The 57671-nt window shown below is 65.0% G+C and carries 46 protein-coding genes and 1 riboswitch (1 of these 47 running past the window's edge); of the genes, 9 read left to right on the top strand and 37 right to left on the bottom strand.

From position 1 onward, the window contains the following. Both Q0H23_RS05140 and ybaK read right to left on the bottom strand, forming a co-directional pair. A protein-coding gene (locus Q0H23_RS05140) for a lipid II flippase MurJ (protein WP_293836345.1) crosses the window boundary here: on the bottom strand, window positions 1-1642 show its 5' portion. The gene continues 143 nt to the left of window position 1, outside the view; 1642 of the gene's 1785 nt are visible here — the first part of the coding sequence; the start codon lies at window positions 1640-1642; its stop codon lies beyond the left edge, outside the window. Beyond that, on the bottom strand, window positions 1639-2148 hold the full coding sequence (gene ybaK / locus Q0H23_RS05135; RefSeq protein ID WP_293836343.1) for a Cys-tRNA(Pro) deacylase: 510 nt from the start codon (window positions 2146-2148) through the stop codon (window positions 1639-1641). The genes Q0H23_RS05140 and ybaK overlap by 4 nt, the downstream gene beginning before the upstream one ends. Window positions 2149-2375: 227 nt before the next feature. On the opposite strand from ybaK, the gene Q0H23_RS05130 reads away from it, so the two are divergent. Continuing rightward, window positions 2376-3071: an amino acid racemase gene (locus Q0H23_RS05130; protein WP_293836341.1), complete on the top strand. Its 696-nt coding sequence runs from the start codon at window positions 2376-2378 to the stop codon at window positions 3069-3071. Window positions 3072-3311: 240 nt separating this feature from the next. On the opposite strand, the gene uvrA is transcribed toward Q0H23_RS05130, so the two are convergent. The 6 genes from uvrA to Q0H23_RS05100 all read right to left on the bottom strand — a co-directional run bounded on the left by uvrA (window position 3312) and on the right by Q0H23_RS05100 (window position 12074). After that, complete coding sequence (gene uvrA / locus Q0H23_RS05125) at window positions 3312-6248, bottom strand: excinuclease ABC subunit UvrA (protein ID WP_293836339.1); 2937 nt, start codon at window positions 6246-6248, stop codon at window positions 3312-3314. Between the two features lie 257 nt (window positions 6249-6505). Continuing rightward, the gene (locus tag Q0H23_RS05120; RefSeq protein ID WP_293836337.1) at window positions 6506-8287 is read right to left on the bottom strand and encodes a radical SAM protein; all 1782 of its coding nucleotides are present in this window, start codon (window positions 8285-8287) and stop codon (window positions 6506-6508) included. Between the two features lie 117 nt (window positions 8288-8404). After that, window positions 8405-9127 carry an energy-coupling factor transporter transmembrane component T gene (locus tag Q0H23_RS05115; protein ID WP_293814673.1) on the bottom strand — a complete coding sequence of 241 codons (723 nt, stop codon included), beginning with the start codon at window positions 9125-9127 and terminating at the stop codon, window positions 8405-8407. Then, entirely contained in the window at window positions 9124-10707 is a 1584-nt protein-coding gene (locus tag Q0H23_RS05110) for an ABC transporter ATP-binding protein (protein ID WP_293836335.1), read from the bottom strand. Before Q0H23_RS05110 ends, Q0H23_RS05115 begins: the two co-directional genes overlap by 4 nt. Next, window positions 10700-11302 carry an ECF transporter S component gene (locus Q0H23_RS05105; RefSeq protein ID WP_293814675.1) on the bottom strand — a complete coding sequence of 201 codons (603 nt, stop codon included), beginning with the start codon at window positions 11300-11302 and terminating at the stop codon, window positions 10700-10702. The genes Q0H23_RS05110 and Q0H23_RS05105 overlap by 8 nt, the downstream gene beginning before the upstream one ends. A 133-nt stretch (window positions 11303-11435) precedes the next feature. Next, window positions 11436-12074: a YkoF family thiamine/hydroxymethylpyrimidine-binding protein gene (locus Q0H23_RS05100; RefSeq protein WP_293814676.1), complete on the bottom strand. Its 639-nt coding sequence runs from the start codon at window positions 12072-12074 to the stop codon at window positions 11436-11438. A gap of 181 nt (window positions 12075-12255) precedes the next feature. Beyond that, window positions 12256-12352: riboswitch (TPP riboswitch) on the bottom strand. A gap of 308 nt (window positions 12353-12660) precedes the next feature. Here Q0H23_RS05100 and Q0H23_RS05095 point away from each other — a divergent pair. Next, the gene (locus Q0H23_RS05095; RefSeq protein ID WP_293814677.1) at window positions 12661-13740 is read left to right on the top strand and encodes an ATP-dependent 6-phosphofructokinase; all 1080 of its coding nucleotides are present in this window, start codon (window positions 12661-12663) and stop codon (window positions 13738-13740) included. A gap of 184 nt (window positions 13741-13924) precedes the next feature. On the opposite strand, the gene Q0H23_RS05090 is transcribed toward Q0H23_RS05095, so the two are convergent. The 11 genes from Q0H23_RS05090 to Q0H23_RS05040 all read right to left on the bottom strand — a co-directional run bounded on the left by Q0H23_RS05090 (window position 13925) and on the right by Q0H23_RS05040 (window position 24704). Beyond that, a complete protein-coding gene (locus tag Q0H23_RS05090; protein ID WP_293814678.1) occupies window positions 13925-15280 on the bottom strand; it encodes a M18 family aminopeptidase in 1356 nt (451 codons plus the stop codon). Between the two features lie 209 nt (window positions 15281-15489). Next, a complete protein-coding gene (gene accD / locus Q0H23_RS05085; protein ID WP_293836333.1) occupies window positions 15490-17217 on the bottom strand; it encodes an acetyl-CoA carboxylase, carboxyltransferase subunit beta in 1728 nt (575 codons plus the stop codon). Further along, entirely contained in the window at window positions 17204-18547 is a 1344-nt protein-coding gene (locus Q0H23_RS05080; RefSeq protein WP_293836331.1) for an acetyl-CoA carboxylase biotin carboxylase subunit, read from the bottom strand. Before Q0H23_RS05080 ends, accD begins: the two co-directional genes overlap by 14 nt. Window positions 18548-18558: 11 nt before the next feature. After that, the gene (gene fabZ / locus Q0H23_RS05075; protein ID WP_293836329.1) at window positions 18559-18981 is read right to left on the bottom strand and encodes a 3-hydroxyacyl-ACP dehydratase FabZ; all 423 of its coding nucleotides are present in this window, start codon (window positions 18979-18981) and stop codon (window positions 18559-18561) included. A 9-nt stretch (window positions 18982-18990) separates the two neighbouring features. Then, window positions 18991-19485 (bottom strand): acetyl-CoA carboxylase biotin carboxyl carrier protein, encoded by a 495-nt coding sequence (gene accB, locus Q0H23_RS05070; RefSeq protein WP_293836327.1) that lies wholly within the window; start codon window positions 19483-19485, stop codon window positions 18991-18993. A 2-nt stretch (window positions 19486-19487) separates the two neighbouring features. Then, entirely contained in the window at window positions 19488-20735 is a 1248-nt protein-coding gene (gene fabF / locus Q0H23_RS05065) for a beta-ketoacyl-ACP synthase II (RefSeq protein ID WP_293836324.1), read from the bottom strand. A gap of 39 nt (window positions 20736-20774) precedes the next feature. Then, a complete protein-coding gene (gene fabG, locus Q0H23_RS05060) occupies window positions 20775-21548 on the bottom strand; it encodes a 3-oxoacyl-[acyl-carrier-protein] reductase (RefSeq protein WP_293836322.1) in 774 nt (257 codons plus the stop codon). Beyond that, window positions 21535-22500 (bottom strand): ACP S-malonyltransferase, encoded by a 966-nt coding sequence (locus Q0H23_RS05055; protein ID WP_293836320.1) that lies wholly within the window; start codon window positions 22498-22500, stop codon window positions 21535-21537. The genes fabG and Q0H23_RS05055 overlap by 14 nt, the downstream gene beginning before the upstream one ends. Beyond that, window positions 22488-23432, bottom strand: a complete 945-nt coding sequence (gene fabK, locus Q0H23_RS05050) for an enoyl-[acyl-carrier-protein] reductase FabK (protein ID WP_293836318.1) — start codon at window positions 23430-23432, stop codon at window positions 22488-22490. Before fabK ends, Q0H23_RS05055 begins: the two co-directional genes overlap by 13 nt. 2 nt (window positions 23433-23434) lie before the next feature. After that, the gene (locus tag Q0H23_RS05045) at window positions 23435-23671 is read right to left on the bottom strand and encodes a phosphopantetheine-binding protein (RefSeq protein WP_293836316.1); all 237 of its coding nucleotides are present in this window, start codon (window positions 23669-23671) and stop codon (window positions 23435-23437) included. A 67-nt stretch (window positions 23672-23738) separates the two neighbouring features. Then, a complete protein-coding gene (locus Q0H23_RS05040; protein WP_293836314.1) occupies window positions 23739-24704 on the bottom strand; it encodes a beta-ketoacyl-ACP synthase III in 966 nt (321 codons plus the stop codon). A 290-nt stretch (window positions 24705-24994) separates the two neighbouring features. Here Q0H23_RS05040 and Q0H23_RS05035 point away from each other — a divergent pair, with 290 nt between their 5' ends. Next, on the top strand, window positions 24995-25963 hold the full coding sequence (locus tag Q0H23_RS05035; RefSeq protein WP_293836311.1) for a D-2-hydroxyacid dehydrogenase: 969 nt from the start codon (window positions 24995-24997) through the stop codon (window positions 25961-25963). 93 nt (window positions 25964-26056) lie between these two features. On the opposite strand, the gene Q0H23_RS05030 is transcribed toward Q0H23_RS05035, so the two are convergent. Further along, entirely contained in the window at window positions 26057-27094 is a 1038-nt protein-coding gene (locus Q0H23_RS05030) for a putative ABC transporter permease (RefSeq protein WP_293836309.1), read from the bottom strand. Further along, complete coding sequence (locus tag Q0H23_RS05025) at window positions 27091-27615, bottom strand: HD domain-containing protein (protein ID WP_293836307.1); 525 nt, start codon at window positions 27613-27615, stop codon at window positions 27091-27093. Before Q0H23_RS05025 ends, Q0H23_RS05030 begins: the two co-directional genes overlap by 4 nt. Before the next feature lie 162 nt (window positions 27616-27777). Between Q0H23_RS05025 and Q0H23_RS05020 the strand changes: the two genes are divergently transcribed. After that, window positions 27778-29574 carry a 1-deoxy-D-xylulose-5-phosphate synthase gene (locus Q0H23_RS05020; protein ID WP_293836305.1) on the top strand — a complete coding sequence of 599 codons (1797 nt, stop codon included), beginning with the start codon at window positions 27778-27780 and terminating at the stop codon, window positions 29572-29574. Between the two features lie 109 nt (window positions 29575-29683). Here Q0H23_RS05020 and Q0H23_RS05015 read toward each other — a convergent pair whose 3' ends face one another. The 7 genes from Q0H23_RS05015 to Q0H23_RS04985 form a co-directional block, all read right to left on the bottom strand. Then, on the bottom strand, window positions 29684-30241 hold the full coding sequence (locus tag Q0H23_RS05015) for a hypothetical protein (RefSeq protein ID WP_293836303.1): 558 nt from the start codon (window positions 30239-30241) through the stop codon (window positions 29684-29686). Window positions 30242-30393: 152 nt separating this feature from the next. Beyond that, window positions 30394-31404, bottom strand: coding sequence for a nucleoid-associated protein (locus Q0H23_RS05010; RefSeq protein ID WP_293836301.1), 1011 nt, complete (start codon window positions 31402-31404; stop codon window positions 30394-30396). A gap of 187 nt (window positions 31405-31591) precedes the next feature. Beyond that, window positions 31592-32074, bottom strand: coding sequence for a ribonuclease HI (gene rnhA, locus Q0H23_RS05005; RefSeq protein ID WP_293836298.1), 483 nt, complete (start codon window positions 32072-32074; stop codon window positions 31592-31594). 131 nt (window positions 32075-32205) lie between these two features. Further along, window positions 32206-35073 (bottom strand): DNA polymerase I, encoded by a 2868-nt coding sequence (polA, locus tag Q0H23_RS05000; RefSeq protein WP_293836295.1) that lies wholly within the window; start codon window positions 35071-35073, stop codon window positions 32206-32208. Between the two features lie 159 nt (window positions 35074-35232). Continuing rightward, the gene (gene nth, locus Q0H23_RS04995; RefSeq protein WP_293836292.1) at window positions 35233-35895 is read right to left on the bottom strand and encodes an endonuclease III; all 663 of its coding nucleotides are present in this window, start codon (window positions 35893-35895) and stop codon (window positions 35233-35235) included. Between the two features lie 63 nt (window positions 35896-35958). After that, the gene (locus Q0H23_RS04990; RefSeq protein ID WP_293836289.1) at window positions 35959-37590 is read right to left on the bottom strand and encodes a polysaccharide deacetylase family protein; all 1632 of its coding nucleotides are present in this window, start codon (window positions 37588-37590) and stop codon (window positions 35959-35961) included. A gap of 173 nt (window positions 37591-37763) precedes the next feature. Next, complete coding sequence (locus Q0H23_RS04985; protein WP_293814699.1) at window positions 37764-39851, bottom strand: glutamine synthetase III; 2088 nt, start codon at window positions 39849-39851, stop codon at window positions 37764-37766. Window positions 39852-40673: 822 nt separating this feature from the next. Between Q0H23_RS04985 and serB the strand changes: the two genes are divergently transcribed. Continuing rightward, entirely contained in the window at window positions 40674-41345 is a 672-nt protein-coding gene (gene serB, locus Q0H23_RS04980) for a phosphoserine phosphatase SerB (protein WP_293836286.1), read from the top strand. 10 nt (window positions 41346-41355) lie between these two features. Here serB and Q0H23_RS04975 read toward each other — a convergent pair whose 3' ends face one another. From Q0H23_RS04975 to Q0H23_RS04965, 3 genes are all read right to left on the bottom strand, one after another. After that, window positions 41356-41895: a DUF308 domain-containing protein gene (locus tag Q0H23_RS04975; protein ID WP_293836283.1), complete on the bottom strand. Its 540-nt coding sequence runs from the start codon at window positions 41893-41895 to the stop codon at window positions 41356-41358. A gap of 291 nt (window positions 41896-42186) precedes the next feature. Further along, window positions 42187-42765, bottom strand: a complete 579-nt coding sequence (locus tag Q0H23_RS04970; protein ID WP_293836282.1) for a manganese efflux pump MntP family protein — start codon at window positions 42763-42765, stop codon at window positions 42187-42189. Between the two features lie 198 nt (window positions 42766-42963). Beyond that, the gene (locus Q0H23_RS04965) at window positions 42964-44226 is read right to left on the bottom strand and encodes an MFS transporter (RefSeq protein ID WP_293836281.1); all 1263 of its coding nucleotides are present in this window, start codon (window positions 44224-44226) and stop codon (window positions 42964-42966) included. A 271-nt stretch (window positions 44227-44497) separates the two neighbouring features. On the opposite strand from Q0H23_RS04965, the gene Q0H23_RS04960 reads away from it, so the two are divergent. Both Q0H23_RS04960 and Q0H23_RS04955 read left to right on the top strand, forming a co-directional pair. After that, window positions 44498-45454, top strand: coding sequence for a zinc dependent phospholipase C family protein (locus Q0H23_RS04960; RefSeq protein WP_293836280.1), 957 nt, complete (start codon window positions 44498-44500; stop codon window positions 45452-45454). 135 nt (window positions 45455-45589) lie between these two features. Then, complete coding sequence (locus Q0H23_RS04955) at window positions 45590-46093, top strand: N-acetyltransferase (RefSeq protein ID WP_293836279.1); 504 nt, start codon at window positions 45590-45592, stop codon at window positions 46091-46093. A gap of 20 nt (window positions 46094-46113) precedes the next feature. On the opposite strand, the gene Q0H23_RS04950 is transcribed toward Q0H23_RS04955, so the two are convergent. Beyond that, window positions 46114-47091 carry a YdcF family protein gene (locus Q0H23_RS04950; protein WP_293836278.1) on the bottom strand — a complete coding sequence of 326 codons (978 nt, stop codon included), beginning with the start codon at window positions 47089-47091 and terminating at the stop codon, window positions 46114-46116. Between the two features lie 15 nt (window positions 47092-47106). Then, window positions 47107-47526 carry a hypothetical protein gene (locus Q0H23_RS04945; protein ID WP_293814707.1) on the bottom strand — a complete coding sequence of 140 codons (420 nt, stop codon included), beginning with the start codon at window positions 47524-47526 and terminating at the stop codon, window positions 47107-47109. A 150-nt stretch (window positions 47527-47676) separates the two neighbouring features. On the opposite strand from Q0H23_RS04945, the gene Q0H23_RS04940 reads away from it, so the two are divergent. After that, entirely contained in the window at window positions 47677-48702 is a 1026-nt protein-coding gene (locus tag Q0H23_RS04940) for an endonuclease/exonuclease/phosphatase family protein (protein WP_293836277.1), read from the top strand. Between the two features lie 143 nt (window positions 48703-48845). Here Q0H23_RS04940 and Q0H23_RS04935 read toward each other — a convergent pair whose 3' ends face one another. From Q0H23_RS04935 to pepT, 4 genes are all read right to left on the bottom strand, one after another. Further along, entirely contained in the window at window positions 48846-52091 is a 3246-nt protein-coding gene (locus Q0H23_RS04935; RefSeq protein ID WP_293836276.1) for an ABC transporter ATP-binding protein/permease, read from the bottom strand. 144 nt (window positions 52092-52235) lie between these two features. Next, a complete protein-coding gene (locus Q0H23_RS04930) occupies window positions 52236-52760 on the bottom strand; it encodes an aminoacyl-tRNA hydrolase (protein WP_293836275.1) in 525 nt (174 codons plus the stop codon). Between the two features lie 26 nt (window positions 52761-52786). Continuing rightward, complete coding sequence (locus Q0H23_RS04925) at window positions 52787-53593, bottom strand: HAD family hydrolase (RefSeq protein ID WP_293836274.1); 807 nt, start codon at window positions 53591-53593, stop codon at window positions 52787-52789. Between the two features lie 150 nt (window positions 53594-53743). After that, window positions 53744-55006 carry a peptidase T gene (gene pepT / locus Q0H23_RS04920; protein ID WP_293836273.1) on the bottom strand — a complete coding sequence of 421 codons (1263 nt, stop codon included), beginning with the start codon at window positions 55004-55006 and terminating at the stop codon, window positions 53744-53746. A 722-nt stretch (window positions 55007-55728) separates the two neighbouring features. Here pepT and Q0H23_RS04915 point away from each other — a divergent pair. Further along, window positions 55729-57671: DUF3825 domain-containing protein (locus tag Q0H23_RS04915; RefSeq protein WP_293836272.1), on the top strand; the 1943-nt coding region annotated here is incomplete at its 3' end.

Raw genomic sequence — 57671 nt, 5'->3', positions numbered from 1 at the left:
CAAGGCCACCCATCAGCCATACGATGAGCGCGCCCACGGCGCCGCCCGCAAGCCCCAGCACCAACGCGCGAATGCTACTAACCACAAGGCCGCGGATGCCAATCCGACCCATGGCGTGGTGCAGGAACGCAAGCGACACCACACACAGCATAAGCATGAAAATAGCGCTGCCGAGGGAAACCGCGTGGATGCCAAGGACGCCCACCATCCCGACGGTGAACGCGACCTGCACGACGGAGGCCGCGACATTGGCGAGTGCGAACAGCGTCATGCGCCTCATCGCGGAGAACACCTTCTGGAAGAAGGTCTGGAGTCCGTACCACGGGAGCGCGAGCGCAAGCGTCGCGAGGTAGGCGGCGGTGAGGTTGGCACTCTCGGCGTCGAACTGGCCCACGCGCAGCAACGACATGAGCGGCTTCGAGAACACCATCAGATAGACCATAAACGGGATGAGGGCGAACATCACGTGCCCCATGCCCGTCGAGACCTGGCGCCTGAATGCATGCTCGTCACCCTTGGCGAAGCTCTCGCTCATCTCGGTGAACATCGCCACGGTGATGGGCACGGCGAGCACGGCGTAGGGCAGGGTGTACCACAGGCGCGCGTAGTACTGGATGGAGCCACCCTGCTCGGGCACGGCGGCGAGTGCCATCGACGTCATGACCGAAGTCGTCACGAAGGAGCACGCGGTGACGATGAGGGTAGGGGCGCCGATGCCCACGGTCTCGCGCAGGGCCGGATCATGCAGGTCAATGCGGAAGGTGAGCTTGATGCCATGGCGGCGCAGGCTCGGGAGCTGCATGAGGACCTGAACGGCGACGCCGAGAGGGTTACCCAGCGCAAGGATGAGGAAGGCCACCGAGTAGTTCACGTTGACGAGCGCCGCGAAGCCGATGAACGACGCGATGGTGATGAGGTTATTGAAGATGGGAGCGGCGTTGCTCCAGAAGTAGTCGCGCTCGGCGTTGAGGATGCCCGACGCCAGGCTCGAGAGGCAGTAGAGGACGATCTCGATCGCGAAGAAGCGGAAGAGCGTGATGCCATCGGCCATCTGCGCCTGGTCGGTCTTGGCGGACTGCACCCAGATCAGGGGCGCGGCAAAGACGAGACACAGGACGAAGCATACGCCGAGCAGGACGAGCAGGATCGAGAGCAGGTTGGAGATGTAGGCGTTGGCGCCATCCTTACCCTTGTGCTCGCGAACATCGAGGTAGACAGGGAGGAACGCCGTGATGAGCATGCCGCCGATAACGAGCTCGTAGAGCTGGTTGGGCAGGTTATTGGCCACGGTGTAGCAGCTCGAGAGCAGCGTGGTGCCAAGCGCGAAGGCCTGGCCCCATGTGCGGAAGAAGCCGGTGAGGCGGCTCACGATGACGAGGGCACTCATCATCGCGGCGCTGCGGCCGACGTTGGCGTCGGTTGCCGCATCGGTGGCCTCGGCGGCCTCGGCCGCGGAGACCTCGGCGGCCTCGGCCGCGGAGACCTCGGTGGCCTCGGCGGTGGCGGCATCGCCGGGCACGGTGGCCTCGCCGGGCACGTCGGCCTCGGCACGTACGGCGGTGACACCGGCGACGGTTTCGACCTCCCCGCGCTTCTCGGCCAGGGCTTCGCCCTGCTCGGACGCCTTAATTTCGTCGGTCATTTGAGGTCCTCTCGGCAGATGTCGGCGAGGGTGGCGCCCAGGAAGGAGACGAGCTCCTCCGGGTTCAGCTTGAGGGTGAGGCCCAGACGTCCGCCGGAGATGTAGATGTCATCGAAGAGCTGTGCGGTCTCGTCGATAAGGGTAGGGAACTGCTTCTTCATGCCCACGGGCGAGCAGCCGCCGCGCACGTAGCCCGTCGTGGGTTCGAGGTCGCGGACGTGCATGAGCGACAGGGACTTCTCCCCCGCCGCGGCCGCGGCCTTCTTGAGGTCGAGCTCGTCGCCGGAGGGGACGCAGCAGACGACGTGGCCGCCGGCGGGAGTCACGCACACGAGGGTCTTGAATCCCTGCTCGGGGGCATAGCCGAGCATGTTCGCGATGCGCACGCCGAGATCGCTCACGCCGGTCGGGTCGGGCTCCTCGAAAGTGATGGCCTCGTACGCCACGCCGCCACGCTCGAGCTCGCGCATGGCGTTCGTCTTCTGGACCCTCTCCTTGCGTGCCATTCGGCTCCTCCCGACGGGCGCCGCGCGAGCAACCCCGTTGCTTTCCGTGCGAGACGCGGGACAAAGCCGCGCCCTCCGCGGCGACCCGCACACGGGCCACCATAAAACTGCTCGTAGACGGGCCTTCGCAGGACCGTCACAACGTATCCGTTACGAAGGGTATAGTTAACCACTACGGAAGACCGAATATGCGCAGGTCGCATGGAGAAGACGGGCTGGTGTTCATCATGGAGAAGCTAGGCGTCATCGGCGGCATGGGTCCCGAGGCATCGTCGTACTTCTACAGCGAGATCATTCGCCATACCAAGGCGGAGCGCGACCAGGACCACCTCGACCTCGTCCTCATCAGCCAGGCCTCGATGCCCGACCGCACGGAGGCCATCGAGACCGGTGACGACGCCAAACTGCTCGAGAGCATGCGCGTCGACCTCCAGGCGCTCGAGGCGTTCGGGTGCGCGCACGTCGCCATCACGTGCAACACCTCGCACTACTTCTACGACAAGATCCAGGCGTTCACGAAGGTGCCCATCATCCACATGCCACGCGAGGCCGTACGCGAGGCAATCGAGGGCCGGGGCGCCAAGCGCGTCGGCATCATGGGCACGGACGGCACCGTCCGAACGGGCATCTACTCGCACGAGTGCGAGGCAGCCGGCGTCGAGTGGGTCGTGCCCTCCCCCGAACGCCAGGCCGACGTCATGTCGATCATCTATGACGACGTGAAGGCAGGCAGACCTGCGGACATGCACAAGTTCGACCGCGTGATGCGCGAGTTCATCCGTCTCGACTGCGACGCCGTGATCCTCGCCTGCACCGAGCTCTCCGTCGTCAAGCGCGACCACGAGGTGCCCGACCTCTGCATCGACGCGATGGACACCCTGATCCGCGAGTCGATCGTCCGCAGCGGCGCCACCTACGTGTAGGGTCCGCGCGACGCCCGACGCACGACATCCCCGCAAACGACAGGCGGTACGGCACCATTCGTGATGCCGCACCGCCTTTGCGTACGCATGCGCGCCCACGCGCCGGGTGCGTTGGCCTTCGCGGGCCGGGCGCGTGCCGCCAGTCGCATGGCAACCGGCAGCACCCGCGCGCCGGGCGCGCTGACCTTCGCGGGCCGGGTGCCGCCGCCAGTCGCGTGCCAGCCGGCAGCACCCGCGGGCCTACTCCTCCGCCGGGGCGGCGCCGAACGCGCTCACGCGCGGAACCCACTCGCTCTCTCCCGAGGCGTCGAGGGCATCCTGCAGCTCGCGCGTGCGCTCGAGCACCGGCGCGAGGAACTTGCCGGTATAGCTCTCCGGACAGGCCGCGACCTCCTCGGGCGTGCCGGTGCACACCACGGTGCCGCCGCCGTCACCGCCCTCGGGGCCCATGTCGATGAGACGGTCAGCCACCTTGATGACGTCGAGGTTGTGCTCGATGACCAGCACCGTGTTGCCCGCGTCGACCAGACGCTGGAGGACGTCAAGCAGCTGGCGCACGTCCTCGAAGTGCAGGCCCGTCGTGGGCTCGTCGAGGATGTAGAAGGTCTTGCCCGTCTGCTGGCGGTGGAGCTCCTTGGCGAGCTTCACGCGCTGCGCCTCGCCGCCGGAGAGCGTCGTTGCCGGCTGGCCCAGGCGGATGTAGCCCAGACCCACGTCATAGAGCGTCTGGAGCTTCTTCTTGATGCGCGGGATGTTCCCAAAGAACGCAAGGGCCTCGGTCACGCTCATGTCGAGCACGTCCGAGATGCTCTTGCCGTGGTACTTCACCTCGAGCGTCTCGCGGTTGTAGCGAGCGCCATGGCAGACCTCACACGGAACGTAGACGTCTGGCAGGAAGTTCATCTCGATTTTGATCTGGCCATCGCCCTTGCAGGCCTCGCAACGACCGCCCGGCACGTTGAACGAAAAACGACCGGGGCTATAGCCGCGGGCGCGGCTCTCCGGCGTGGACGAGAAGAGCGCGCGGAGGTCATCCCACAAGCCGATGTACGTGGCCGGGTTGGAGCGCGGAGTGCGGCCGATCGGGCTCTGGTCCACGTCGATGACCTTGTCGATCTGGTCGACGCCCGTGAGCTTCTTGTACTCGCCCACCGGACGCAGCGAGTTCTGGATGGCGTTGGTGAGCGCGGGGGCGAGGGTGTCCGTCACGAGCGAGCTCTTGCCCGAACCTGAGACTCCCGTGACCACCGTGAGCGTTCCAAACTCAATGCTCACGGTCACGTTCTTGAGGTTGTTGTGGCTCGCACCGACGATCTTGAGCTCGCCGCGGCCGGGACGGCGGCGCTCCTCCGGCAAGCGAATGAGTCTCCTACCCGTGAGGTAGGCCCCCGTGATCGAGTCACTGCACTCGCAGATCTCCCTGGGAGAACCCGCGGCGACGACCTCGCCGCCCAGCTCGCCCGCGCCGGGACCCATGTCGATCACGTAGTCCGCCGCGCGGATCGTGTCCTCGTCATGCTCGACCACGATCACGGTGTTGCCCTGGTCGCGGAGGCGCTCGAGCGTCTTGATCAGGCGGTCGTTATCGCGCTGGTGCAGCCCAATGGAGGGCTCGTCGAGGATATAGAGCACACCCATGAGACCCGCGCCGATCTGCGTGGCCAAGCGGATGCGCTGCGCCTCACCGCCGGAGAGCGTCGCCGAGGCGCGGGAGAGGGTGAGGTAATCCAGGCCCACGTCCACCAGGAAGCGCAGGCGCTCGACGATCTCCTTCACGATGCGCCCGCCGATGAACTCCTGGCGCTCCGTGAGCTTGAGGTCACGGAAGAACTCGAGCGACTCGCGGCAGCTCATGCAGCAGACGTCGTAGATTGACTTGTCACCAACCGTGACAGCGAGAATCTCCGGCTTGAGGCGCGCGCCGTGGCACGTCGGGCAGGGTACCTCATGGATGTACTTCTCCAGGCGGGCGCGCATCTTCTCGTTGGTCGTCTCCGTGTACTTCTCGAACAGGACGGAGCGCACGCCCGAGAAGGTGGTCGACCAGTTGGTATCTCGACCGTCAAGCGTGTGGTAGTCGACGCGGACCTTCGTGGAGCCGAGGCCGTCGAGAAGGGCATCGCGCACCTTCTTGGGAAGCTTGTTGAACGGGGTGTCAGGACTCGCCTTGAAGTGGCGGCACACCGCGGCGAGCACCTGCGGGTAGTAGTTCGACCTGCCGAAGAAGCTGCCGAACACTCCCTCGGAAACGGAGAGGTTGGGGTCCTCGATGAGCGACTCCGCGTCCACCACGCGCCTGAAGCCGAGGCCGTCGCAGTCCGGGCAGGCACCGTAGGGGGCGTTGAAGGAAAAGTCGCGAGGCTGCGGGTCATCCATAGAGTGACCGTGGATGGGGCACGCGAGCGCGAGCGAGTACTGGAGGAGCTCGCCGGGAATGCCCTCGGGGTCATCGCGGTCGGGCAGCATGTAGACGCCCACCTTGCCAGCGGCGAGGCGCGTCGCCGTCTCCACTGCCTCCGCGATGCGGCCGAGGCTCGTCTCGCGAATGACGATGCGGTCCACCACGACCTCGATGTCGTGCTTGAGCTTCTTGTCGAGCTTGATCTCCTCGTCAAGCTCGCGGACCTCGCCATCGATGCGAACGCGCGAGAAGCCCTCCGCGCGCAAGTCATCGAGAAGCTTCGTGTACTCGCCCTTACGGCCAAGAACCACGGGGGCAAGCACCAGCGCGCGACGGCCCTGACCCGCGGCAAGGATCTTATCCGCCACCTGGTCCGTCGTCTGACGCTCGATGACGCGGCCGCACTCCGGGCAGTGGGGCGTGCCCACGCGCGCGAAGAGCAGGCGAAGGTAGTCATAGATCTCCGTCACGGTGCCCACGGTCGAGCGCGGGTTCTTCGACGTGGTCTTCTGGTCGATGGAGACGGCCGGGGAGAGGCCGTCGATCGAGTCGAGGTCCGGCTTGTCCATCTGGCCGAGGAACTGACGCGCATAGCTGGAGAGGCTCTCGACATAGCGACGCTGGCCCTCGGCATAGATGGTGTCGAAGGCGAGGCTCGACTTGCCGGAGCCCGAGAGACCCGTGATGACGACGAGCTTGTCTCGCGGGATCGATACGTTGATATCGCGCAGGTTATGCTCGCGCGCGCCCCTGATAACGATGGAATCGGAAGCCATGGACCACTCCCCCGTTGTGCCGCTTCTCATAGCTCTTCAGTGTAACGAGACGAGCCGCGAGGCGCCAAACGCCATCGCGGCTCCATAGAACATCCGTTCGTTGTTCGCTTCGGAGTAGTAACCTGCGGCTACTAGCGAAGCCCACCCCGCGCCCACCGGCGCAGCCCGGGACAGCGCCCCGCGCCCGTGCTCATCAGTGCAAGCCGGGCCGGCGCCCCGCGTCCATTAGTGCAACTAGGGCCGGCACCCCGCGTCCATCAGTGCAACAACGGGTTATCGAGGTGAAGCTCCGGTCTCGGGGCACGCGAAGGCACACGCGCAGCAGGCGCCGAGACCACGGGCGCCTGCTCAACGACGCGGAGCTCCCACGCACTCGCCACCTCGGCGGAAGGCGAGCCCTCGCGCACGCGGGCGAGCGCGGCGGAGAAGACCGGGCCCACGACGTCACAGCGCCAGACGCGAGCTCGCACATGGCGCCAGGCAATGCCTTCGCGAAGCCACAGCTCGACCGGCTCGTCGAACCAAAGCGCGTGGGCAAGCCCCGCGCCCAAATCGCTGCGGTCCTCGCGAAGCGCCACGACAACGCCGCGTTCGCCCGCAAGCTTGGCAACGCCCAGTTCAGAGGCGGAGAACGCCTCGCAGAACAGAGCCCCCTCCTCGCTGGGGACGCTCACGCGTGGCGCGCCCTCACCCGAGGGCGTCTCGCCCGCGGCGGCAATCTCGAGAGAAGCCTCCTCACGGCCCACGCCCCTCCAAACGGAGACGTCGGTCCGCTCGAGGTCCGCATCGGGGTGGTTGCCGCACATCTTGTAGTCGTCCTCAAACGCAATCAGGCCATGGCTCGCGCGCACGCCATGGAAGCCCTTCGCAAGCTCCACGTAATACTCGATGGGAGGCATCGGGCGCCAGCCCAGCACGCTGCGGCGATGCGGACGCCAGATGACGGACAGGCAGGTCACGCCACGCTCGGCGAACCACTCGCACGCCTCGAGGTTGCGCTCGATCGCCTCCTCGGGCGTGGCCACGGCACCGTCACCGGCAAGCTCGGCCCCGCCAACCACCTGAGTGTAAACGTTGCCCGCGCCGAAGACCTCAACCGCGTCGACCGTGCGACGAAGCCACTCGTCATACCCTACGTGAGCGTTTTTGCCAGGGCACAGGCGCGCGAACTGGTCCGCACCCCAGACCTCGAGGTTTGGGCTATACGAGGTGACACCCGACTCGTTATGCAGGCGCTTGACGAGCTCGCGAGGCCAGGCGGGAGCCATGACCTGGCACGAGAAGCGCCCGGAGAACGCTTCCCCCATAGCACGAACGCAGCGCAGGTAGCGCTCGAGCTCACGCCCGAACGGCGGCTCACCCGCATAGTCCGTACCTCCGGAGATGTAGAGCTCGGAGTAGCGGCCAGGCTCGCTGAGAGCCGAGCGCACGGTCTCGCCAAGCTGGGCGCAAGGGACCTCGGGGTCGATGCCGTGGCGCGTGAACAGCGCGCAGAAGCGGCATTGCTCGCCACGACCCCAAAACTCGCAGTGACGATAGGACGTGAGGATCAGCTTCTGAGCGCGAACGTCAGCGAGCTCGTCCATGGGAACGCCGCCCGCCGCCTCGTGGTCGAAGAGCTCGGGGCGCGGCACGAAATCCACGACGTCCAGGATGCCCTCGCGTGCGTCTCCCGCAGGGTCGCCGTCCGCCGCGATCGGGCCAGTGGCCGGCTCGCGAAGCACGAACTCGCCCGCACGCTCGTCAAAGTCGATGACGTAGGGGTCATCGTACGTCTCGCCCCAGTTTATGTAGACGTAGGTGGCGTCGCGGAGAAGCACGCCGCCGGGCATGACGAGGCGCGCGGGCCTCCCGCCGAACGCGATGTCAAAGGGCTCGGCGGAGGCAAAGCGATAGTCATCCTCCTGCAGGCAAGCGAGCGCCGCCGCGGAAAGACGGGCACCATGCCAAACCATCGAGATCTTGAGCAGCACAAACGGGCTCATGCCCGGGTTCTCCGAGCAGAGCCTGCGCCACTGCTCGGTCTTGGTCTCTCGCATGGGAAGCTCCCTTCGAATCGAAAAGCTGACAAAGGGACAGTCCCTTTGTCAGCTCTTGCAGACGCGCGTAGCGCGGACGGGCGTGGGGAGCTCGCGCGACCCAGACGCCCACCCCACCTACGGCACCAGAACGAGCGCGGCGACGATTGCCGCGTTCAGCCCCACGGCGAAGGCGACGTCACGAGCGCGAAGCGGCACCTCACACGCACAGCGACGTTCGCCAGAGTCCTCGAACCCGCGAGACTCCATTGCCATAGCGAGGCTCTCCGAGCGCTCGAGGGCGTGCGCCAGCATCGGCACGACACGCCTGGGAGACAGCGGGTTCACGTGAACGCCGCGGGCCTTAAGCGCAAGGCCGACTTCGGCGTACTCGTCCTTGACCACGGGAAAGAAGTGGTAGGCGGCCAGTACGCCGTAGGCGAACTTCGGCGGCAGGCGGAACTGCTGCATGAGGCTCATAACTAGCTCGAAAGCATCGCTCGTAAAAGCGAACGACAGGCCCAGGCCGCCGTATGCCATGACGCGGCTCGCGAGCTGGGCGGCGGTGGTCCAGTCGCTTGCGAACAGCGTTCGCTGGCCAAACACATCCGCCTCGATGGCCGCGGAGGCGTTTCCGCCCGAGCCATACATGAGGCCGGTCACGAAGAGCGCCGTCGAGGTCAGGGCAAAGGGCACGAGCGCCGCCGCGACGCCGCGGCGGTTCGTGCCAGGGCTCGCGAGCGTCGCCACAAGGGCGATGACACAAACCGCGAGGTTGACACGCGTGTTGAACGTGACGGAGAGGATGAGCGACGCCACGGTGAGCGCGGCAAGCTTGACTCCGGGGTTCAGGCTCCTCATGAGGCGCTCCCCTCTCGAGTGGCGGACGCGATAGCATCGGCGGGCGCGGCGGTCGTCGCGGGCGCGGCGGTCGCGGCGGCATCGGCGGGCGCGGCGGTCGTCGCGGGCTCACGACGAGCCTCGACGTAGGCGTCAAGCTCCTCGCCCTCGAGCGGACGCACACGCCCGTCAGCCACGAGCAGCACCTGGTTGGCGATGGCGCGGGCGAGCACGAGGTCGTGCGTCGCCACGACGACGGTGAGGCCAGCGGCAACGCGTCGCTCGAGCACGTCGAGCATCTTTCGCGTCGAACGCTCGTCCTGCGCATACGTGGGCTCATCGAGCAGAAGGACGTCGGCGCGCCCCGCTAGCATCGCGAGCATGGCGAGACGGCGCTGCTGCCCCTGGCTAATCTCATACGGCGAGCGCTCCCCCAGGCCCTTCAGGCCAAACTCGGCGAGAAGGTCGGGTACGCGTGCCGCAAGCTCCTCCTCCGCCACATCTGGATTGGCGGCACGCAGCGTCACCATGACTTCCTCGGCGACAGTGAGTGCGAGGAACTGCAGACGCGGGTTCTGGAAGACCAGGCCAACGGAACCCTCGACCGCAAGCTCGCCGGACGTGCGGCACGCGCCCGCGATGGCATGGAGCAGCGTGGACTTGCCACTTCCGCACTCGCCCACGAGAGCAACCACGCCACCACGAGCTACCTCGAACGAAACACCCGAGAGCACGGTGAACGCCGCGCGGCCTCGCCCGTACCCAACGGACAGATCACGAACGCGGACGACCTTCTCGGCATCCTCGGAAACGAGCGCGGGGCGCAGGTCCCTCGCCCATTCGTCATTCACGAACAGGCCGTCGGCACGCATCTCCGCCTCGTGCGCGGCAAACTCCGCAACCGGGAAGCTCGCCTCGTCAAGGCTGCCGTGTTCGCGCATGAGCACGACGCGATCCGCGAAGGACAGCCACCAGCCGGCGCGATGGTCGACCACCACGAGCGTCACGCCCTCCCGCTCGTTGAGACGACGGAGCTCGGCGGCGACCGAGGCGCACGACGCCGGGTCGAGGTTGGCAAACGGCTCGTCGAGCACGAGTGTACGGGCGCCGCACGCGAGCGCGGTGCATAGCGCGAGCTTCTGCTTGGTACCGCCGGAAAGCTGGCCGATGCGGTCCTTCTCGCGTCCCTCGAGGCCAACGAGCGCGAGGAGTTCGCGACAGCGCTCGCGCATGTCGCCGGGCCAGGCGACGTTCTCGAGCGCGAAGAGCACCTCGCGCTCAACCGTATCCATGCAGAACTGGTTGTCAGGATTCTGGAACAGTATCGAGACTTCGCGGCTTCGCTCGCGCGGGCCCATCTCCCCCACCGGACGACCAGCCGCGAGGACCTCGCCCTCGAGCTCGCCCGCGTATGCCGGGTAAAGCCCAGCGAGGCAGAAGGCGAGCGTCGACTTGCCCGACCCGGAGGCCCCCATCACGAGGACGACCTCCCCCCGACGCACGGTCAGGGAGAGGTCGGAGAAGACCGGGCCCGAGCCCTCGCCGTAGCGAAAGCCCAGGCCACGAGCCTCGAGCGCGATGTCCGTCTCGGCGCTAGGCACGCGAGCGACCCAGGGCGTAGCCCTTAAGCAGGCCGGTCTTGGCGAGGCCGTCACCGATGGCCTTGGAGAGCAGGCCGGCGAAGAGCATGGAGCTCACGAGCCTCACGACGAAGAAGAGCACGAGCACCGGCACGGCGATGAGGCCATAGCCGGAGCGGATGAAGCTCCAGACGAAGCTGATGACGGTGCAGAAGGCGCTCGCGAGCAGCATGTCCTTGGTCTCGAAGCTCTTGTAGTGGCCGAGGGCGAAGGCGAGCTCGGCGCCGGCACCCTGGACGAGGCCGGTCACGATGACCATCGGGCCATACATGTTGCCGAGAAGGACCTCGATGAGGGCCGCGACAACCTCAGAGACGAGGGCGACGCCCGGACGCTGGATGATGTAGGCCGCGAGCGTGGACACCATGAACCAGATGCCAAACACGATCTCGTTGCCCATGGGGCCGATGCCCATCGGGGTGAAAGCGGCGACCATTGCCGCGGCGGCGTAGACCGCCACGAGGTAGACGACGCCGAAGACGACGCAAAGCATCGCCACGAAGATGATCTCCTGGAGCTTCCAGCCGCCCTTTGCGGCACCGTTCTCGTTAGCCATTCCTTGTTTCTCCTCTCGTCACCTGAAAAAGGGACAGTCCCTTTTTCTGGTTCTTGCGGTTTGTGGACGGACGTGGGTCGCCCGTCGCGTCGTTCAGCGCGACAGCTAGCGCGCTGGCCAAGCCCGCGTGGTCCTACTCGACCGTGGGACTGTTGACGTTAATCGTGAAGTGCAGCACGTAATGGTGGACGTTCTCGCTCGCTTCCATGAGCTCGCAGACCTCCTGCAGGTAGGCGAAGACGTCCTTGATGCTGCCCTCGATGCGCGTGGCGTAGTGAATCGTGGTGGGGTTGAGGCCACGCTTCTCGGCGAGACGCCAGACCTCGGCGATGTCGTCGATGTAGTCGCCCACGCCCATGGGATAGAGGGCGAGCTTGCACAGGCACGGCTGCGTGGCGGCCTCGACGATGGCGTGGTTGGGGGCCTCGCCCGTAGCCTCGAGCACCGAGTCGCCGGAGACGTCGCCCGGGCAGCCCTTGGAGACCTGGCCCTCGATGGCCATGTGGACGCCCTCGGTCCAGGAGCTGGCGAACAGCGCGGAGACCGCGTCCATCACATAGGGAAGCTTGCCGCGGTAGACCGTCGAAAGGGCGTCAGTCTCGCTCCAGACGCAGGAGGTGTCGACGCGCCCGAGGGCGCCGAGAATGATGTCGATGAAGTTGTCGCACATGGGGTAGAGCGTGAAGCGGCAGCCGGAAATCGGCAGGTCAGTACCCCTGCCAGCCCAAGGCAGGTCGGGGCGGTTGCAGCCCTCGCAGCAGTTTTCAGACATGTCTTCCTCTCGTTCGTAACGCAGGCGGGCTGCGCCGCGGCCGCACGGGCCACATCCGCGGTCATAGTGACCGCATCTGGATGCAAGCAGGAACGAGAGGCTTAAACGAGCCAAGAAGGCAACGTCGCCGCACGAGACGGCGGGTGCGGCAAAGTCGCACGCCAGAAGAACGACGCCTCGAGCGCGAGGCGGGTAGCTTCCCTACGCTGGTCCTAACCAGGTCAGGTTCAAGGGGTTGGAAATCCTCTCAGCTCTTGCGAGCACCCCCAGCACTTGTGCCGCGCGTGGCGGCAACGGTTTGGCATTGTACTAACCCCGACGATGCTGTCAAGAGGCGTTGCAATTGCACGCTAGCGCGCCAATAGCCCGACGTAGCCAACGTCTTAGCTGCTCAGAGGCTCTGTCACTCGTCGCGACAGCGCTTGAGGGGCCTTTGCGCCCTTTCACGCTCTGTCATGAAACTGTTACGTCTGCGTCCGGAACGCGTTCGGCGGGGAATACTTATGTAAGACTGTGCCGGTGAACCAAAACACGCCCTGCAGGGATCGCGACGCGCCCCGCCGTGGCGGATCAGAAGGGAGCTCCCATGCTCAGGATTGGCCTTCTTACCAGCGGCGGCGACTGCCAGGCGCTCAACGCCACCATGCGTGGCATCGTGAAGACCGTGCTCAGGAACTCGAAGGAAAAGGTCGAGATCTACGGCTTCGAAGACGGCTACCAGGGCCTCATCTACGGTCGCTATCGCAAGATGAGCTGGGCTGATTTCTCGGGCATCCTCATCAAGGGCGGCACGATCCTGGGCACCAGCCGCACGCCCTTCAAGCTCCTCGACACGCCCGAGGCGGACGGCGTCGAGAAGGTCCCCGCGATGGTCAAGAACTATCGCAAGCTCGATCTCGACTGCCTGTTCGTGCTGGGCGGCAACGGCTCCACGAAGACCGCCAACCGCCTTCGCGAAGAGGGCCTCAACGTGATCGCCCTGCCGAAGACCATCGACAATGACACCTATGGCACCGACATGACCTTCGGCTTCCCCAGCGCCATCGACATCGCGACGAAGTGCATCGACGACATCCACACCACGGCGGACAGCCACCGTCGCGTCTTCGTGATCGAGATCATGGGCCACAAGGTTGGCTGGATTCCGCTCTACGCGGGCATTGCCGGCGGTGCCGACGTCATCCTCATTCCCGAGATTCCGTACGAGATGGACAACGTGATTGACGCCATTGAGCAGCGCGAACGCGATGGCGGACGATTCTCGATCGTCGTCGTGGCCGAGGGCGCCATCACCAAGGAAGAGGCGGCGATGAAGAAGAAGGACTACAAGCGCCTGGTCGCCCAGCGCGTGAAGCCCAGCGTCGCCTACGACATCGCCGAGGAAATCGCCGCTCGTACCGATCGCGAGGTTCGCGTCGCGGTACCTGGCCATACGCAGCGCGGCGGCGAGCCCAGCGCGCAGGACCGCATCTTCGCGACCCAGTGTGGTGTCGAAGCCGCAAAGAGCTGCCTCGCAGGCGAGTACGGCTGCATGATTGCCCTGCGCGATGGCCGCATGACACGCGTCCCGCTCAAGGAGGTCGCCGGCAAGCTCAAGTACGTCGACCCCAGCAGCGAGCTCGTCCGCGAGGCCAAGATGCTTGGCATTTCCTTCGGTGACGAGTAGGACACGAACGGTTTATCCATCGCCCGCCACTAGGCCCAGCTAGACCAATCAGGCGCCGCCCAGCTTCTCCAGCCGGGCGGCGCCTTTTTCGTTAGGGGGTGCGGCCGTAGCCACACCCCCTTAAATCGTTAGATTTCCCTGCGATACCCGCTCGGTACTCTGGTTTCCTGGCGATGGCCGGGCGTTACCCCAGCGTCACGGCATCGGCGCCATCGATGAGAAGATCAGCGTTATAGAAAGCTGTGAGAGCCTCGATGGCGAGGGTCACATCGCGCGCTCCGCCCGTCTCGTAGCTCGAGTGCATGGCCAGCTGCGGCAGGCCCACATCAACGGCATGCACGCTGACCTGCGTGTTCGAAAGGTTGCCGAGCGTAGAGCCGCCCGCCATATCGCTGCGGTTGGCAAACGTCTGAAGCGGCACACCCGCATCGGCGCAAATTGCCTGGAGCACGGCACGGCTGAAGGCGTCGGTGCAGTACTTCTGGTTCGCCGCCTCCTTCACCACGAGGCCGCCGTTGAGACGACAGCGGTTGGCGGCGTCGCACTTGCCCGCCTGGTTCGGGTGAACGGCATGCGCGTTATCGCAGCTCACGAGCATGGACTTAGCAACCGCCTGGCACAGCTCGTCGCCCGTGTGCCCAAGCGCCGCATTCACGCGCGCGAGGGTATCGGCGAGCACGGTGGACATGGCGCCCTGCTTCGTGTTCGAGCCAACCTCCTCGTTGTCGAAGCAGCAGTAGACGCTCACATCACGCTGGTTGTCGCTCGCAAGGAACGCCTTGAGCGACGTGAACGCGCAGGCAAGGTCATCAAGCTTGGGCGAGGACACGAACTCGCTGGCAGCACCCCACACGCAGCCACGCTGACGGTTCACGAGGAACAGGTCACGCGCGACGATGTTCTCGGGCTCGACCCCAAGATGCTCCGCCACGAGCGCGTCGACGGTGCCCACGGTGCAGTCGCCTGCGGACATGATCGGGCACAGGTCGGTCGCGCGGTTGGGCGAGAACTTGTCGTTCACGGCGCGATCGAAGTGAATGGCAAGGCTCGGGATAATCGCGACGTCACGGTCGAGCGACACAAGGCGGCTCTCGATGCGAGAACCCTCGCGCACAAGCACGCGGCCGGCAAGCGACAGGGGCTTGTCGAACCAGGTATAGTCGATCATGCCGCCGTAAGCCTCGGTGTCGAGGCGCAGGTAGGCCTCGGGGCCTTCCATCTCGGCAACGTTCTTGAGCTTGAACGCCGGCGAATCCGCGTGAGATGCCGTGAGCTGGAAGTGATAGCTCGAGCCCTCCTCGGCAACGCGCTCGCCCACCTTCCAGGCGATGACGGTCGAGTTGTTGCGGCACGTGTAGTAGCTGCCGCCCGCGCGGACATCCCACGCGCCAGCCTCGGGGAGGTACGTGAAGCCGGCCTCGTCGAGGTAGGAGCGGATGGTCTTAACGGAATGGAACATGCTCGGGCTCTTCTGAATGAAGCTGACGAGCTCCTCAGCAGCGGCGATTTCCGCCGCGGAAGTCTTGGTGGTGACGCCCATGCGATTCCCTTCTGACGTTTGGTTGCCCGTTCAGTCTATCACCCGCATGCGAACAGGGAATGCAGCCCGTCTGCGCATGCGAGGATACCGGCCGGGTCCCGGCGCGCGTCGTGACCCACGCCCGGATGCAGCCCGGCTGCGCATGCGGGGGTGCCGTCACCGCGCGCAAACGAAAGACACAATCCGCCCGCACCATCCTCCACCGTTTCCTAATCCAGACGGTTCGCGCCAATCGCGCGGTACTTGGCATAGCGCCTCTCGACAAGCTCCTCGGCGTCCAGACCCGCAAGCTCGTCGAACGTCGCCTGCGCCTCGCGCACGATGTCACGGGCGAGCTCCGCCTTGGTAAGACCGGCATCGGCGACGACGCCGTCGACAAGCCCAAGTTCCCGCAGCTCTGGTGCCGTGAGGCAAAGCGCCGCGGCCGCATCCTCGGCGCGCTTCGGGTCCTTCCAGAGGATGGAGGCGCAGGCCTCGGGGCTCACGACCGAGAAAGCCGAGCTCTTGAGCATGAGCAACTTGTCGGCAACGCCCAGCGCGAGCGCTCCACCGCTACCGCCCTCGCCCGTGATCACGCTCACGACGGGCACCTTAAGCCCGCTCATCTCAACGAGGTTCCGAGCGATGGCCTCGCCCTGGCCACGCTCCTCGGCGCCAATGCCACAGTAGGCGCCCGAGGTATCGACGAGGCACAGCACTGGACGGCCAAACTTCTGGGCTTGCCGCATGAGGCGAAGCGCCTTTCGATACCCCTCTGGATGAGGCATGCCAAAATTGCGACGCACGCGCTCCTTGGTCGTCGTGCCTCGTTCGATGGCAATGACGGTAATCGCGCGGCCATCCTTCCAGCCAATGCCCCCGACCACCGCGGCGTCATCGCCAAAGAGGCGGTCTCCATGGAGCTCGACAAACCCGTCGAGGCCAGACTCGATGATTTCCGTTGCGGTCACCCGGTCCGCCGAGCGAGTGAGCTTGACGACGTCATACGCGCTCTTCGACACCGCTCCCCTCTTCGCCTTGCCCACGCGCTTGGCCAGGCGGCTTGGCGCGCCACCAGCGTGCGAGTGGGGCGAGTCCCCCGCGGGAGCCTCCCCCTCATGAAGGGCCAGCAGCTCTGCGAGCGTGGCGACCATACTTCCGCGCTCGACGATGGCGTCGCAAAAGCCGTGCTCGAGGAGGAACTCAGACCGTTGGAAACCAGCGGGGAGCTTCTTCCTGGCGGTCTGCTCGATCACGCGCGGGCCAGCGAAAGCCGCGAGCGCGCCCGGCTCGGCGAGCGTAACGTCGCCCTCCATGGCGAAGCTCGCCGTGACGCCACCCGTTGTTGGGTCCGTCAGGACGCACACGTAGAGAAGCCCCGCCTCGGAGTGACGACGCACGGCGGCCGACACCTTCGCCATCTGCATGAGCGACGTAACGCCCTCCTGCATGCGAGCCCCACCGGAAACGGTGAAGCCAACGACGGGAAGTCGCAGCTCGCAGGCCTTCTCGAACGCACGGCAGATCTTCTCGCCAACGACCGACCCCATCGACCCCATCATGAAATCGGCGTTCATGAAGAACAGCGCGCAGGCATGCCCGCCTATGGTGCCACGCCCGCAGATGACGGCATCGTTCTCGCGCGACGCCGCGCGCGCCGCCTCGAGCTTCTCGGCGTATCCCGGAAACTCCAGGAAGTCCGTCGCCCGAAGGCCGGCGTCCCACTCCTCAAAGCTCCCCGCGTCGACGGTCGCGCGCATGCGAGCCCGGCCAGACAGACGCAGGTGCTTGCCGCAACGTGGGCACACCTCGAGGTTCTCGCGGAGCGTCCCCTCGTCAATAGCACGGCGACAACCAGGGCACTTAACGAGCACGTGGCGCGCGGGGAACTCGGCGCAGACCTCGGTCATGGGCCCCTCGAGCGCGTTCAGGGCATGGCCGATTCTATTGCGCAGCATTGATGCCCTCCATCAGGTTCGTGTGGTAATTGCCGGAGAGGAACTCCTCATTGGCGAGAATCCGCAGATGGAGCTCGCTATTCTCATCGACGCCCTCGATCACGAGCTCGCCCAGGGCAGAGCGCATCTTGCGAATGGCACCGTCGCGCGTGGACGCGCAGACGATGGCCTTCGCGAGCATCGAGTCGTAGTAGGGCGGCACGACGGCGCCGGGGAAGAGCGCCGAGTCGAAGCGCACCTTTGGCCCGCCAGGAACGTGCAGCATCGTGACGGTGCCGCACGAGGGCAGGTAGTCGGGCGTCTCGGCGTTGATGCGGCACTCCATGGCATGGCCGGTCACCGGAAGGTCCTCGCGCTCGAAGGGCAGAGCCTGGCCCGCCGCCACGCGCAGCTGCCATTTGACGAGGTCAACGTCAGTGACGAACTCGGTAACGGGATGCTCGACCTGCAGGCGCGTGTTCATCTCCATGAAGTAGAAGCTGCCATCGTCCGAGTAGAGGAACTCGACGGTACCGGCACCCTCGTAACCCACGGCACGGGCGAGGTCGCGCGCGGCGCGATGCATGCGCTCGCGCACGTCAGGGCGGCCCTCGAGACAGGGCGCCGGGCTCTCCTCGACGAGCTTCTGGTTGCGGCGCTGCACGGAGCACTCGCGCTCGCCGAGGGAGAAGACGTTGCCAAACTTGTCGGCCATGATCTGGACCTCGACGTGGTGCGCGGGCGAGACGAACTTCTCCATGTAGCACTCGCCGTCACCGAAGGCGGCCTCGGCCTCTGCGCGGGCCTCGCTGAAGGCTCGCCCGGCGTCCTCAGCACGCTCGACCTTGCGGATGCCGCGGCCACCACCACCCGAGCGGGCCTTGATGAGCACGGGGCACCCGATGCGGCGCGCCTCGTGCTCCGCCTCCTCGGGGGACTTCAGCAGGTCGCATCCGGGAACCACGGGCACGCCCGCGGCCTTCGCGGTGCGGCGGGCGGCGTCCTTGTCACCCATGCGGTCGATGACCTCGGCGGAAGGGCCCACGAACGCAAGGCCGCACTTCTCGCACTCGCGCACGAAGCCCGCGTTCTCCGAGAAGAACCCGTAGCCGGGATGAATCGCCTTGGCGCCAGACTTCACGGCGGTGGTCAGGACCGCGTCCTCGTTGAGGTAGCTCTCCGCGAGACGCGAACCGCCGATGCAGTAGGCCTCATCGGCGAGACGCACGTGCAGGGCCTCGGCGTCCGCGGGCGAGTAGACGGCGACGGTCCGCACGCCCATGTCGCGGCAGGCGCGGATCACGCGAACGGCGATCTCGCCCCTGTTCGCGACCAGAATCTTGTCGAACATCGACCCATCCCCTACCGGACTTCGTCCACGAGCGCGAACGACATGGACGCCTTACAGCAGACCTCGCCATCCACGGTCGCGGTTCCCTCGCAGAAGCGGAAGGGACCGCGCGCGCGGGTGAGCCTGCAGTTGAGCTCGATGGTGTCGCCCGGGCGGACCGGGCGCTTGAAGCGCACCTTGTCGAGGCTCGTGTAGAGCGGTGTGCCACCCTGGGCAAGCTCCTCGGAGAAGAGCACGCAGCAGTTCTGGGCGAGCATCTCGCACTGGATCACGCCCGGCACCACGGGGTTGCCGGGAAAGTGCCCCTGGAGGAAGAACTCCTCCCCGGTGATGGTGATGCGCCCGCGGGCCTCGTCACCCACGAGCTCGGCATCATCGAGCAAGAGCATCGGCTCGCGATGCGGCAGGACGCGCTTGATCTCTTCCCTGTTCATGTCTGACCCCTAACCGATCCTCATGAGGCAACTGCCGTACTCGACCAAATCGCCGTCGGCGGCCTCGATGGAGAGGATCTCGCCGTCCGCCGTGGCGGCGACCTCGTTCATGACCTTCATCGCCTCGATGATGCAGAGCGTCTCGCCCTTGCGGACCTTCGAGCCCACGCGCACGAAGGGCTCGGCATCCGGTGCCGGGGAGGCGTAGTAGACGCCCACCATCGGAGACGTGACCTCCACGCCCGCGGGTTCTGCCTCCGCAGGATCGGGTGCCGCCGGCGCCGCGACATCGGCCTCGACCGCGGCAGCCCCCGCGGCCGGCACGGCCAGCGGCGCGGCGACGGCCGTGCCGGCGACGACCTGCGGCATCACGACCGCGGGAGCCGCCTCGCGGACGGCGCGCTCGAGCTCGAAGGCGGAGCCGTCCGGCTCCTCGACGCGCACGCGGGTGAGGCCGCGGCTCTCCATCACGTCCGCTATCTCGGCAATCTTGTTGGAATCCATGCCTATGCCTCCTTGACGGCTCGCAGGGCGACGCACGCGTTGTGACCGCCAAAGCCGAGGTTCGTCGAGAGCGCCCACCCAAGATCGCAGGCACGGGCCTCGTTGGGCGTGTAATCCAGGTCGCAGGCGGGGTCAGGCGTCGCGTAGTTGATGGTGGGCGGCACGATGCCGTCGCGCAGGGCGAGGGCGCACGCCATGATCTCGACGGCGCCAGTCGCGCCGAGCATGTGGCCGGTCATCGACTTGGTGGAGCTCACGTGGGCGGCACGGGCAGCGTCCTCACCCAGCGCGCGCTTGAAGCCGAGCGTCTCAGACGCGTCGTTGAGCTTCGTCGAGGTGCCGTGGGCGTTGATGTAGAGCCCTTCCCCGGGGTTCACGCCGCCCTCCGTCACAGCCTGGCTAATGGCGCGAGCGATACCCGCGGCCTCAGGGTCCGGGCTTGTGATGTGGTGGGCGTCATCGGTATTACCGTAGCCAACAACCTCGGCGTATATGCGCGCCCCACGAGCGACGGCGTGCTCCCACTGCTCGAGGGCAAGCACGCACCCGCCCTCGCCCATGACGAAGCCGTCGCGCTCGGCGTCGAAGGGGCGGCATGCCGTCGCGGGATCCGGGTTGGTGCTGAGCGCACGGCACGCAGTAAACCCCGCGACTACCTCGCGGATGATGGGTGCCTCTGCGCCACCCGCGAGGATGGCATCCGCATAACCGTGCTTAATCGCGCGGAACGCCTCGCCCACCGCATGGGCTGAGGTGGCGCACGCGGTCACCACGGGCAGGGTCGGCCCCTGGGCGTTGTGGCGGATGGCAACGTTGCCCGCGGCCATGTTCGGGATCATCATCGCGACCAGGTAGGGGGAGGCACGGCGCGGGCCCTTCTCCCCCATGAGGTGCACCTGCTCGGTGTAGGTCTCCACGCCGCCGATGCCCGAACCGATGTAGGCGCCCAGGCGCTCGTGGTCGACGGCTCCCTCGGCATCGAGCCCGGCGTCCGTCATCGCCTCGTCGGCGGCAGCCATCGCGAACTGCACGCAACGGTCGAGGTGCTTCGCCTCGCGACGCCCGAAGTATGCCTCGCCGTCAAAACCCTTGACCTCCGCCGCAACGCCCACCGAGAGGCCCTCCGTGTCGATGCGGGTTATGGGGCCGATGCCGCAACGCCCCGCGCACATGGCCTCCCAGGTCTCGGTGGTCGTGTTGCCCAGAGGCGTGACCGCGCCAATGCCGGTGATCGCCACCCTATGTTCCATCGTCTTCTCCAAACCAGACCGAGGCACCCCGGCCCCTCTCTACATCGCCATTCCGCCGTCTACGCGAATGACCTCGCCCGTCACGTATGCCGCGGCGTCACTGACCAGGAAACGGACCACGCCCGCGACCTCGTCCGGATCTGCCAGCCTGCCCAGGGGAATCTGGCTCTCGTATCGCTCGACGACCTGCTCGGGCAGCGCCGCGGTCATGTCCGTGCGCACGAATCCGGGCGCCACCGCGTTGACGGTCACGCCGCGGGCGGCGAGCTCTCGCGCCACGGACTTCGTAAGGCCGATGAGGCCCGCCTTCGACGCGGCATAGTTCGCCTGTCCCGCGTTTCCCATAAGGCCCACGAGCGACGACATGTTCACGATGCGACCCCCGCGCTGGCGCATGAAAGCACGCGTGAGGGCACGCGTCATGTTGAAGGCGCCGGTGAGGTTCACGCCGATCACGCTCGCGAAGTCATCGTCCTTCATGCGCGCAAGCAGCGTGTCGCGTGTGATGCCCGCGTTGTTGACGAGCGCCCAGACGGACCCAAAGTCCGCAAGGACCGCGTCGACCGTCGCCTTGACCTCGTCGGCGTTGGCCACGTCGCAGCGATAGGCGCGCGCCGTGGCACCCGCCGCCTCGCACTCGACGACGGCCTCCGCCGCGGCTTCGGCGTTTCCCGCATAGACGAGCGCGACGTCAAAGCCGTCGGCGGCAAGCCCGCAGGCAATGGCGCGACCGATGCCGCGTGACGCACCCGTTACGAGGGCGACGCGCCTCGACCCCTCGCGCACGAGCGCCCCTTCCCTACCGTTGTTCATCGCTTGAGTCCTTTCCTCCGCGAAGCGTGGCGGCAACCACCTCGAGCTGCTCGGACGTCTCCACGCCAAAGACCGAGACGCCTTCGAGCGTCCGCTTGACGAGCCCCTGGAGGGTCTTACCGGGACCAACCTCCACGAAGGTGTCCACGCCGGCGTCCGCCATCCAGCGCAGGGTCTCGACCCAACGCACCGGGCTCTTCACCTGCTCGGACAGAAGCGCCGCGGCCTCGCTCGCACCAAAGGGATACGGGCGGGCGGAGCGATTGGCGACAACGGGCACCTGCGTCCCCGCGGGCTCGTGCGTCTCGAGATACGCGGCCAGTCCCTCGGCCGCCTCGGCCATATACGGACTGTGGAAGGCACCCGAGACGGCAACCCTCACCGCACGGCCACCAGCCTCGCGCACGAGCTCGTCGAGCCTCTCGCAGGCAGCGGGCGAGCCCGCGACCGCGGTCTGAAGCGGGCTGTTGTAGTTCACGGGCCAGCAGGCACCGTCCGTGTCCGCCCCAGCCTGGGAGGCGAGCTCCTCCACCGTGGCGGCGTCGAGCTTGAGCACGGCGCGCATGGCACCGGGATGGGCCGTGGCCGCCTCTGCCATGAGCTCGGCACGGCGGCACACGAGGGCAAAGCCCTCCTCGTCGTCAAACGCACCGGCAAAGGTCAGCGCCGCCACCTCGCCGAGGGAGAATCCCGCCACGACATCAGGGCGAACACCGCGCTCGAGAAGGGCGCGGGCGCAGGCGAGGTCCACGGAGAAGACGCAGGGCTGCGTGTTCGCAGTCTGCGACAGCTCCTCCGTCGTGCCCTCGAAGCACTGGGCGGAAGTCCCGGGGCGCACGGCGTCGGCGGCCTCGAACACGGCTCGCGCCGCGGGAGAGACGCTGGCAATGCCCGCGCCCATACCCGAGCGCTGGGAGCCCTGGCCCGCGAAGAGGAAGGCTACCTTACCCATCGGCCCGCCCCCGAGAGAACCTCCTGCGCGCCCTCGACCAGGTCATCGACGATCTCTCGCGCGCTCTGGCGCTCGCACACCATGCCCGCAATCTGGCCACAGAGGAACGAGCCGTTCTTGACGTCGCCGTCCTTGGCGGCACGGCGGAGCGCGCCCGTACCGAACTCCGCCAGCTTCTCCGGGCTCGCGCCCTCCGCCTCGAGCCTCGCATACGCGGTGCTGAACTGCGTCTTGAGCGCACGAACCGGATGGCCCGTCGTGCGGCCCGTGGCACGGGTGGAGATGTCCTTCGCCTTGAGCACGAGCTCCTTGTACTCCTCGGAGACGGTGCATTCGTCCGCCACGAGGAAGCGCGTGCCCACCTGGACGCCCTGGGCGCCCAGCATGAGGGCGGCTGCGACGCCGCGGCCATCGGCGATGCCGCCCGCCGCGACGACGGGAACGTCAACGGCGTCGACCACCTGCGGAACGAGGACCATCGTGGTGAGCTCGCCAATGTGGCCGCCGGACTCCGTGCCCTCCGCCACGACGGCGGTCGCGCCGGCACGGGCGACGAGCTTGGCGAGCGCCACCGAGGCGACGACCGGAATGACCTTGATGCCGGCAGCGAGCCAGCCCTTCATGAACCTGCGCGGATCGCCGGCGCCGGTGACGACCACCGGAACCTTCTCGTCGATGACGACCTGGGCGACCTCGTCCGCAAAGGGGCTCATGAGCATGACGTTCACGCCAAACGGCTTGTCCGTGAGGCGGCGCAGCTCATGAATCTGCTCGCGAAGCCACTCGGCGTCCGCGTTCATGGCGGCGATGATGCCGAGACCGCCCGCCTCGGAGACGGCGGCGGCGAGGGATGCGTCGGCGATCCAGGCCATGCCGCCCTGGAAGACGGGCTTCTCGATGCCCAGGACGTCGCAGAGAGGAGTTTTCAGCATCGTTACTTCTCCAGCTGGGCCTCGACCAGGTCGACGAACTCGCCGACGGTCTCCGGGTTGACGGACTGGTCAAGCTCGATGTCGAACTCGCCCTCGATGGCGACGACGACCTCGACGGTGGCGAGGCTGTCGAGGCCGAGCTCGGCCATGGTGGTGTCACGAGTCAGCTCGACGGCGTCGTCGCCGGCGTTGTCGCGGATGATGTCGCAGACGCGCTCGAAGGTGTTGTCAGTAGCCATGTTCTTCTCCTTTGCTTGCCCTTTGGGCGTTGGCGTTTGTCTTGCCGATTGGTTCTTGCTATGCGAGTCACTGCTCCCAGCGAAGCAGACAGGCCCCCGTGTCAAGGCCAGCCCCAAAGCCGACCAGCGCAACGAGCTCTCCGCGCTTGAGCTCGCCCGAGCGGACGAGGCTGTCGAGCGCGAGCGGGATGCAGGCGCTCGAGACGTTCCCCGTGCTCCTGAGGGTACGGACCACACGCGCGTCGTCCACGCCCAGGAGCTTGACGGCGGCGGAGAGGATTCTCTCGTTCGCCTGGTGAAATACGAAGTGGTCGATGTCAGAGACCGCGACACCGGCCTGGCCCGCCAGGGATTTGACGGCGTCGCAGATGGCGCCGACGCCAAAGCGGAATACGCGACGGCCATCCATGGAAAGGGTGCTGACGGCATGGTCCGCCGGCCTGAACGGACAGGTTCCGGAGATGCCCGGAACGTTCAGGGAGGCAACGTCGGGCGTCGTCGAAAAGCTCATCGCGAGGGGGTTCTGGCCCTCGTCCACCGAGATGACGGCCGCACCGGCACCGTCGCCAAACAGAACGCACGTCGCACGGTCCTCCCAGTCGAGGACGCGACTCATCTGCTCCGCGGCGACCACGAGAACGCGCGAGGCACGGCCGCGGGCCATGAAGCCATCGGCGACGTCGAGGGCGAGGACGAAGCCCGCACAGGCTCCCGAGACGTCGAACGCCGCGCAGTTGGCACCCAGGCCTTCGGCGATGGCACACGCCTCCGCGGGAACGAGATGGTCGCCCGTGGTAGTCGAGCAGACGATAAGGTCGAGGTCACCGGCGGCGACACCCGCCATGTCGAGGGCTCGGCGGCTCGCCTCAATCGCAAGGTCGTCGAGGGTTTCCTCCGTGCAGATACGGCGCTCCTTGATACCCGTGCGAGTGAAGATCCACTCGTCGGAGGTGTCGAGGAAATCCGACAGGTCGTCGTTGGTGACGACGCGCTCTGGAAGGGCAGATCCCGTACCGAGAATCCGGAAGGACAAGGCTTGGCACCCCTTTCGCGTGACGCTTGTTGACGTGTTAACATCTTATAGGCAGAAGAGCCTACCGGTCTGTTGTTGACTCGTCAACATCTAAGATGCCGTTCCTCACAAGTGCTTCATACGGAAAGCTACGGGCAAGAGAATCCATCCCTCGCAAATGGATCGAGTCCGTCCCCCGCAAATGACTCGAGAGAACCTTGCAAGGCCGTTAAGCGGTACGCGCCGACGCACGGACCCATCCGTGGTGCGCGTAGAATACGGCCGAGAATAGCGCCACGAGAGGAGAACCCATGGCCGGCAGTACCCTTAACGTCCTTGTCCTTCCGCCGTTCAATGAGCAGCAGCGCACTCGACTCGAGGCTTCTGCCCCGCACGCGCGCTTCACGTATGTGGCGCCCAAGCCGGGCGCCATGCTCGGAAATCCCACCAACGATCAGGTCGCCGAGGCGAACGTCATCGTGGGCAACCTCTCGCCCAAGCGTCTCTCCGAGGCAACCTCGCTCAAGCTGCTGCAACTCAACTCGGCAGGCTATGACAATTACCTTGCCGCAGGCACCCTTCCGGCAGACCTCGCGCTGTGCTGCGCCGTCGGCGCCTACGGCCAGGCGGTCTCCGAGCATCTCTTCGCGATGACGCTCGCCCTCATGAAGCGTCTCCCGGGCTACCACGATCTGCAGCGCACCCATGACTGGGGCGACCTCGGCCCGGTCACCACCCTCGCCGGCGCACGAGTCCTCGTTCTGGGCACGGGTGACATCGGCGGCCACTTCGCCCAGCTCTGCCAGGCGATGGGTGCACGCGTCATCGGCGCGAACCGTCACGGCGGCGAGGCGCCCGCCGGCTTCGAGACGGTCCACCCGATCGACGAGCTGCCGCAGATCCTTGGCAAGGCGGACGTCGTCGCATCGTTCCTGCCGAGCTCACCGGCAACGCAAGGCCTTGCGGATGCCGCGTTCTTCTCGGCGATGCGCCCGGGCGCCTTCTTCGCCAACGGTGGCCGCGGAGACCTCGTCGTCGCGGACGACCTAGTCGCGACGCTTTCGAGTGGGCATCTCGCGGGCGCCGCGCTCGACGTCACCTCGCCGGAGCCGCTTCCGAAGGACAGCCCGCTTTGGGATGCGCCCAACCTCCTGCTCACGCCGCATGTCTCTGGTGGATTTCACCTCTTCACGGTCCTCGACAACATCGCGGACATCGCCGCGGAGAACATCGCCCACCTCGAAGCCGGGGAGCCCCTGCGCAACCTCGTGCGGCACTAGCCCCAAAGCCGGGGAGCCCCTGCGCAACCTCGTGCGGCACTAGCGACCGCAGCCGGGGCGGCGCCGCCGGCAATCGCGGCCTTACCGCACCACCTAGCGCTCGAACAGCTCCCTCACGCGCTCGCGGATGCCGGCACGATTGATGACGCTCTCGTAGCGCTTCATGCGCATGCGCGGGAACGCATTGAAGAATCGCAGGTCTCGCCTGCCAAGACGCGACACGAGCGACTCGGCGGCGGAGTTGAGCCACTCCGTCGCCTGGGCATTCGAGGCCACGCGCCTCAGACGCGCGTTCTCGCCGGCGGCGCGGAGCTCGGCCAGGCGGCCCTCGCCGCCGTGCTCCGCGATGCCATCACGCAGCATCTGCGTGGCCTGGCCAACGCCGGCCGCGACGGCACGCGGGTCAAGCTTCGAGACAAGGTCCCCGGCAGCGTCGCGCGTGCGCTCATAGACCTCGGCGGCACCCTCTACCACGGGTCCCGGCAGTGCCTCGAGCATGCGCTCGGAGGCCTCGCCCATCGATTCGTCAATCCTGACCTGGATCTGCGCGCGCAGCGACTCGAGCTGGGTGGACAGGCGACGCCAGCTCGCCATGGCAAACACCAAATCAACGACGAGGGCTATCGCGCACATCACCGCCACCGCCTCGAGCACGACAACCGGCACATTCACGAGCACTTCGAGAAGCGCGGGCTCGAACACGCGGCAGATCAAGACCGCGCCGGCGCCAAACATCAGGAAGCCGTAGAGGCAAACCCGTCCGTTGATGTTGGCCGGCTTGTCCTCGTAATCCCAAAAGCGCGCGCCCGTCGTCGCTTCGAGCATGACGCTCACCGCGTATTCGAGCGCACAGCACAGCAAGCCCGACACGAGGAACTGCGGCACGACGTCGGGAATCTCGCGGAGGAAGAGCCAGCACGCGAGAGCGCCCACGCCGTAGATCGGGCAGATGGGCCCAAGCAGGAAGCCGCTGTTGGCGAAGCGACCTTGATTCATCATCGCGCAGGCGGTGGACTCCCAGAGCCAACCGGCAAAGCTATAGACGAGAAACGAGATGAAGAGTCCCGAGAGCGGGGCGGCGGGCACGGATGCCGCCAGAAGCGGGATCATCGCGGCGGTTTCAGGGCTCATCGACCGGCCTCCTTGAGCCAGCGGGGAAGCAAGCGCTCCGGCACGCGCGAGTCAAGCGTCTCACGCAGGGCAACCAACTTGTCAGCGCCACATACAATCCATGCCTCCCGGCACGTGGGCGGCACCGGCACCAGCGGAAACATGTGCCTCACGATGATGTTGCGCTCGCGCTCGTCCAAGGTGAAATCGTCCTCCGCGTTGCGCAGCGCGAAGAACGGATGGCGAAACCCATGAAGCCGATGGCTCGGATCCGGATCGTGCCAGTCATAGAGGAAGTAATCGTGGAGAAGCGCCCCGCGCACGAGCGAAGGCCGGTCGACCGTGATGCCATGACGTGCGAGGGCGTCCGCCATGCGACAGCTCTCGACCGCGACCGCCACCACATGCTCGTACACGGACACGTCTCCATGCTGGACGAACTCGCGGCAAAGGCCGAGACGGCCCTCACGCGCGAGGCGAGTCGCCTCGGCGGCAACCTCGGCGCCCGTTGTCTCGTACATCGGACCGGTCGTCAACGCCATCGCCCCCTAAAATAGCCTCGCCAATCGACACTATTCTGCCGCTGGCACATCCCCACCACACTTTCTTCCCTCAAATGTGCCAATCTATATGTTTATGCGCCCTAAATAGGCGCACTTTTTAGCACGATTCAAGAAACCGCAGGTCAGATGATGGGAGGGCACATGTATCTCGAGGGCATTGCCACACCGGCAGACGTTCGCGCTCTCCCTGCCCAAGCGATGCTTCCCCTCTGTGAGGAAATCAGGTCCGCCATCATTGCGACCTGCGCCAAGGTGGGCGGACACGTCGGCCCCAACCTTGGCGTCGTCGAGCTTACGGTGGCGCTCCACCGCGTCTTTGACTCCCCTCGAGACAAGATCGTGTTCGACGTCTCCCATCAGACCTATGCACACAAGATGCTCACCGGCCGTGCCGAGGCATTCATAAAACCAGAGCTCATGGGCGCAGTCTCCGGATTCGCCAGCCCCGTTGAGAGCAAGCACGACCACTTCTCCATGGGTCACACCTCGACCTCGGTGAGCCTCGCGCTTGGCCTCGCGAAGGCGCGTGACCTCGCGGGGGACACCTATGATGTCGTCGCCGTCATTGGCGACGGTTCGCTGTCCGGCGGCCTCGCCTTCGAAGGTCTCGACAACGCGGCAGAGCTCGGCACGAATCTCATCATCGTCGTGAATGACAACGAGTGGTCCATCTCCGAGGACCACGGTGGCATCTACGCCAACCTCGCCGAGCTGCGCGCCACGCGAGGCCACACCAAGGACAACTATTTCCGTTCGATGGGCCTTGACTATCGCTACCTCGAGAACGGCAACGACGAGGCCGCCTGCGAGGAGGCCCTCGCGAGTCTGCGCGGCTGCGACCACCCCGTCGTGCTCCACATCCACACCCATAAGGGCCTCGGCTTCGCCCCGGCGGAGGAAAACGAGGAGAGCTGGCATCACGTCGGCCCCTTCAACCCGGAGACTGGCGAGAAGCTCTCCGGTGGGCGCGCGAGCGGCGGCATCGTAATCACCCCGCCCGCCACCTATGCGGACATCACGGGTGAGTATCTACTCAAGCGCATGGCCTCTGACCAGCAACTTGTTGCCGTCTCTTCCGCCACGCCCTACATGATGGGCTTCACGCCCGACCGTCGCGCCGCGGCAGGCAAGCAGTTCGTCGACGTTGGCATCGCGGAGGAGCACGCCGTCACGATGTGCGCCGGCCTCGCAGTTGGTGGTGCCAAGCCCGTCTACGGCGTCTATGGCACCTTCCTCCAGCGCACGTATGACCAGCTCTGGCACGACGTCTGCCTCAACGCCGCGCCGATCACGGTCCTTGTGTTCGGCTCGAGCGCCTTTGGCACGACCGATGCCACTCACCTGGGCTTTTATGACATCGCAATGCTCAGCGACATGCCAGGCCTCACCTACCTCGCGCCCACGTGCCGCGAGGAGTACCTCGCCATGCTCGACTGGGCGATCGACTGCCGCCGCGGTCCGTACGCGATTCGCGTGCCCGGAGCCGGCGTCGTCTCCCGCCCGAGCGTCGAGATTCCTGACGGCGGCTACGTCTTCGGCATCCCCGAAATCGTCCACGAGGGCACGAGCGGCGCCGCGATTCTCGCGCTTGGGTCCACCATGCCCCTAGGCGAGAAGGTGGTGGCACTCCTCGCAGAGAAGGGCATCGACGCAACGCTCGTCAACCCGCGCTACGCGTGCGGCATCGACTTCGACTGGGTGTATTCGCTCGCGGAGGAGAACCGCGCCGTGGTAACCCTCGAGGACGGCGTGCTCGACGGCGGCTTTGGCAGCCACATCGCCCGCATCCTCGGCCCCACCAACGCGCGCGTGCGCGGTTTTGGCCTGCCGCACGGCTTCCCGGATCGTTACGAGCCGGAAGACCTCCTCAACTGCTGTGGCCTGACCGAGAGAAGCGTCGCGAGCGAGGTCATCGACCTACTCGAGGAGTCGCTCTAACCCACCGTCCGCCGGACAGGCCGCGCCCAGGTGCGCCCGCGAGCCGCGTGCCCGCGCCGGCAGCGAGGCAGAGGATGCGACCGCCATCCTCAATCCACCTGAAGACGGGCTATCGCGTGCCGCCATTCGCGACGGCGAGCCTGAACGCATCGAAGGCACCCTTTATCTCAGCCTCTGAGGCAACGCCGCCGAGGCCCTTGAGGAAGTCCACGAACTCACTCATATGCATGACGGGACAGGCGCAACGGACGCCCGTAAGGTCCGTCCCGTCATCGAACACGATCACATACGTCACGTCCCTCTCGATGAATCCACTGAGGAACTTCTTCTGGCGGCGAACGTAGGTCAGAGGGGACGGGAAGGCCTGGCTCTCGCCGTCTCGCTCGATTCGCCACGCCCCGTCGTCGCCTCCGCTCACGGCACCCGTCGCATGCAAGCAGCACGCAGAGACGAACCCGCGGGTGGTAAGGACGGTCGCGAACCGCGCCGCCTCGTCGTCCAGCGCGTCATAGTAGGAGTTGAACGCCAGGCGATGCCTGCCGAGCTCGTGCTCGAGCCACGCTGAGTGGGAGAAGTCCTGGTCGCCGCAGTACTTGCGGAAGTATTCGAAGAAATTGCCAAAGAGCTGCTGGTAGACAGAGCCCTTGTAGGACGTCCATGCACTCATCATATGCCCTCCGATGGCTAACGGAATCACTGCGTAGAGGGTAATGATAGCCTTCGTGGCCAGGCGCGCGCACCAGGCGCGCGTGGTTCCGGCCACCTCCTGCGCGCCCGCCGCACGCAGGCGCGGCCGCGCGCATCAGGCGCGCGCGGCGCCTACTTGTTCTCGATGCTGCCGATGTTCTTGAGCTCGATCGAGATGAGGCCGTTGGCCTCGGTGGAGAACTGGATGAACTCCGGGTCATCGCCGTACTCCGCCGGGAACGAGACCTCGATGCCGGTATCCGTCACGATGCGGTGGCAGCGCACGCGCTTCTGAGCGACGGCGCGGCGATCGACGGCAACGCGCTCCGGCAGGTGACGCACGTCAGCCGCAGTCTCGAAGGCACGTCGCGCGGGCTCGGAGTCCTCGAAGACTTTCTCCGCGAGGCCATCGCGCGAGAAGGAATCCTGTTCGTCGACCTGCTCGGCAACGTAGGCCTTGGCGCGGGAGAGAGCCAGGGCGGCATTGGCACCGTGCTCCTCGGCGACCTGTTCCACGATCTCGGTCACGCAGTCGATCGTCTCGCGAGCACTCGCCTCGGAGCTGCACTGGAGCAGGCCCTCGGGGATGAGCAGCGTGTCCTGGCCGTCGATGGAACGCGGCTTGTCGACATAGGCAATCTCGAGATTGTCCGCACGCACGAGGGCCCAACTCGCAAGCTTCTGGGTGGCGGCGGGCAGCACGCCATAGCGACGAACAATGTCGCAGCTCACCATCGAGCCAGCCTGGCTGACCTCATGGACGAAGGCCTTCTTGCCCTCGAGGAGGAAAAGGCCGATGTAGCGCGTATCGTCACCATCGAGGAAATCCGTCATGAGGAGGTCCGTGCTACGAGCGCCATCCGCACGCTGGAGCTCACCGAACAGGAAGCTCGCCACGGTTGCCGTCAGCGGGACGAACTCGTCCGCGCCATGGAGGTAGCGGCTCACCTGGGTCGCGAGGGCGTTATCCTGCCCGAACTTGCCGTGGCGGCAGTCCGTCGAGCCGAGGGACTTGCGGCAGATGCTCTGCACGTAGGACTTGACGGGCTTCTCCTCGAGGTCAAGCTCGGCCTTAGAGATGACGCTCACGGCAGAGTCGAGGTCGAGGACGTGCAGGACGGCCTTGTTCAGGCGGACGATCATGGGTGCCTCCAGCGGTTGGTACGAATTGCGAGGGTCTACTATACCCCGCCTCTGTGACATGACGAGGACTGTCGTGGCGGATATGGATGCTTGTTGGCGCATGGGGTGGCCACGGCGAACGAAACGCGCGAGCAGGCGCGCCGCCGAGCGTAGCGGGGTGAGCGGCGTCATGGCAAACCCGAGAGCCCTACCCCTCGAAGCCCTCGTCCTCGAGGAGTTGGGCGGCAGGCGCGGTTGCGGCGGCAACGGCAAGCTGGTCGCAGCGCTCGTTGAGCTCGGCGCCCGCGTGCCCGCGGACCCATACCCAGCGCACGTCATGGGGCTTGGCAGCCGCAATCAGGCGCTTCCAGAGGTCCGGGTTCTTCACCGGTTCCTTCTTGGCGTTCTTCCATCCGCGGCGCTGCCAGCCATCGACCCAATGCTGGTTGAACGCGTTCACGACGTATTGCGAGTCGCTGTGGACCTCCACCTCGCACGGACGCTTGAGCGCCTCGAGCGCAGCGATGGCAGCCATGAGCTCCATGCGGTTGTTCGTGGTGCGCGCATAGCCCTGCGAGAGTTCGCGCTCATGAAGGACGCCCGCCGGATCGGTATAGCGCAGCACCGCCCCATAGCCACCAGGACCAGGATTGCCCCTGCTAGAACCATCCGTATAGATAACGACCCTCATACGCTCCCCTCGCGTTTGTTGACTGAATACGCCGACTGGCACCATGCGTGCCTCGCGGCGGCAACGTCCGTCGCCACCCGGGAATCGCGCCCCTCGCGGCGGCGACGGCTATCGCCACCCGGGCACCACGACTACTTTGCGGCCGCCCAATCCGCACCGTAGGAAACCTCGGCCACCAGCGGGACGCTCAGCGTCACCACGCCCTCCATGGTCTCCTTGACGAGCGCGCTCATGGCTTCGAGCTCGGTCTCCGGTACCTCGAAGTCAAGCTCGTCGTGAATCTGGAGGACGAGCTTGCTCGTCATCCCCTCCTCACGCATGCGTGCGTCGACCGCGACCATCGCGAGCTTGATGATGTCTGCCGCGGTGCCCTGCATGGGGTGATTCATCGCCGTGCGCTCGCCAAAGTTGCGTAGGTTGGCGTTACGCGCCAAGATGTCCGGAACGTGACGCTTGCGGCCATACATCGTGGACGCCCAGACATTGCGTTTGGCAAGCGCGACGGTCTCGTCAAGGTAGCGGCGCACGCCGGGATAAGCCGCAAAGTAGCGGTCGATCATCTCCTGCGCCTCCGCGCGCGAGATGCCAAGCGACGTGGAGAGGCCGTAGGCCTGTTGTCCGTAGACGATGCCGAAGTTCACTGCCTTAGCGCGACTGCGCATCACGGGCGTGACCTCGGACACGGGCACGCCAAAGACACGGGCGGCCGTCTCGGCATGGAAGTCCTCGCCCTCGCAGAAGGCCGCGATGAGATGCTCGTCGCCGGAGAGATGCGCGAGCAGGCGCAGCTCGATCTGCGAGTAATCGCACGCGAGAAACACGCTACCCGGAGCCACCTTGAAGGCCGTGCGCACGCGATGCCCAAGCTCGGAACGAGTCGGGATGTTCTGCAGGTTGGGGTTTGAGCTCGAAAGGCGGCCCGTCGCCGTAACCGTCTGGTTGAGGCTGGTGTGAATGCGACCGTCACCTGCAATGAGCTCGGGCAGAGCGTCGAGATAGGTGCTCTTGATCTTGGCCTTCTCGCGGTAAGCGAGCACCTCGGCAACCACGTCGTTCGTGCGGGCGAGGTCCTCGAGCACCTTGGCGTTGGTGGAGTAGTAGCCACGCTGGGTCTTCTTGAGACCCGCCGTGGGCAGCCCCAGATCATCAAAAAGCACGCCGGAGAGTTGCATGGGACTATCGACGTTGAACTCGCGACCGGCGGCGGCAAAGATCTTCTGGCGGCTCTCCTCGATGTCCGCTCCCAGTTCGTGTGATTGCGCGGCAAGGACCTCGGGGTCAACGGCGAGGCCCATGCGCTCCATGCGCGCGAGTACACCCACGAGCGGTATCTCCATCTGGTCCATCAGCTGGGCGGAGCCGTCACGCTCAAGCGCCTCGCGCAGGACGGGCACGAGCGCGCGGCTCGCCGTAGCCGCGATGGCGGAGGCGGGAACGGCATCGGTCGCCTCGGGCAGCTCTCCCTCGAGATAGCGCTCGGCCACCTCCGCCACGGGATACGAGCCCTTGGAGGAATCGAGGAGGTAGGCGGCCACGCCCGTGTCGAAGAGGTTGGCCGGGTTGCAAAGGGCGGGATCGAAGGAGCGGCCATCCTCGTCCACCGCCGGCGCAACCGAGGAATCGCTCGGGTAGACGGCGTGCATGAGGGCCTTCACGTCGCCCGAAGCGACGCGCCAACCCTCGAGCGCGCGGACGAGCAGCGCGGAAGCCGCGTTGCCCTCGAGCTTGCCCATGCCAGCCTCGCAGCTCGCCCAAACCACAAGCTCAGGTGCGGGGTCGAACAGCGTCGTCTGCGCCGGGGCCTCGTCGAGGGCGAGACCGACCCGCTCCCCCGCCTCACCGGCGTCGCGAAGCGCTTCCTCGAGCGTGGAGCCCGAGAGGACCTTCGGCAGCTCGAACGCGGGCTTCGCCGCTGCTGCGGCGTCGGCCTCCGCCGTTGCGAGGGCAAGGACGCGACTCGTCATACCCGTAAAGCCCAGCTCGCCCATGGCGGCACGGACCGTCTCGACGTCAAACGTGGGGAACTTCGCCGCAGACAGGTCGAGTTCGATAGGCGCATCTGTACGAATGGTCGCGACCTTACGGCTGAGCAGGGCGTCGTCGATGTGCGCGCGGAGGTTCTCGCCCATCTTGCCCTTGATCTCGTCCGCATGGGCGATGACCTCGTCCAGATTGCCGTACTGACAGATGAGCGCACTTGCCTTCTTGGGGCCGATACCCGGCACGCCGGGAATGTTGTCCGAGGTATCGCCCTTGAGGCCGTAGAAATCCGGAACGAGCTCCGGGGTAATGCCGTGGTAGAGATCATCGACGCTCTCCGGCGTCATGATGTTCACGTCTGAAACACCCTTGCGCGTGGAGACGACGTTCACGTGTTCCGTGACCAGCTGGTACATGTCGCGGTCTCCCGTGACAAGGTACATGTCATAGCCGGCAGCCTCGCCACGGCGAGCGAGCGTGCCGAGGATGTCATCGCCCTCCCAGCCCTCGAGCTCCGCCACGGGAACGTCCATCGAGCGCAACAGATTCTTGACCATGGGGAACTGCTCGTGCAGGACCGGATCCATCGGCGGACGTTGAGCCTTGTACTGCGGGAGCATCTCCATGCGCACACGCGGCTTGCCCTTGTCAAACGCGCAGATCACGCCGTTGGGACGGAAGCTCTCGACGAGCTTCACGAACATCGACACGAAGCCGAAGATGGCGTTGGTGGGTCGGCCGTCGGGCGCGGTCATCGTGGGCGGGATGGCGTGGAACGCGCGGTGCATAAGCGAATTGCCATCGATAACGGCGATGACGCGACGCTCGGAGGCGTCGGGCGCGGCGGATTCAGGCGCGGGTGCGGCGGCCTCGGCGGCGGCAGGGTCGGCAGCAGCGTCCATCACGGCGTCGGGCGCGGCGTCGGCCTCGGCAGATTCAGGCGCGGGTACGGCGAACTCGGTGCCCTCAGGCACAGATGCAGCTGCCACGTTCTTCTCGGCCATGTTCTCAGTCGTCATCGGCGTCTCCCTCACTCGTGTTGTCCGCCGTCCATTGTACGTGGGAACCCTGACGCGCGGACGATTCGACACCCGAGCCACATCAACCCGACGCGCCCGAGCCCGAACTGCTAGCACCCCGCGGCCCGGCGTGATCCGCACGTCACGCGTTCGAGACGGCTAGCACTTCCCAACGCTCGGGCAGATGTCCGCCATGGGGCACTCGCCGCAACGCGGGGTCTTCGCACTACAAACCTCGCGTCCAAAGCGAATCCACTGGTGGTTGACATCGCGCCAGTATTCGCGAGGGAGCAGCTTGAGCAGGTCTTGCTCGGTCTTGAGCGGTTCCTTCTCGTGCGTCTTGGGACTCAGGGCTAGCCTGTGCGCGATGCGGTTCACGTGCGTGTCCACCGCGATTCCCTCGACGATGTCGAAGCTCACGTTGAGCACAATGTTGGCGGTCTTGCGCCCCACGCCCGGCAGGCGCGTGAGCTCGGCCATCGTGTGCGGCACCTCCCCGCCATAGTCGCTCACGATCATCTGCGCGGCCTCGACGGCGTGCCTCGCCTTGCTCTTGTAGAAGCCCAGGCTGCGGATGACCTCGGCAACCTCCTCCGGCGAGGCGGCAGCAAGGGCCTCGGGCGAAGGCCAGCGACGAAACAGCTCCGGCGTCACCTTGTTGACCTGTGCGTCCGTCGTCTGGGCGGAGAGCAGCACGGATATGACGAGGCGATAGGGGCTCCCGTGGTCGAGGAAGCACTCGACGGGCCCGTACATCTCCCCCAGACGGTCGCAGAACTCGATTGCGCGCGCCCGCTTGGCGGCGTTCGTCTCGCGCGGCATAAACCCTCCCCTAGACAAAACGGGCCCCACATACCTGGGGCCCGCGATGGTCAACCGTAAGCGTTAGTCGTTGCTCGGCATGCCATACGAGCTCATAAGCTCGTCGATGGTGACGAAGCGATATCCCTGAGCCTTGAGCTGCGGAAGTGCAATCTTGAGCGCCTCGACGGTCTGCGATCGATCGCCGCCGCCGTCGTGCATGAGAACGACGTCTCCGGGCTGAGCGGACATGATCCTGTCCGCAATGGCCTGAGCACCCGGACGACGCCAGTCCTCCGTATCGACATTCCAGCCAATCTCGGCCGTGACGTGATCGGCGAGGTTAGTGATGATGTTGCCGTTGCTTGTGGCGTGATAGTTGCCGCCCGGCGCGCGCATGACGCGCGTGACCGAGGTCCCAAGCACGTCTTCGATAGCCTGGAAGCCCTTGTCGACTTCCTGAATCTGCTCGTCAGTGCTCATCTTCGTAAGGTCAACGCCACCACCCGAGCCGCTCGCGTGATCCCACGTGTGCGTGGCGATCTGATTTCCCTCGTCATGAATGCGCTTCACGACGTCCGCGTTTTCCGCGACCTGGTTACCAATCTCGAAGAACGTGGCGTGCGCGTCATTCTCCTTGAGAACGTCGAGAATCTCCGAGGTGGTGCCGGGCCAGGGACCATCATCAAACGTCAGCGCGATGACCTTGTCGCCATTGGTGTTCGTCGTGTAAACGTGGTAGCCGGCGTCAACGGGTTGCTTCGTGACCTCGGTGACCGAGATACCAGAGACGTTACCGGTCCTCGTTACCTGCTCGCCGTCCTCGCCGTTCGAGTACACATGCATCGAGCCCGCCCAATACAGGTTAAACGAGCTCATGTCCTCGCCACCCTCTCCATGAGGGAGGGTCTCCGTGGTCTCAGTGCACTCCTCGTCAGTGTCGTTGCCGTCATTGATCTGGACGACGGCATGACGCGGGACCACCGTCGCGGGATCCGAGGTCTCCGCGCCATTGACGGTTGCCTCGAAGGGGTCACCGCCACCCTCCTTGCAGACGGAGCCATCAACAGCGATAAGGTCACCGGCCACGGGCGAGGCAAAGCCCTCGCCGACGACGTCCTGAAGCGTGGAGCCAGCACGCACCATGCGATCAGTGCCGTTGACGTTGACGCGATAGATAGGCGGGTTGAAGTAGAGATAGGTCCCGCCTCCGCCAAGAACGGCAAGGACGAGAAGGACGACGATGATCGCCGGCACACGGCGACGGCGCTTACGTGGGGCGCCCGGAACGCCCTGGCCGGCGGTGTTCTTGTGGCGACGTCCGCCACGGGAGCGCGATCCCACCTGCTCATGACCCATCTCGACCGCGCCCGTGGAGGGGCCGGAAGCATAGGGATTGTCCTCGTATGACGCCTGGTAGGGCGAGGCATACGGGTCACCCGCGGCATAGGGGTTGGTCGCCGGCGGAACGTAGGCGCCAGCCTGGGGCGCACGCTGCGTCTGGTCGGCGGGGATGGGAGCCACGGCGCGACCTGTGGCGTTAGGCGACGCGGCATGGCCGACGGCATAGGGATTCGCCGGAGCGTCCCCGTGGGAATCCGACCGAACGGCAGGCTGACGCTCCGCAGAAGACCGGTTCTTGAAATGCGAGCCCGAACCACTCGAAGCGGAATGACGCTGGCCACCATCCGACTCAGGATATTTGAAGCGAGGCATGTTGTTCCTCCTTGAACGCACATGATCATGCGACGTTTGCTCAACCCATCCTAGCAGCTATCCCGGACATCGACTTGACGCACACGGAGCCTACCAGGCCCACGCGCAATAAAAAAGCGGCCCCGCCAGAAGCGGGGCCGCCAGCAGCTCAGCGTCTAAAGACAACCGTGAAACTACACGTAGAACAGAATCCTGTTGTAGCTCGGGACGGGCCAGTAGTCGTGACCGCAGACCTTCTCCATCGCGTCGACGGCGGCACGCAGCGCGTCCATGGCCGGGATGACGGTGTCGCGAATGGCCTCGTCCTGCTTGGTCGGGCACTCGAGAGCCTGGGCCTCGGCATTCTTCTTCTCGAGGTCAGCGACGAGCTCGGTGATGTTATCGATGCTGTCGGTAAGCGACTGGACGAGGGTCTTCTCCGCCTTGGCGGCGATGCCCAGCTCAGCCTTGGTGGCAACGGTGGAGGCGATGTCACCAGAGTAGTCGTACAGCGCCGGCAGGTACATGTGCTTGACCATGTACACCATCGTGTTGGCCTCGATGTTGAGGAGCTTGGCGTACTGCTCGGCCTTGGAGATGTAGCGGGCCTTCATCTCATCGGCGTTGGCGACGTGATACTTCTCGAACAGCTCGACGTTCTTCTCGTCAACGATGCACGGCAGGGCGTCCGGCGTAGTGCGCATGTTGAGCAGGCCACGCTTCTCGGCCTCGACGGGCCACTCGTCGGAGTAGCCGTTGCCGTTGAAGATGATGCGCTGGTGATCGGTCAGGGTCTTCTTAACCCAGGCGAGAGCCTCGGGGAGGAAGTCGTCCTCGGCGACGTCAGCCATGTCGGTGGCGAACTTGTCGAGCTTCTCGGCAACAGCGGTGTTGAGGACCATGTTCGGGTCAGACAGGTTCTGCTGGGAGCCGCACATACGGAACTCGAACTTGTTGCCAGTGAAGGCGAACGGAGAGGTGCGGTTGCGATCCGTGCTGTCCTTCGTGAGGTCAGCGAGCTGCGGGACGCCGAGGTCCATCTTCTCGCGCGGGTGGCTCGTGTACGGCTTGTCGTTAATCAGCGCGTCCACGACGGCGGCAAGGTCATCGCCCAGGAAGATGGAGACGATCGCGGGGGGAGCCTCGTTGGCGCCCAGACGGTGGTCGTTACCAGCGGAGGCAACGCTCGCGCGCATGAGGTCCTGGTGATCATCGACGGCGGCGATCACGCTGCTGAGGAAGACGAGGAACTGCAGGTTCTCCTCAGGGGTGTCGGACGGGTCGAGCAGGTTCTTGCCATCAGCGGAGATCGACCAGTTGTTGTGCTTGCCAGAGCCGTTGACGTAGTCGAACGGCTTCTCGTGCTGCAGGCAAACGAGACCGTGGTGGGAGGCGATGATCTTCATCTTCTCCATCGTGAGAAGGTTGTGGTCGATCGCCTTGGAGCCGGACTCGAAGATCGGGGCGAGCTCGTGCTGGCACGGGGCAACCTCGTTGTGCTTGGTCTTAGCCGGAACGGCGAGCTTCCAGAGCTCGTCATCGAGCTCCTTCATGAACTCGTTGACCGTCGGGCGGATAGCGCCGAAGTAGTGCTCCTCGAGCTCCTGGCCCTTGACCGGCTCGCAGCCAAAGAGCGTGCGGCCGCACATGATGAGGTCAGGACGGGCGGCGTAGTCCTCCTCCTTGATGAGGAAGTACTCCTGCTCCGGGCCAACGGTGGTGGAGACAGACTTAACGTCCTTGCCAAAGAGCTTCAGGACGCGCTTGGCCTGGGCGTCGAGGGCAACAGTGGAACGAAGCAGCGGGGTCTTCTTGTCGAGCGCCTCGCCGGTGTAGGAAATGAACGCGGTGGGGATGCAGAGGACCTCGTCCTTGATGAAAGCGGGGGAAGTCGGGTCCCAGGCGGTGTAGCCACGGGCCTCGAAGGTGGCGCGAAGGCCGCCGGAGGGGAAGCTCGAGGCGTCAGGCTCGCCCTGGATGAGCGCCTTGCCAGAGAAGGTCTCGAAGGCGCGACCGTCGCCCGTGGGCTCCATGAAGGCGTCGTGCTTCTCGGACGTGATGCCCGTGAGCGGCTGGAACCAGTGCGTGTAATGCGTGGCACCCTTCTCGAGCGCCCACTCCTTCATAGCGTGGGCCACCTCGTTGGCGATGTCGAGGTTGAGCGCCTTGCCCTCCTTGATAACGCGCGAGAGCTCCTTGTACGTGGGCTTGGGCAGCCGATCACGCATGACGGAGTCGCTGAAGACTAGAGAGCCGTACTCCTCTGTGACCTTTGAAGCCATATGGACTCGCTTTCTCTTCTGAGAACTGATCCCTGACGCGGAAATACTCTAACGGGGCGTTGTTTCTCTGTCATTAACCTTTTGCTTCTCGCGCGTCACCCAAATGTGAGCAGCGCGAGACGCAAGCGTTAGCAACGTGCGACAGCCGCATGAGCGATGCGTAGCGCGCGTGTGAGCATAACGCGACTTCGCGTGGTTAAGGCGGAGAACGGCGAAATTATTAGCGTATAGACAGACATGGTTCGTCATGGCAATCCATACAAGGACAGGGCAAGCGCAGCTAGACATGACTCGAGTCGAATAATCAGGGCGTTAAACGCGATGGCTCCCTCGCCCAGGCTCAATCGTGATGCGGAATCACTTCCGATCAGCGCAAAAGCTATCATCCAAGCCTTTTGGACCTGAATGCAAAATAGAGGACACGATTTTCTATAGCCAAATGAGATACAGCCGATTAGCTAAATAAGGGTCACGCAATCTACCTGCGACAATTAGCTGCGGCTGATTCGCGCTATCCGCTTGGCATCTAATTCGCTATAGAATTTCGCACCCTATTGTTCCTTACCCTTCTCGAAAGGGACGATAAGGCCCGCAAAAGCGGCGAAGAATCTCCCAAACGCGGCAGCTACGTCCGTTGTTTTCCTTTTCCACAAGGTAAATTGAATCGAATGGCGTCAAAAACGCATCGAAATACGCGGACAATGCAATTAACGGCAAGCTTCGGCACAACAAGCGACAACGCGGCGAGTTGCCAAAGCGAGCGTCAACGAACACCATGCGCAAAAGCACCGCCCTAACATGGCGGCAGACGGAGGAGAAACCATGGCAGAGATGGCAACGTCCGAAACGAACACCGCCGCCCGCGGCCTCATCGTCATGGATATCGACTCCACGCTCATCAACGAAGAGGTCATCGACCTTCTCGGCGAGGAGGCGGGCGTCGGCGACCGCGTCGCCCAGATCACCGAGCGCGCTATGCGCGGCGAGCTCGACTTCCGCGAGGCTCTCGCAGAGCGCGTCGGGCTCCTAACCGGTCTCGATGAAAGCGTCTTCGATCGCACCTTCGCTCGCGTGACGTTTACTCCCGGCGCGCTCGAGCTCGTCGAGGAGGCCCACCGTCGTGGCTGGAAGGTCGGCGTGGTTTCAGGCGGTTTCCATCAGGTCGCGGACAAAATCGTTGCCGCGGCAGGCATTGACTACTGCCTCGCGAACCAGCTCGAGGTCGTGGATGGGCATCTCACCGGCAAGGTGATCTCTGAGGTCGTCACTAAGGAGAGTAAGGTTCGAGCGCTGCATGAGTGGGCCGACGAGCTGGGGCTTTCTCGCGAACAAACCGTCGCCATGGGCGACGGTGCCAACGATATCCCGATGATTCTCGAGGCCGGCACCGGCATCGCCTTCTGCGCCAAGCCCAAGACGCGCGCCGCTGCTCCCCACTCGATCGACGAGCGGAACCTCATGCTCGCCTGGCCGATCATCGACGGCAAGCAGTAGGGCAAGCAGCCTACTCGACCTTCATCGTGGCACCGGCAGCGATTTCCGTGATGCCGTCGAAGATAAGCGCAACGCCCGCGATGAGCATCACAAACTCCGCCATCGTGAAGGGCGAGCTCACAACAAGGACGCCTGCCGCAAGCGTGAGAAGGCCCACCACATAGCGCCAGCCACGGCCCGGAAGCCCAAGCCTGAACACGACGTTTGCCTCGATGATGTCATTCACGCCCGTAATGAGGATGATCACGCCGATGATCACGTAGATTCCGGCGACGAAGGCATCCGGCCAGAGGATGAGGCACATGCCAAGGACGGTCTCCACGAGACCGATCGCCAAGTCAGCCTGGCTCAGGAGCAGCGCGCGGCGCGCCCAGCAGCCAAGCAGCGTCACGACGCCCACCATGGCAAGCGTCCACCCGGCGACCTGCACGATCAAAAGCGTTGCCCCAATCGGGCTCACGAACATCGCGATGCCGAGCACCAGCAAGGCGATCCCCATAAGGATGATCGTCGCCTTCGTGCGCTTGAAGAGTTTCTCGAACGCGTTCATGCTTGCCTCCCATGACAACGCCGGATCGTGCGCGCGCTGCGCCATACCAGGCGGCGTGGCGCGTCATCGCTCCGCGAAATAAAACTCGCAGCAACGCATCCAGCGAATGAGCTCACGCACTAGACATACCCAGGCGCGCGGGAGTTATGCGCGCGCACCACGGGCGCCTCCGGCGCGGAAGCCACGCGCGCCGCGCAAAAGTGCTCCCCAGTACGAGAAGCACGAGCGTGCACCACGGGCGCCTCCGGCGCGGAAGCCACGCGCGCCGCGCGGCAGCATCCCCAAAAGAAACTATGCGAAGAATGCCTTGAGGCCAATGATGATCAGCACGAAGCCACCGGCGACCTCGGCGCGATCGCCCAAGACCTCACCGAGCTTACGACCGATGAGAAGCGCGACCACGCAGCAGGCAGCCGTGGTCAGCGCGATGACTGTCGCCGCAGGCACGATGGCAACCGCCTGGGCACGAAGGCTCACGCCAACGGCAAACGCATCGATAGCGGTCGCGATTGCCTGAACCAGCAGAGTCGCGACGGTGAGCCGCTTTACCGCGGGGCCATTGTCGGGCACGTCCGCATCATCGCCAAGACCCAACAGGGCGCACACGCCCTCGCGAACCATATTGCCCCCGATGAAGCCAAGGATAATCAGCGTGATAATCCCGGAATACTCCTCGATGACCTCAGCTGCAAGGCCTCCCACGAAGTAGCCCAGCAACGGCATAAGCCCCTGGAACAGGCCAAAGAATACCGGCATGAGCGCTAGGCGGGCCTTCGTCTCGCCAGGGTAGACAAACGCATTCGAAATGGTCACAGCAAAGGCGTCGGCGGATAGCGCCACGCCCAGCAGCAGGATCTCAACGATACCCAAGAAACCCGCACCCTCCCCGAGGTGGCATGAGACAAAAAGGTTGGCCGATCACCCACAGACCGGCCAACTCTCGAGCGCTATGAATGATAGGACCAAACGCCAACGACGAAGAGCCAGCACCGACGCGCATCACGAATGACATCGCGCGCCCCGGCGAACCAAGGCAAACCTTCGCGAAATGCCATGGGCGAGTTGCCCCTAAGCAGCCCTCTCGCCACGGGCGTCCGGCAGGGTGAGCAGCATGACGAGACCCACCACGAGCAGAACGCCAATGGAAAGCACGCCCAGGCTGGCATTGCCGGTCGCGGCGGTGATGACGCTCACGAGGAAGGTGCCCATGACGCTCGCGTAGCGGCCGAAGATGTCGAAGAAACCGTAGTACTCGTTGGCGCGCTCCTTGGGAACGAGCCTGCCAAAGTAGCTGCGGGAAAGCGCCTGAATACCACCCTGGAAGAGACCCACGAGAATGGCGAGGATCCAGAACTCGACCGCCGTCTTCAGCAGGAACGCCGCGAACAGGACGATGCCGCAGTACGCGAGCACAGCAACGATGATCATGCGGAGCGTGCCGAACTTACCAGCAAGCTTGCCGTAGATGATGGCAGAGGGGAACGCCACGAACTGCGTCACGAGCAACGCGAGCACGAGCTGCGTCGAATCAATGCCAAGGGCGGAGCCATAACTCGTCGCCATCGAGATGACCGTGTGGACGCCATCGATATAGAAGAAGAAGGCAATCATATAGATCAAGAGCACGCGGTCCTTGGCGATACGACCCATGGTGTCGGCCAGGCCAGAGAACGTGGAGGCAACGATCTTGCCAAGGGTGTCTCCCTCACCACGCTCCTTGCCGTACTTCTGCTTGTAGGTGCGGATGAGCGGCAGCGTGAACGCGAGCCACCAAATACCTGTAATCACGAAGGAGAGGCGCGTGCAGAGCATCATCTCGAGGCCCAGCGCCGGGCCACCGAAGATCAGGGCGAGGCAGATGATGAAGGGGATGGTCGAGCCAACATAGCCCCAGGCATAGCCCGCACTCGAGACCGTGTCCATGCGCTCGTCCGTCGTGACGTCGGTGAGCATGGCGTCATAGAACGTCATCGACGAGTTAAGGCCCACCGTGCAGAGCACGTAGAGCACGAGGAACGGCAGGGCGGCCATCGGAATCGCCTGGGCGAAGCACAGGACGAGACCCGTGAGGAAGAACCCGAGGAAGAACTTGATCTTGTTGCCCGCATAATCCGCGAGCGAACCCAGAATGGGCATGAGCAGCGCCACCACGAGGGAGGCAATCGTCTGGGCGTTAGCCCATGCGGTCACGAGCTCTGCCGAAGAGGCGCCCGTGTTGATGGCGTTGAAGTAGATCGGCACGATAGAGGTGTTGAGCAGTACGAGCGCCGAGTTTCCGACGTCATACATGACCCAATTGCGCTCGAGCTTCGTGAACTTCGTCTTGGCCATGTAGGCTCTCCTGTCTGCATCATCGAGGCGCGGGCTCGGGCGCGCGCCGTTTGCATCCCATGCATGATACCCGGACTTGGCGACGCCTTATGTAATGCAACGGTAAGCGGCCCTTTATAGGGGCGGCGATGCCATAAGTGTCCGCGATGCATATCAGAATCCAATAGACGGATAGCCAAACACGAATATGACGGATACCCGCCACCTCATGGATAGCACTCCCCCGGCGGGGGCATAATGGACGCAGCAAATCGACCGAGGAAGGACTCTCATGCCCGCTCTCATCACTCATCATCTGTTCGGCGAGAGCTCAGTCGCGCTCCTCCCGGAAAACGTCATTACTGGTGAGGAGGAACTTCTCGCGTTCCTGCTCGGCAACCAAGGCCCGGACCCCTTCTTCTTCCACGTGCTCGGCGCGCCCGCAGCGACCAGCGCCTCTCACCAGCTCGCCCATCGCATGCATGACGAGCGCATGACGGCAGCGTTCACGGCGCTTCGCGACGGAGTGAGCCACCTTCCCGTCCATGACGCCGGCATCGGCCGCGCCTTCGCCCTTGGCATGCTCTCCCACTATGCGCTCGATCGCTCCGCACACCCTTTCATCTACGCGCAGCAATACGCCATCATCGCCGCGAATCCCGAGCTAGATGATGCCGGCAGCGAGGTCCATGCCGTTATCGAGGCAGACCTCGACTCTTGGATGCTCTGGACGCGCCGCCGCGCCACGGTTCACGATTGCCCGCCCGCCGGTGAGCTCGCGCGCACGGACCGCATCTGCCGCGTCGCCGGCGCGCTCACGAGCCAGGTTGCCTGGGCCGCCTTTGGCATCGACCTCTCCGCGACCGAGTACGCCGCCGCCGTCGATGACATGGAGCTGTGCTATCGCGCTATCGAGCCCAACGGCTCGCTGAAGAGCCGCGCGCTCGGTACCCTCGAGCGCATCGCGCGTCCGCACTCGCAGCTCACCTCGCTATCGCACCGCGTCACCACGAACGACGACTGCTGGGTGGCGAATCTCTCTCACCTGCCGTGGGAGAACCCCTTCGCAGGCGGTACCTCTCAGGATTCCTTCCAGACGAGGTTCGACGCCGCCCTCGACGGATGGCCGGCCCTCGCCCAGGCCTTCACGCACGGCGGGGAGGAGCTTCGCCGCGCAATCAACGGACTCAACTACTCGGGTCGCCCCCTCGGTACCACCGAGGAGTGCCCGGAAGACCAGCGCGGCTAGCACCAGCACGCCCGAGCCCATACCTCGTCAGCACAAGCGCGGCAAACGCCAGCGCAGTCCGCGGACCCAAGAGCCCGGCGGCGCGGGCGCGAACAACGCCAGCACGCCCGCCTTCAGCACAAGACAGGACTTCACATGCAGATTCGCATCGCTACCAGCGAGGATCTTGACGACCTCGTTCGCATCTACGCCGCCGCTCGTCGCTACATGGCAGAGCACGGCAATCCCCATCAGTGGGGCGATGGCCGCCCCTCTCCTGAGGAAATTGCGAGCAGCGTCGAAGAAGGCGCATACCGCGTTGGCGTCGACGAGGATGACCGCGCGCACTTCGCGTTCACCATCTACAACGAGGAAGACCCAACCTACCAGCAGATCTATGATGGCGCCTGGCTCAACGACGAACCCTACGTGACCATTCATCGCGTCGCGAGCGACGGCACCATGAGAGGCGTGTTCTCCTCCGTCTTGGCTCGTGCAAAGGACGAGGCCAGCAGCCTGGGCATCCGCAATCTGCGCATCGACACGCACAATGACAACCTGACCATGCAGCACATCGTTGCCAAGGCGGGATTCTCGTACTGCGGCATCATCCACCTCGAGGATGGCGACCCGCGCCTGGCCTACCAGCTGGTGTTGTAGGCACGCCAGCAAATCACATCTCAGCGAGAGGCGTACGCCGGATTGGCCACGCGCACTGCCTCCGGATGCGCGGCCCTAAGACGCGTGAACGCATCCTCCACGTCGCGCGGAATATCAACGTGCGCGATCCAACCAGCCCCTTTGGGTCCATAGCCCGAGGCATCGTCTCGCAGACGTGACACCTCTCCCATAAGCAGCGTTCGATATCGCTCTATGCCCCACATGCCCAGTGGCTCATCCTCGTAAGAGAGGCCGCCTGAATCAGCAACGACTCTCGCCGCATAGGTCGCGTATGCCAAAACGGCAGCGTCAGGCCTATGGAAGCGCAGCCCCGCAACCATGCGCCTCATCATCGTCGCGTCCTGCATGAGAAGGAAGCTCTCCGCGGTAATGCCCCTCGACTCGAGTAGCTCGAGGAGATACGTGATGTTATTTCCGCAGTTGGTCGACCTCGTCTCGAGAAGGTCGGCGGACATGCCGTGATATTCGCGGAGATAGGCGTCGAAAATCTCCGCCTCCGCGGCGCCGGGAGCGACATCGATGCGTGGCCATACCGCCCGCACCCGTTCGCGTAGCGTCTCCGTCGTGTGGCCCGCACCGCCAACGATGACATAGGCACGGGCGACGTCCGCCCTCATGGCATCAGCAAGAACCTCGCCACCCGCTAGGATCGATCCCCCAAAGAGGACTGCCACGTCAACCTGGGTGCTCGCCACACGGGCAACGCCTGGGCCGCCCGTCGCGTCCGTTCTGGACGCATCGTCAGCAGCGCCGGCGCCTGCCACGGCGACACCATCCGTCCCGACAGCAGCGCGGGCGCTCGCCGCGGCGACGCCGTCCCGGCTCAGCCGCGGAAGGTCACGTTGCCCGAGAAACCTCGCGAGTACATTGAGGTCGCGAGCCTCCTTGCGCAACAGGAGTGAGGTCGCGCACTCGCCGCAAGCCTCTTCGCGCGCCATGCCCGGGCACACGTGTTCCGATCGCCCTTCCTTACCCATCGCGAGCCCCGCACCCTAGTGCATGCGCTCGAGTTGAGAGCGGACGGCATAAACCTGACGCATCGCGTCCGCAACCTGCTGTTTCGCGCGGTCAATCTTGTTCTGTGCGATCCAGTCGGCAAGCACGCCGTCGAAAAAGATGTCCGCGAACTGAAGGCCGCTACCCAGCTCGACGTTGAGGCCGGTGGCCTCATCCACATCGTCAAGCTCCTTCACGAAGATGCGAAGCGCGCGCTTTGCCTCGTCAATCTCGTCTTGAGCATCGGAGATCTTGCGATGCTTGAGCAGCGTCGTGATGAGCCCTCCGCCAAGCATGTCCACGATGCCCCAACGTCCGGCATCATCGAGCATGTCTGCGGCATTCCCAAGATGCTTGAGCGCGGCATCCGCGGCGTCGATCGCCTCTCGAATCTCTGTAGCCCTGTCCTTCGTCATCGGACCTCCACACGCTAGATGCCGCCGATTTGCGAATAGCCTACCATTCAAGACCGTCAAAAGACGGTGCGACCCTTGCGGTCCCCGAGGCCCGTGCGGCGTCGAAACGTGCAATACGCCGCACCCGCATTTGCTCACGAGAGGAGAGGCATGCGAGCAATCACCCTGCTACTGGCACTCGTAACGCTTGGCGGCATCGCATGCCGCATGCTACCCGCTTCGCTCGCGGCACTCCCCTTCGTCGCGAACGTCGTCTCGCTCACGCCATGGTTCGCGGGATCAGCCGCCATCGCGCTCGCATTCTCCTTCGTCCCAGCATGGCGCCACCACCATGAGGCATGGCTCTTCGTGCGCATCATAGCCGCATGCGCGATCGCCCTCGAGGTTGCCTGGCAGACGCCCTTCTTCATTCCCAGCCAGCGTGTCACCTCGGCGCTCGCCGCGGAGGACAGCCAGACAACGGCCCTCCGCGTCATGACCTGCAACGTCTACAAGGGAAACGCTAACGCCGAGCGCGTCGTCGAGCTGGTGCGCGAGAACAACATCCAGGTCCTCGCTCTGCAGGAGACCACGATCGACTTCGTGAACGAGCTTAAGGCGGCGGGAATCGACGAACTCCTCCCCTATTCCGAGCGCTCGAGCTCAGACGGCGTCTACGGCAACGGCGTGTGGAGCGCGCTTCCCCTCTCGGACGCCGCGAGCGACGACATCGGCTCGTCCGCATCCGCCATGCCCGCGGGCACCATCGAGGTCACGCGCCCAGATGGCACGACCGCCCACCTGCGCCTCGTCTCCGTCCACACGTGTTCGCCCGCCCTGGGCTACTGGGCCCTGTGGGAAAGAAGCATTACCGAGATTGGCGTGGTGCGCGAACGCCTAGCGGAGGACGATGGCCTTAACTACGTCCTTCTCGGCGATTTCAACGCCACGTATGACCACGCACCCTTCCGCGAGATGCTTGGCGAGGGCACGGCGGCTGGCGCGCCCAGGCTTCACGACGCCGCTCGCGAGTGCGGAGCCGGCATCACGAGCACCTGGCCCGCCAACCTGGAGATTCCGGCATTCTGCAGCATCGACCACGTCGTCACGAGCGATCGGGTGATCGCCACGGAGGTCTCCACAGCAGAGGTACCGGGTTCGGACCACCTCGCCCTCATTGCCACGCTCGAGCTGTAGGCGCAAAGGCGGCTCGCACCACCCTACCCATCGCACTCAGGGCACGCCCGCTCGCCGCGCCGGTCGGAGGCCATGCGCGAGCCGCGCCGCCGCCCCGGCCAGAGGCCATGCGCGAGCCGCGCCGCCGCGCGCGGGCCTGCCATCTACTCGCTGCGCAGGGCCTCGACCGGGTCGCGCTTCGCGGCGGAGAAGGACGGGATAAGTCCGGCAACTACCGTAAGCAGCACCGATATGCAAATCAGCGCAACGGCAGCACCCGCGGGCAGGCTCATGATGTTCGCGACGTTGTGCTCGCGCAGCACCCAGGCGTTCACCGGAACCGACACGATAAGCACCACCGCAATCGCAAACACGCCCGCGATGAGGCCCTCGATGAAGGTCTCCGCGTTGAAGACGTTCGCGACATTGCCCTTGGAAGCGCCCATCGCGCGCAGAATACCAATCTCCTTCTTGCGCTCGAGCACACTGATGTAGGTGATGATGCCGATCATGATCGAACTCACCACCAGCGAGATGCTCACGAACGCGATGAGCACGAGGCTGATCATGTTCACGATGTCCGTGACGCTGCCCATGATGACGCCCATGTAGTCCGTGTAGGAGATCACGCGGTCCTCATCGCCGGCCGCCTTGGCGCTTTCGTTGTATGCGTCAATGCTCGCGACCACGCGGTTCTTGGCCTCGAAATCGATGGGGTAGATCTTCACCATCTGCGGGTCGCTCTCGTCAGCATAGCCAAGCGTGGAGAGGTTGTTGTCATACGTAAGGCGTCCGGCGTTTGCGTAGCTCGTCATGAGCGAGGTGAGGTCGTCCGCCGTCATGTTGAAGTGGATGGCATTGGCAAACGCACTCGCATCCACGTGGAAGGCGCTCTGCATGCCGCTCGCGAGCTGCGAGCCCATGCTCTGCGCAGCCTGGCCCATGACCCCCGCGAGCGAGCTCTGGAGCTGCGAGGCGATTGCGTTGCCAATCTGCTGGCCCATCTGGTCCATGACCTGCTGCATCGCCTGCTTCAGGTACGGCGCGAAGCTGTTCTGCATATAGTCGGCGAGCGCTTTCTGCAGCCTCTCGGCAACGCTTTCCCCCGCAATCGCCTTGATCTGGGCGAGCGTCTCCTGAGCGCCCGCATCCTCAGCCAGGTACTTCTGGAACGCCGCGACCACCTTCGACGGATCGTTCACGTCAGTTCCGAGGTCACGGAACTGGTCAGACGTCAGGAAGTTCGCAAGGAGTTGGTTCGCGAGGTCACCGAGCTGCTTGATCTGCTCCGGCGTAAGCGGGTCTTGGAAAACACCCGAGAAATCAGGCGCGGGCGCTCCAGCCATGATCTTGTTCATATCGATGTCGAAGTCGATATCGGACAGGTCGAGCTTCACGTTCCCCAAATCCATGCCGGAGAAGTCAAATCCCTGCAGGCTGAGCGCACTCTCATCGAAGGAGAACGCTCGCTTGAGCGCCGCCTCGTCAACGGAGAACATGCTGGAGAGGTCAACGCCGCGCTTGCTCTCCTCCTGCAGTGTGTCAAAGGTCTTGCCCGTGAAGACGTCGACCTCGGGGTTCGCGAGCTGCTGCTTCACGATGTCGGAGTTCGCGGCGCGGGCCATGAGCTCCTCCGTGAGGCCATGCGTGTAGGCGACGCCCGGGGAAAGCGCCCTCGAGTTCGAGCTGCCGTTGGGCCTCACCACACCGACGATCTTGAGGTCGAGGCCGCTGGCGACCTTATCCGCCATAAAGGCGGCGTCGTTGCTCATGTCGGTCCAGCCGCCGGTTTCGTCGTTCCTACGATAGGCGTCTGAGGGCGGAAGCACCTTGAACTTGGTCTGGAGAGCCTCGTCATAGGTGAAGTCCACGTCGGTATCGGGCGTGGTGATGTTGCCATCCGCTGACATAGCACTCGAAACGAGGCTGTTGAGCTCGTCGATGTCGAGCTTGCCGATGCTGTAGAGCGTGTAGTCGCCCACGGTCCCATGGCTCGACAGCACGAGCACCGCCTCGTCGGGCGCGCTCGCCCAGCGGCCGGCGACGACGTCGTACTGGGAGTCGAGGAGCTCTTGGTCGTCGATCATCTCGTTGAAGACGCTCGAGCCGTTCATCGACGACATGCCCGCCATCGCGGCGTTCGAGGCACCTCCGCTCGCCGCGGCGGTCATGTTGTTGGGCACGAGCTTCACCGGGTCGGCCCCATCCTGCTCGCGGTAGATGATGGGCGTGATGCCGTAGTCATACTGGATGGCGTTGACGTCGTCCGTGATGCCGTCTCCACCAGCGTCGAGCCACTGCTTGAAGGAGGCGAGGTCATTCGACTTGACGCTCGCGAACATCTCCTTGAGCGCCGTGACCACGGGGATCTTGTCGGAGCCGCTCGGGTTCTCCGGCGCCTCACTCTGGGCCGCATCGTCACTCGCCGTGCCGGCCTCTTCCATCATGCCCGTGAGGTCGTAGTCCTGGCGAGAGATGGAGAGTGGATAGCTGGAGAGCGTGTCCTGCTCGACACGGGCGATGTACTCGTTCACGCCGTTGGAAAGCGCCAGGATCGCGGCGATGCCGATGATGCCGATCGAGCCGGCAAAGGCCGTCATGGCCGTGCGGCCCTTCTTCGTCATGAGGTTATTCGCGGAGAGCGCGAGCGCCGTGAGGAAGCTCATCGAGGAGCGGCGCTTTGGCTGCTCTGCGCCCTTCTCGGCGGCACGGCGCTCCGCGAGCTCGGCGTCGGCGATGGGACGGGAGTCGTCCACGATGCGGCCGTCCTTGATGCGGACGATGCGCGTGGCGTAGTCCTCCGCGAGCTGCGGGTTGTGGGTGACCATGATGACGAGGCGGTCGCGCGCCACCTCGGCAAGGATGTTCATGACCTGGATGCCAGTCTCCGTGTCGAGCGCGCCGGTGGGCTCGTCCGCAAGTACGATCTCAGGGTCGTTCACGAGGGCGCGGGCGATGGCCACTCGCTGCATCTGACCACCGGAGAGCTGCGCCGGACGCTTGTTGACGTGGTCGCCCAGACCTACGCGCTCGAGCGCGGCACGAGCACGCTCGCGACGTTCCTCGCGGCCAACACCCGCCAACGTGAGCGCGAGCTCGACGTTCTGGAGAATCGTCTGGTGCGGGATAAGGTTGTAGCTCTGGAACACGAAGCCGATGCGGTGGTTGCGATAGGTATCCCAGTCGGCGTCTGAATAGTCTTTGGTCGAGACACCGTTCACGATGATGCCGCCGGAATCAGCATGATCAAAACCGCCGAGGATATTGAGGAAGGTCGTCTTGCCGGAGCCCGAGGGCCCTAGCACCGCCACGAACTCGCTTTCGCGGAAGGTGATGGACACGCCATCAAGGGCGCGCTGGACGAAGTCTCCGGTCTTGTAGGACTTGGTAATACCCTGGATCTCGATCATGCGGTTCCCATCGCGGTGTTCTTTAGGGCGGAGCGCGGGGCACGCGGCGGCAGACGCCATCGGCGGCGGCGGGCGCGGCGTTTTCGGCGGCTCGGCGGCGCCATCGGCGGCAGGCACGGCCGGCACGGCGGAGCGCAGCGCCGGCTACCTATACAGCGGCAGCTGGCCCGTCACGGGCGAGATCGCGCTCACGTCCATGGGCGCGAACCCAACACAGGTCCAACGGCTACCGGAGGCGTCCGGCGTGAGCTCGGTGCGACACGCGTCGCGGATGCAGAAGAAGTCCATGCCCTCCATGAAGCCACGGCTCTCCGCACGACTCACGAGCGCGGCAAGTGCGCGTTCACCATCGACCGCGAGCACGATCTTGGGCTCACCCTGGCGAACCCACTCCGCCAGCACGCCCGCGTCAACGGATGTGCGCGCAAGGCTGCCGCCCCACTCGAGCCCGATGGGACCGCACGTAGGATCGCCCTCGACGTAGCGCTGGGTGCCAGCAAGCAGCGCCGCCACGCTCGCATGTGCCACCTGCGCGGCGACCTTGCCCGCGCTCATGCCCAGAGAACGATCGACCACGACATACTGCCGGATATCCGGGCCCGCAGGCTCAGTCTCGGGCTCCGTCTCCCCGCGCGCCGACGTCGCCGTGCCCATCATCGTTGCTGACATTGCGTACCTCAAACCCCTCGTATCGATTACGCCCGAGCGCACGCCTCCTCGAGAACGCGACGCATCTCGGCCTGAACGGCCTGCTCGGTATTCTTCCCAATCACACGCTCGGCAATCTGTTTGACGGCGTAGCGGCCATTGCCCATTGCCACGGGATGACCCACCATGCGCAGGATCTCGTAGTCGTTCATGGCATCGCCGAAAGCCATGACCTCGTCCGCCTCGACGCCCAGGTACTCCATAATCTGGCGAATGCCCGTTGCCTTCGAAACTCCCACCTGCATAACGTCGATCCACCTCGAGCCCGAGGGCGCGAAAACAAAGCGATCGCCCAGCTCGCGCTGAAGGACGTAGGCCATGTCCATCGTGTATTCGGGCGTGTCGCAGAAGACCGAGGTCTTGAGGATGTTCACCTCGGGTGCGGGCACGTCATAAACGCGGACAGCGGCGAGCAGGTCCTTGTCGATCTCACGCTCGAAGCGATCCTCGTCATCGAGCAGGAAGCTCTGGGTGCGGTCGAAAAGGGCGATGTGGAGGCAATCGAAGTTGTCGACCGTCTCCTTCAGACGCCTGAGCCCGATGTGCGAGAAGACCTCGCGATCGATGAGCTCGCCAGACACCACGACCTGGGCGCCGTTCGATGCCACGAAGTCCATCTGGTCCACAACGGGGGCAAAGAACTCATGGAGCGTGTCGAGCCTGCGGCCGGAGCTCGCCGCGAAGTGAACGCCCGCCTCGCGAAGCTCGCGAATGAGGCCGAAGGTCTCCGCCGGCACCTCGGAGTGCTCGTCGAGCAGCGTGCCGTCCATATCCGATGCGATGAGCTTAATCACAATGTCTCCGTTCTCTGGGTTGTGGCGATGCGGCCGGTTGTCGCGGCAGCAAGCCGCTTGGCTTGGACACCCGCCAGCGCAAGGCGGCAGGCACCCGAGTTAAGCGGCAAAGGGCGCGACGAATCGCCAGGCGCCCTTCGCCGCACGCGTTTACTCCTGCGGAACCGCGAAGCGAGCCACGAGCTGCTCGAGCGCGTCGACCATGAGCTCCATGCTGCGCACGGGAATGAATTCGCGAACGCCATGGAAGTTGTAGCCGCCGGTGGGCAGGTTGGGGCACGGCAGGCCGCGGAAGGTCAGCTGGGCGCCGTCGGTGCCGCCGCGGACGGGCACGACGCGCGGTTCCATGCCACACGCCGCCATCGCGGCGAAGGCGTTATCACGCAGGAAGTCCATGCCACGCAGATGCTCGGCCATGTTGCGATACTGCTCGCGAATCTCGACCTCGACCGTGCCGGTGCCATAGCGCCTGTTGAGGAACTCCGCGGCATCACGAAGCTGCTGCTCGCGGGCAGCGAAGCGGTCCGCGTCGAAGTCGCGCACAATGTAGGTCAGGCTTGCCTCGCCCGAAGAACCCGAGACCTCGATCGGGTGGAAGAAGCCCTCGTAACCCTCCGTGTACTCCGGGCGCTCTGCCGCGGGAAGGAGGGCGTCAAATTCGCCGAGCACGGTGATGGCATTGACCATGACGTTCTTGGCACTACCGGGGTGCACCTCGACGCCATGGGCCGTGACCTTGGCTTGGCTCGCGGAGAAGCACTCCCAGTTGAAGTCGCCGAGCTCCTCGCCATCGACGGTGTAGGCCCAGGTCGCGCCGAACTTCTCGAGGTCGAGCAGGGACGCGCCATGGCCAATCTCCTCGTCCGGCACGAAGGCAATCTTGAGCGTGGGGTGCGGAAGCTCGGGATGAGCGGCGAGACGCGCGACGAGGGCGACGATCTCCGCAACGCCCGCCTTGTCGTCCGCGCCAAGAAGCGTGGTGCCGTCCGTGACGACGATGTCCTGGCCGACGAATCGCTCGAGCGCGGGAAGCTGCTCGGGCGTGGTCTCGATCACATGGCCGCCGCGCTCGCCGGCGACGAGCGCTCCTCCCTCGTAGCAAACGACGCGCGGCTTGACACCGGCGGCAGGCGCATCGGGTGCGGTGTCGATGTGGGCAATGAGGCCGAGGGCTGGTAGATCCTCCGCCCCGGCCGAGGCGGGCAGCGTCGCCGTCACGTAGGCGTTGCTCGTGGCCTCAACCTCGGCGCAGCCCAGCTCGGCGAGCTCGGCGGCAAGCTGACGCGCCATGTCGTGCTGACAGGCGGTCGACGGGGTCTCCTCCTCGTTATGCGGATCAGACTGCGAGTCAATCTGCGCGTAACGCATGAATCGTTCAAGGACGTCGCTTGGCTTCGGCGTGTAACTATCCATGGGCCCTCCTCAGGGAAATCCCGCGCTGGGCGGGGTGAATGAATGTCCGTAATGAGTTTACTCCCCAGGTGACGTACGTATCGAAAGGGGTTTGTCATGGTGACGAGCGGGGCCGCCACGCCGCGGCCCCGCCCATTTCGCACATGGTTAGGCACCCCGGGACCGCCAAATGCCCACTCGTTCGAGAAGTATGGACATGAATCACGTTCGTCGGAGTAGAGGTAATTGTTTAGCCACCAAACCTGCAGGTAGATTTACCACTTATTAGGAGACTACTCGAGGCGATTCGATTCATGTCCATACTTCTCGAGTGAGTTGAATACCAGAGCAATTTCTTCGCTAGCAGGGTGCCGCGCAAAACAACGCTAAGTAGGGGGCTAATCCGCAACCGACTGAGTAGACCGCTCTGTCGGCGTAGCAAAACCGCAGGTAGCGAGGTTGCGTTTTTAGGGACTACTCAAGCAAAACCGAATTAGCCCCCTACTTAGCAACTTTTTTAATCTCGTCGTGCAAATTCGAAGGCAGCCAGGCGCGAATCGACGATTAAACGCTGTGTTTGAAGGGCAATTAATGAGACCGCGCGCGAAGGAGCGGTCCGAATCCCGGAACAGGGTTACATGACGCAAGCGACAGAGGCTCAGCAGACACCAGCCGTGATAGCCTAGTACCTTAAGACATAACGCGGCGAGCAATTATGCGGCCGCAAGAATAAGGGGCATCTCATGGCAAAAAAGCAGATCGTCGACCTGCCCGTGCAGCTCACGGACGCAAACAAGCTCTACCTTTATCGTCTTCTGAGTAACGCTCTGGGGATTGGCCGCCAGGCTTTCCTCCCCCGCGCCGTCGAGACGCTCGAGGCGGACGGCATCACGCCTGAGGGCCTCGGTCACACCACCGCGCAAGACCTCTTCGCCGCGCTCGACGGGGTTTGCGAGCTCACCGCATTCAAAGGCGGCCGATTCTACGTAACCGTAACGCGCAACGAAACGTTCGACTCCGCGCTCGCCGCGGGCGACGAGTCCAAAAAGAACGGCGGCAAGGGAAAGCCGTGGAAGCGTAAGAAGGGCGCGCTCAAGCCCGTGCGCCCCAAGATGCGCGAGCTCAAAATTGCGGAAGAGCCCGTTGAGACGCCCTCGGCCGAAGAGGCGGAGGAAGCCGTCGCGGCCGTCGAGGCCGAGCAGACGCAGAGCATGGCGCTCGTCGAGGAAAATGTCCCCGCCGCCCCGAAGGCTACCGTAGCCGGAGTGCTACAAGAGACCGTCGAGATAGCACCGGTAGACGTCACCGCATCCCCCGACGTCGTGGAAGCAAATAGCCCGCAGGCAGATGCCATCGCGTCCGACGCACCAGCCATTCCCTCCATCCTTGAGCAGATTGCGGCACAGGCGGCCGAGTTCGAGTCCTCTCAGGAGGAAACCGTCGTCGCCAACGCAGTACTCGAAACGACTCACGCGGATGAAGCTGCACCCGCGCCCGCGGCGCCCGCAGCGCCCGTGCCCGCGGTACCCGCTCCCGCGACGCCAGCAGCGCCCGTGCCCGCAGAGCCCGTGCCCGCGGCGCCCGCAGCTCCCGCATCCGCGTCCACGCCCGCGGTGCCCGCAGCTCCCGCGCCCGCGCCCGCGGTGCCCGCCGCGGCTCCCGCGCCTGCACCCCACATCCCCGATGGCCTACCTCACACCTTCTCTGAGGAGGTCTCCATCAAGCCGTCCTTCGTGGGCATGCTCACGCGCATGTTCCCCATCGACGAAGACCTCATGTGCGTCCTCGATGAGGACTGGCGCGTCGCCCGTGCGACCGGCACGACGACGGGCTCTCGGAACCTCGTGACTTTCCCCCTCAGGTACCTGCAGGAAGACGGCACCGCTCCCGTAACCGTCACCATTCGCCGCACCTCGCGGCCGGGTGATGCACGCCGCTGGCACCTCACGCTCGTCGACGGAGACGACGGGTCCGGCAACGTCCACATGGCCGTTGGCATCGAAGGCCTGCCCCAGGCCGAGGGCGGGTGCTGGGCTCAGCTCGCTCCCGTCTCCTCAGCGGGCGTCCCCAAAGCAGACCCCGCGCGTGACCTCGCCCAATTCATGGAGATTGGTTCCTGGAACAAGATGCTGGGCACGCTTGCGCGCGCGGCCGCGCCCGAGCGCTGGAACTACCCCGGCGAGGGCGTCGGCAAGGAGAGTCGCTACGGCATCCTGCGCGATTATCTCGCCTCGACGCTCGCGCGCCTTCGCGCGACCGGCGGCGTCGCAACGTCCCCGGACGGCACGCTCGCGGCCTTCGACACCGGCCTTGCCACCCCGATGGACGAGGAGCTCTACGCCGTTCTCTCCCCCACCGGCACCGACATCCCCTGGCACCTCGACGGATTTGCTACGGCAGGTGACGGCGAGCTTGGCGGCCACCTCACGGCACACCTCCCCGCGCTGCCGCCGCGCGCATGCTATCTCGAGGGGATTGACGACGTCATGCCTCGCGACGGTGCCCTCGTGATCCCGGACTACAAGTCCCTCCTGGGCGCGAACATCGAGCGCCTGCCGCGCGGCTTCGTCGCATCGCTCGTTGCCGGCACTGACGCCCAGGCCCCTCTCGACCGCCTTGCCGCCGCCGGCCCCGCCGAGCGAGCCGCCGCGAGACGCGACCTCTCTCGCGCCATTGAGGGCGAGCC

Origin of the sequence: uncultured Parolsenella sp., from assembly GCF_934660935.1 — a bacterium.
GTDB lineage: Bacteria > Actinomycetota > Coriobacteriia > Coriobacteriales > Atopobiaceae > Parolsenella.
The sequence above is the reverse complement of the archived record's forward strand: the minus strand, read 5'-3'. Positions and strand labels throughout refer to the sequence as shown.

Excerpts from the sequence above, each read along its gene's own strand:
- nth (WP_293836292.1), bottom strand. The coding sequence starts at position 35,895 with ATGCCGCGCGAGACGAACGCCGCCAAGCGGGCGCGCGCAATCGAGTTC.
- Q0H23_RS05025 (WP_293836307.1), bottom strand. The coding sequence starts at position 27,615 with ATGGCGTTGACGACCGGTCCGATGTACGAGACAACGGGCGCCGAGGTT.
- serB (WP_293836286.1), top strand. The coding sequence starts at position 40,674 with ATGGCAGAGATGGCAACGTCCGAAACGAACACCGCCGCCCGCGGCCTC.
- Q0H23_RS05080 (WP_293836331.1), bottom strand. The coding sequence starts at position 18,547 with ATGTTCGACAAGATTCTGGTCGCGAACAGGGGCGAGATCGCCGTTCGC.
- Q0H23_RS04945 (WP_293814707.1), bottom strand. The coding sequence starts at position 47,526 with ATGACGAAGGACAGGGCTACAGAGATTCGAGAGGCGATCGACGCCGCG.
- Q0H23_RS05045 (WP_293836316.1), bottom strand. The coding sequence starts at position 23,671 with ATGGCTACTGACAACACCTTCGAGCGCGTCTGCGACATCATCCGCGAC.
- Q0H23_RS04960 (WP_293836280.1), top strand. The coding sequence starts at position 44,498 with ATGCCCGCTCTCATCACTCATCATCTGTTCGGCGAGAGCTCAGTCGCG.
- rnhA (WP_293836298.1), bottom strand. The coding sequence starts at position 32,074 with ATGAGGGTCGTTATCTATACGGATGGTTCTAGCAGGGGCAATCCTGGT.
- Q0H23_RS05115 (WP_293814673.1), bottom strand. The coding sequence starts at position 9,127 with ATGAGGAGCCTGAACCCCGGAGTCAAGCTTGCCGCGCTCACCGTGGCG.
- Q0H23_RS05035 (WP_293836311.1), top strand. The coding sequence starts at position 24,995 with ATGGCCGGCAGTACCCTTAACGTCCTTGTCCTTCCGCCGTTCAATGAG.
- Q0H23_RS04950 (WP_293836278.1), bottom strand. The coding sequence starts at position 47,091 with ATGGGTAAGGAAGGGCGATCGGAACACGTGTGCCCGGGCATGGCGCGC.
- Q0H23_RS04975 (WP_293836283.1), bottom strand. The coding sequence starts at position 41,895 with ATGAACGCGTTCGAGAAACTCTTCAAGCGCACGAAGGCGACGATCATC.
- Q0H23_RS05020 (WP_293836305.1), top strand. The coding sequence starts at position 27,778 with ATGTATCTCGAGGGCATTGCCACACCGGCAGACGTTCGCGCTCTCCCT.
- Q0H23_RS05015 (WP_293836303.1), bottom strand. The coding sequence starts at position 30,241 with ATGAGTGCATGGACGTCCTACAAGGGCTCTGTCTACCAGCAGCTCTTT.
- accD (WP_293836333.1), bottom strand. The coding sequence starts at position 17,217 with ATGCTGCGCAATAGAATCGGCCATGCCCTGAACGCGCTCGAGGGGCCC.
- Q0H23_RS05100 (WP_293814676.1), bottom strand. The coding sequence starts at position 12,074 with ATGTCTGAAAACTGCTGCGAGGGCTGCAACCGCCCCGACCTGCCTTGG.
- ybaK (WP_293836343.1), bottom strand. The coding sequence starts at position 2,148 with ATGGCACGCAAGGAGAGGGTCCAGAAGACGAACGCCATGCGCGAGCTC.
- Q0H23_RS05030 (WP_293836309.1), bottom strand. The coding sequence starts at position 27,094 with ATGAGCCCTGAAACCGCCGCGATGATCCCGCTTCTGGCGGCATCCGTG.
- fabG (WP_293836322.1), bottom strand. The coding sequence starts at position 21,548 with ATGAACAACGGTAGGGAAGGGGCGCTCGTGCGCGAGGGGTCGAGGCGC.
- Q0H23_RS05090 (WP_293814678.1), bottom strand. The coding sequence starts at position 15,280 with ATGGGCGTCACCACCAAGACTTCCGCGGCGGAAATCGCCGCTGCTGAG.
- fabF (WP_293836324.1), bottom strand. The coding sequence starts at position 20,735 with ATGGAACATAGGGTGGCGATCACCGGCATTGGCGCGGTCACGCCTCTG.
- Q0H23_RS05130 (WP_293836341.1), top strand. The coding sequence starts at position 2,376 with ATGGAGAAGCTAGGCGTCATCGGCGGCATGGGTCCCGAGGCATCGTCG.
- Q0H23_RS04955 (WP_293836279.1), top strand. The coding sequence starts at position 45,590 with ATGCAGATTCGCATCGCTACCAGCGAGGATCTTGACGACCTCGTTCGC.
- accB (WP_293836327.1), bottom strand. The coding sequence starts at position 19,485 with ATGGATTCCAACAAGATTGCCGAGATAGCGGACGTGATGGAGAGCCGC.
- polA (WP_293836295.1), bottom strand. The coding sequence starts at position 35,073 with ATGACGACTGAGAACATGGCCGAGAAGAACGTGGCAGCTGCATCTGTG.
- Q0H23_RS04990 (WP_293836289.1), bottom strand. The coding sequence starts at position 37,590 with ATGCCTCGCTTCAAATATCCTGAGTCGGATGGTGGCCAGCGTCATTCC.
- fabZ (WP_293836329.1), bottom strand. The coding sequence starts at position 18,981 with ATGAACAGGGAAGAGATCAAGCGCGTCCTGCCGCATCGCGAGCCGATG.
- Q0H23_RS04965 (WP_293836281.1), bottom strand. The coding sequence starts at position 44,226 with ATGGCCAAGACGAAGTTCACGAAGCTCGAGCGCAATTGGGTCATGTAT.
- Q0H23_RS04940 (WP_293836277.1), top strand. The coding sequence starts at position 47,677 with ATGCGAGCAATCACCCTGCTACTGGCACTCGTAACGCTTGGCGGCATC.
- Q0H23_RS05010 (WP_293836301.1), bottom strand. The coding sequence starts at position 31,404 with ATGATCGTCCGCCTGAACAAGGCCGTCCTGCACGTCCTCGACCTCGAC.
- Q0H23_RS05055 (WP_293836320.1), bottom strand. The coding sequence starts at position 22,500 with ATGGGTAAGGTAGCCTTCCTCTTCGCGGGCCAGGGCTCCCAGCGCTCG.
- Q0H23_RS05120 (WP_293836337.1), bottom strand. The coding sequence starts at position 8,287 with ATGCGAGAGACCAAGACCGAGCAGTGGCGCAGGCTCTGCTCGGAGAAC.
- pepT (WP_293836273.1), bottom strand. The coding sequence starts at position 55,006 with ATGGATAGTTACACGCCGAAGCCAAGCGACGTCCTTGAACGATTCATG.
- Q0H23_RS04985 (WP_293814699.1), bottom strand. The coding sequence starts at position 39,851 with ATGGCTTCAAAGGTCACAGAGGAGTACGGCTCTCTAGTCTTCAGCGAC.
- Q0H23_RS05095 (WP_293814677.1), top strand. The coding sequence starts at position 12,661 with ATGCTCAGGATTGGCCTTCTTACCAGCGGCGGCGACTGCCAGGCGCTC.
- uvrA (WP_293836339.1), bottom strand. The coding sequence starts at position 6,248 with ATGGCTTCCGATTCCATCGTTATCAGGGGCGCGCGCGAGCATAACCTG.
- Q0H23_RS04930 (WP_293836275.1), bottom strand. The coding sequence starts at position 52,760 with ATGTCAGCAACGATGATGGGCACGGCGACGTCGGCGCGCGGGGAGACG.
- Q0H23_RS04935 (WP_293836276.1), bottom strand. The coding sequence starts at position 52,091 with ATGATCGAGATCCAGGGTATTACCAAGTCCTACAAGACCGGAGACTTC.
- fabK (WP_293836318.1), bottom strand. The coding sequence starts at position 23,432 with ATGCTGAAAACTCCTCTCTGCGACGTCCTGGGCATCGAGAAGCCCGTC.
- Q0H23_RS05105 (WP_293814675.1), bottom strand. The coding sequence starts at position 11,302 with ATGGCTAACGAGAACGGTGCCGCAAAGGGCGGCTGGAAGCTCCAGGAG.